51 protein-coding genes and 2 pseudogenes (1 of these 53 running past the window's edge) are annotated in these 56,141 nt (G+C 71.9%); 23 read left to right on the top strand and 30 right to left on the bottom strand.

What is annotated here, in order from left to right:
• On the bottom strand, window positions 1-826 hold the 5' portion of the coding sequence (locus ABT057_RS34475; RefSeq protein WP_352347706.1) for an AbgT family transporter. 746 nt of this gene lie to the left of the window's left edge; 826 of the gene's 1,572 nt are visible here — the first part of the coding sequence; its start codon is at window positions 824-826; its stop codon lies off the left edge, out of view.
• Window positions 826-2,091 carry a metal-dependent hydrolase family protein gene (locus ABT057_RS34470; RefSeq protein ID WP_352347704.1) on the bottom strand — a complete coding sequence of 422 codons (1,266 nt, stop codon included), beginning with the start codon at window positions 2,089-2,091 and terminating at the stop codon, window positions 826-828. Before ABT057_RS34470 ends, ABT057_RS34475 begins: the two co-directional genes overlap by 1 nt.
• A 125-nt stretch (window positions 2,092-2,216) precedes the next feature.
• Here ABT057_RS34470 and ABT057_RS34465 point away from each other — a divergent pair, with 125 nt between their 5' ends.
• From ABT057_RS34465 to ABT057_RS34455, 3 genes are all read left to right on the top strand, one after another.
• Window positions 2,217-3,299 carry an Lrp/AsnC family transcriptional regulator gene (locus ABT057_RS34465; RefSeq protein WP_352347702.1) on the top strand — a complete coding sequence of 361 codons (1,083 nt, stop codon included), beginning with the start codon at window positions 2,217-2,219 and terminating at the stop codon, window positions 3,297-3,299.
• A 112-nt stretch (window positions 3,300-3,411) separates the two neighbouring features.
• On the top strand, window positions 3,412-3,867 hold the full coding sequence (locus ABT057_RS34460; protein ID WP_352347700.1) for a VOC family protein: 456 nt from the start codon (window positions 3,412-3,414) through the stop codon (window positions 3,865-3,867).
• A 14-nt stretch (window positions 3,868-3,881) separates the two neighbouring features.
• On the top strand, window positions 3,882-4,721 hold the full coding sequence (locus tag ABT057_RS34455; RefSeq protein ID WP_352347698.1) for an SDR family oxidoreductase: 840 nt from the start codon (window positions 3,882-3,884) through the stop codon (window positions 4,719-4,721).
• Window positions 4,722-4,727: 6 nt separating this feature from the next.
• On the opposite strand, the gene ABT057_RS34450 is transcribed toward ABT057_RS34455, so the two are convergent.
• Window positions 4,728-5,300 carry a TetR/AcrR family transcriptional regulator gene (locus ABT057_RS34450; protein WP_352347696.1) on the bottom strand — a complete coding sequence of 191 codons (573 nt, stop codon included), beginning with the start codon at window positions 5,298-5,300 and terminating at the stop codon, window positions 4,728-4,730.
• Window positions 5,301-5,411: 111 nt separating this feature from the next.
• On the opposite strand from ABT057_RS34450, the gene ABT057_RS34445 reads away from it, so the two are divergent.
• The 3 genes from ABT057_RS34445 to ABT057_RS34435 all read left to right on the top strand — a co-directional run bounded on the left by ABT057_RS34445 (window position 5,412) and on the right by ABT057_RS34435 (window position 8,605).
• Window positions 5,412-6,296: an SDR family oxidoreductase gene (locus ABT057_RS34445; protein ID WP_352347694.1), complete on the top strand. Its 885-nt coding sequence runs from the start codon at window positions 5,412-5,414 to the stop codon at window positions 6,294-6,296.
• 278 nt (window positions 6,297-6,574) lie between these two features.
• Window positions 6,575-7,951, top strand: coding sequence for an ABC transporter substrate-binding protein (locus ABT057_RS34440; RefSeq protein ID WP_352347692.1), 1,377 nt, complete (start codon window positions 6,575-6,577; stop codon window positions 7,949-7,951).
• A 153-nt stretch (window positions 7,952-8,104) separates the two neighbouring features.
• The gene (locus tag ABT057_RS34435; RefSeq protein WP_352347690.1) at window positions 8,105-8,605 is read left to right on the top strand and encodes a lamin tail domain-containing protein; all 501 of its coding nucleotides are present in this window, start codon (window positions 8,105-8,107) and stop codon (window positions 8,603-8,605) included.
• Between the two features lie 80 nt (window positions 8,606-8,685).
• Here the strand turns inward: ABT057_RS34435 and ABT057_RS34430 are convergent, their stop codons facing one another.
• Complete coding sequence (locus ABT057_RS34430) at window positions 8,686-9,663, bottom strand: quinone oxidoreductase family protein (protein ID WP_352347688.1); 978 nt, start codon at window positions 9,661-9,663, stop codon at window positions 8,686-8,688.
• Between the two features lie 138 nt (window positions 9,664-9,801).
• Here ABT057_RS34430 and ABT057_RS34425 point away from each other — a divergent pair, with 138 nt between their 5' ends.
• Window positions 9,802-10,155 carry an ArsR/SmtB family transcription factor gene (locus ABT057_RS34425; protein WP_352347686.1) on the top strand — a complete coding sequence of 118 codons (354 nt, stop codon included), beginning with the start codon at window positions 9,802-9,804 and terminating at the stop codon, window positions 10,153-10,155.
• Between the two features lie 90 nt (window positions 10,156-10,245).
• On the opposite strand, the gene ABT057_RS34420 is transcribed toward ABT057_RS34425, so the two are convergent.
• On the bottom strand, window positions 10,246-10,695 hold the full coding sequence (locus ABT057_RS34420; RefSeq protein WP_502974012.1) for a ribosomal maturation YjgA family protein: 450 nt from the start codon (window positions 10,693-10,695) through the stop codon (window positions 10,246-10,248).
• A 414-nt stretch (window positions 10,696-11,109) separates the two neighbouring features.
• On the opposite strand from ABT057_RS34420, the gene ABT057_RS34415 reads away from it, so the two are divergent.
• Complete coding sequence (locus ABT057_RS34415) at window positions 11,110-11,901, top strand: hypothetical protein (protein WP_352347684.1); 792 nt, start codon at window positions 11,110-11,112, stop codon at window positions 11,899-11,901.
• A 105-nt stretch (window positions 11,902-12,006) separates the two neighbouring features.
• Here the strand turns inward: ABT057_RS34415 and ABT057_RS34410 are convergent, their stop codons facing one another.
• Together ABT057_RS34410 and ABT057_RS34405 are read right to left on the bottom strand one after the other, a co-directional pair.
• Complete coding sequence (locus tag ABT057_RS34410) at window positions 12,007-12,867, bottom strand: 3-hydroxybutyryl-CoA dehydrogenase (protein WP_352347682.1); 861 nt, start codon at window positions 12,865-12,867, stop codon at window positions 12,007-12,009.
• A gap of 161 nt (window positions 12,868-13,028) precedes the next feature.
• On the bottom strand, window positions 13,029-13,664 hold the full coding sequence (locus tag ABT057_RS34405) for a TetR/AcrR family transcriptional regulator (RefSeq protein WP_352347680.1): 636 nt from the start codon (window positions 13,662-13,664) through the stop codon (window positions 13,029-13,031).
• Window positions 13,665-13,771: 107 nt separating this feature from the next.
• Here ABT057_RS34405 and ABT057_RS34400 point away from each other — a divergent pair, with 107 nt between their 5' ends.
• From ABT057_RS34400 to ABT057_RS34365, 8 genes are all read left to right on the top strand, one after another.
• Window positions 13,772-15,271: an MFS transporter gene (locus tag ABT057_RS34400; protein WP_352347678.1), complete on the top strand. Its 1,500-nt coding sequence runs from the start codon at window positions 13,772-13,774 to the stop codon at window positions 15,269-15,271.
• 123 nt (window positions 15,272-15,394) lie between these two features.
• Entirely contained in the window at window positions 15,395-15,769 is a 375-nt protein-coding gene (locus tag ABT057_RS34395) for a VOC family protein (RefSeq protein ID WP_352347676.1), read from the top strand.
• A 391-nt stretch (window positions 15,770-16,160) separates the two neighbouring features.
• Entirely contained in the window at window positions 16,161-19,856 is a 3,696-nt protein-coding gene (locus tag ABT057_RS34390) for a nitrate reductase subunit alpha (protein WP_352347674.1), read from the top strand.
• Window position 19,857: 1 nt separating this feature from the next.
• Window positions 19,858-21,426 (top strand): nitrate reductase subunit beta, encoded by a 1,569-nt coding sequence (gene narH, locus ABT057_RS34385; RefSeq protein ID WP_352347672.1) that lies wholly within the window; start codon window positions 19,858-19,860, stop codon window positions 21,424-21,426.
• The gene (narJ, locus tag ABT057_RS34380; protein ID WP_352347670.1) at window positions 21,423-22,220 is read left to right on the top strand and encodes a nitrate reductase molybdenum cofactor assembly chaperone; all 798 of its coding nucleotides are present in this window, start codon (window positions 21,423-21,425) and stop codon (window positions 22,218-22,220) included. Before narH ends, narJ begins: the two co-directional genes overlap by 4 nt.
• Window positions 22,217-23,002 (top strand): respiratory nitrate reductase subunit gamma, encoded by a 786-nt coding sequence (gene narI / locus ABT057_RS34375; protein ID WP_352347668.1) that lies wholly within the window; start codon window positions 22,217-22,219, stop codon window positions 23,000-23,002. Before narJ ends, narI begins: the two co-directional genes overlap by 4 nt.
• Window positions 23,003-23,324: 322 nt before the next feature.
• Window positions 23,325-24,026, top strand: a complete 702-nt coding sequence (locus ABT057_RS34370; protein WP_352347666.1) for a hypothetical protein — start codon at window positions 23,325-23,327, stop codon at window positions 24,024-24,026.
• A 205-nt stretch (window positions 24,027-24,231) separates the two neighbouring features.
• Entirely contained in the window at window positions 24,232-25,263 is a 1,032-nt protein-coding gene (locus ABT057_RS34365) for an Acg family FMN-binding oxidoreductase (protein WP_352347664.1), read from the top strand.
• A 70-nt stretch (window positions 25,264-25,333) separates the two neighbouring features.
• Here ABT057_RS34365 and ABT057_RS34360 read toward each other — a convergent pair whose 3' ends face one another.
• Window positions 25,334-25,756, bottom strand: coding sequence for a pyridoxamine 5'-phosphate oxidase family protein (locus ABT057_RS34360; protein ID WP_352347663.1), 423 nt, complete (start codon window positions 25,754-25,756; stop codon window positions 25,334-25,336).
• A 313-nt stretch (window positions 25,757-26,069) separates the two neighbouring features.
• Between ABT057_RS34360 and ABT057_RS34355 the strand changes: the two genes are divergently transcribed.
• The gene (locus ABT057_RS34355) at window positions 26,070-27,317 is read left to right on the top strand and encodes a nitrate/nitrite transporter (protein ID WP_352347661.1); all 1,248 of its coding nucleotides are present in this window, start codon (window positions 26,070-26,072) and stop codon (window positions 27,315-27,317) included.
• 30 nt (window positions 27,318-27,347) lie between these two features.
• Complete coding sequence (locus ABT057_RS34350; protein WP_352347659.1) at window positions 27,348-27,821, top strand: hemerythrin domain-containing protein; 474 nt, start codon at window positions 27,348-27,350, stop codon at window positions 27,819-27,821.
• A 57-nt stretch (window positions 27,822-27,878) separates the two neighbouring features.
• Here the strand turns inward: ABT057_RS34350 and ABT057_RS34345 are convergent, their stop codons facing one another.
• A complete protein-coding gene (locus tag ABT057_RS34345; protein ID WP_352347657.1) occupies window positions 27,879-30,329 on the bottom strand; it encodes a SpoIIE family protein phosphatase in 2,451 nt (816 codons plus the stop codon).
• 138 nt (window positions 30,330-30,467) lie between these two features.
• Here ABT057_RS34345 and ABT057_RS34340 point away from each other — a divergent pair, with 138 nt between their 5' ends.
• On the top strand, window positions 30,468-31,931 hold the full coding sequence (locus tag ABT057_RS34340; protein ID WP_352347655.1) for a benzaldehyde dehydrogenase: 1,464 nt from the start codon (window positions 30,468-30,470) through the stop codon (window positions 31,929-31,931).
• A 19-nt stretch (window positions 31,932-31,950) separates the two neighbouring features.
• On the opposite strand, the gene folE is transcribed toward ABT057_RS34340, so the two are convergent.
• Both folE and ABT057_RS34330 read right to left on the bottom strand, forming a co-directional pair.
• Entirely contained in the window at window positions 31,951-32,553 is a 603-nt protein-coding gene (gene folE, locus ABT057_RS34335; RefSeq protein ID WP_352347653.1) for a GTP cyclohydrolase I FolE, read from the bottom strand.
• A gap of 110 nt (window positions 32,554-32,663) precedes the next feature.
• On the bottom strand, window positions 32,664-34,007 hold the full coding sequence (locus tag ABT057_RS34330) for an aminomethyl transferase family protein (protein WP_352347651.1): 1,344 nt from the start codon (window positions 34,005-34,007) through the stop codon (window positions 32,664-32,666).
• Between the two features lie 780 nt (window positions 34,008-34,787).
• Here ABT057_RS34330 and ABT057_RS34325 point away from each other — a divergent pair.
• From ABT057_RS34325 to purU, 3 genes are all read left to right on the top strand, one after another.
• The gene (locus tag ABT057_RS34325; protein WP_352347649.1) at window positions 34,788-36,131 is read left to right on the top strand and encodes an aminomethyl transferase family protein; all 1,344 of its coding nucleotides are present in this window, start codon (window positions 34,788-34,790) and stop codon (window positions 36,129-36,131) included.
• A 146-nt stretch (window positions 36,132-36,277) separates the two neighbouring features.
• Window positions 36,278-37,150: a methylenetetrahydrofolate reductase gene (locus ABT057_RS34320; RefSeq protein WP_352347647.1), complete on the top strand. Its 873-nt coding sequence runs from the start codon at window positions 36,278-36,280 to the stop codon at window positions 37,148-37,150.
• A complete protein-coding gene (purU, locus tag ABT057_RS34315; RefSeq protein WP_352347645.1) occupies window positions 37,147-38,055 on the top strand; it encodes a formyltetrahydrofolate deformylase in 909 nt (302 codons plus the stop codon). The genes ABT057_RS34320 and purU overlap by 4 nt, the downstream gene beginning before the upstream one ends.
• Here purU and ABT057_RS34310 read toward each other — a convergent pair.
• The 19 genes and pseudogenes from ABT057_RS34310 to ABT057_RS34210 form a co-directional block, all read right to left on the bottom strand.
• The gene (locus tag ABT057_RS34310; RefSeq protein ID WP_352347643.1) at window positions 38,034-38,255 is read right to left on the bottom strand and encodes a hypothetical protein; all 222 of its coding nucleotides are present in this window, start codon (window positions 38,253-38,255) and stop codon (window positions 38,034-38,036) included. The genes purU and ABT057_RS34310 overlap by 22 nt on opposite strands.
• 172 nt (window positions 38,256-38,427) lie before the next feature.
• Complete coding sequence (locus ABT057_RS34305; RefSeq protein ID WP_352347802.1) at window positions 38,428-39,045, bottom strand: TetR/AcrR family transcriptional regulator; 618 nt, start codon at window positions 39,043-39,045, stop codon at window positions 38,428-38,430.
• A gap of 115 nt (window positions 39,046-39,160) precedes the next feature.
• The gene (locus ABT057_RS34300) at window positions 39,161-40,744 is read right to left on the bottom strand and encodes an FAD-dependent monooxygenase (RefSeq protein WP_352347800.1); all 1,584 of its coding nucleotides are present in this window, start codon (window positions 40,742-40,744) and stop codon (window positions 39,161-39,163) included.
• Window positions 40,741-41,307 (bottom strand): hypothetical protein, encoded by a 567-nt coding sequence (locus tag ABT057_RS34295; protein WP_352347641.1) that lies wholly within the window; start codon window positions 41,305-41,307, stop codon window positions 40,741-40,743. Before ABT057_RS34295 ends, ABT057_RS34300 begins: the two co-directional genes overlap by 4 nt.
• A gap of 556 nt (window positions 41,308-41,863) precedes the next feature.
• Complete coding sequence (locus ABT057_RS34285; RefSeq protein ID WP_352347639.1) at window positions 41,864-42,463, bottom strand: cysteine hydrolase family protein; 600 nt, start codon at window positions 42,461-42,463, stop codon at window positions 41,864-41,866.
• Between the two features lie 123 nt (window positions 42,464-42,586).
• Window positions 42,587-43,336 carry a glucose 1-dehydrogenase gene (locus tag ABT057_RS34280; RefSeq protein ID WP_352347637.1) on the bottom strand — a complete coding sequence of 250 codons (750 nt, stop codon included), beginning with the start codon at window positions 43,334-43,336 and terminating at the stop codon, window positions 42,587-42,589.
• Between the two features lie 63 nt (window positions 43,337-43,399).
• The gene (locus ABT057_RS34275; RefSeq protein ID WP_352347635.1) at window positions 43,400-43,819 is read right to left on the bottom strand and encodes a CBS domain-containing protein; all 420 of its coding nucleotides are present in this window, start codon (window positions 43,817-43,819) and stop codon (window positions 43,400-43,402) included.
• A 222-nt stretch (window positions 43,820-44,041) separates the two neighbouring features.
• Window positions 44,042-44,500 (bottom strand): Hsp20/alpha crystallin family protein, encoded by a 459-nt coding sequence (locus ABT057_RS34270; RefSeq protein ID WP_352347633.1) that lies wholly within the window; start codon window positions 44,498-44,500, stop codon window positions 44,042-44,044.
• Between the two features lie 47 nt (window positions 44,501-44,547).
• Window positions 44,548-44,835 (bottom strand): DUF1876 domain-containing protein, encoded by a 288-nt coding sequence (locus ABT057_RS34265; RefSeq protein ID WP_352347798.1) that lies wholly within the window; start codon window positions 44,833-44,835, stop codon window positions 44,548-44,550.
• A gap of 33 nt (window positions 44,836-44,868) precedes the next feature.
• Window positions 44,869-46,218, bottom strand: a pseudogene (locus ABT057_RS34260) (nicotinate phosphoribosyltransferase); the annotation flags it as partial.
• Window positions 46,219-46,258: 40 nt separating this feature from the next.
• A pseudogene (locus ABT057_RS49275) lies at window positions 46,259-46,713 on the bottom strand (Rv1733c family protein).
• A gap of 190 nt (window positions 46,714-46,903) precedes the next feature.
• Window positions 46,904-49,243, bottom strand: a complete 2,340-nt coding sequence (locus tag ABT057_RS34245; RefSeq protein ID WP_352347627.1) for a heavy metal translocating P-type ATPase — start codon at window positions 49,241-49,243, stop codon at window positions 46,904-46,906.
• A 127-nt stretch (window positions 49,244-49,370) separates the two neighbouring features.
• Window positions 49,371-49,589: a ferredoxin gene (locus ABT057_RS34240; RefSeq protein WP_352347625.1), complete on the bottom strand. Its 219-nt coding sequence runs from the start codon at window positions 49,587-49,589 to the stop codon at window positions 49,371-49,373.
• The gene (locus tag ABT057_RS34235) at window positions 49,586-50,917 is read right to left on the bottom strand and encodes an NADH-ubiquinone oxidoreductase-F iron-sulfur binding region domain-containing protein (protein WP_352347623.1); all 1,332 of its coding nucleotides are present in this window, start codon (window positions 50,915-50,917) and stop codon (window positions 49,586-49,588) included. The genes ABT057_RS34240 and ABT057_RS34235 overlap by 4 nt, the downstream gene beginning before the upstream one ends.
• Window positions 50,914-51,600, bottom strand: a complete 687-nt coding sequence (locus ABT057_RS34230; protein ID WP_352347621.1) for a ferric reductase-like transmembrane domain-containing protein — start codon at window positions 51,598-51,600, stop codon at window positions 50,914-50,916. Before ABT057_RS34230 ends, ABT057_RS34235 begins: the two co-directional genes overlap by 4 nt.
• Window positions 51,597-52,571, bottom strand: coding sequence for an FAD:protein FMN transferase (locus ABT057_RS34225; RefSeq protein WP_352347619.1), 975 nt, complete (start codon window positions 52,569-52,571; stop codon window positions 51,597-51,599). The genes ABT057_RS34230 and ABT057_RS34225 overlap by 4 nt, the downstream gene beginning before the upstream one ends.
• Window positions 52,568-52,984, bottom strand: coding sequence for a hypothetical protein (locus ABT057_RS34220; protein ID WP_352347617.1), 417 nt, complete (start codon window positions 52,982-52,984; stop codon window positions 52,568-52,570). Before ABT057_RS34220 ends, ABT057_RS34225 begins: the two co-directional genes overlap by 4 nt.
• A gap of 108 nt (window positions 52,985-53,092) precedes the next feature.
• Window positions 53,093-54,445 carry a sensor histidine kinase gene (locus ABT057_RS34215; RefSeq protein ID WP_352347615.1) on the bottom strand — a complete coding sequence of 451 codons (1,353 nt, stop codon included), beginning with the start codon at window positions 54,443-54,445 and terminating at the stop codon, window positions 53,093-53,095.
• Window positions 54,442-55,155 carry a response regulator transcription factor gene (locus tag ABT057_RS34210; protein WP_352347613.1) on the bottom strand — a complete coding sequence of 238 codons (714 nt, stop codon included), beginning with the start codon at window positions 55,153-55,155 and terminating at the stop codon, window positions 54,442-54,444. Before ABT057_RS34210 ends, ABT057_RS34215 begins: the two co-directional genes overlap by 4 nt.
• 413 nt (window positions 55,156-55,568) lie before the next feature.
• Between ABT057_RS34210 and ABT057_RS34205 the strand changes: the two genes are divergently transcribed.
• Window positions 55,569-56,051: a roadblock/LC7 domain-containing protein gene (locus tag ABT057_RS34205; protein ID WP_352347611.1), complete on the top strand. Its 483-nt coding sequence runs from the start codon at window positions 55,569-55,571 to the stop codon at window positions 56,049-56,051.
• Window positions 56,052-56,141 lie beyond the last annotated feature (90 nt).

The raw sequence follows: 56,141 nt of genomic DNA, 5'->3' as shown, positions 1-56,141 counted from the left end.
GACGCTGCGCCGGCGTGAGGACGATCCGCTCGGCCGCCGCCTCGCCCGCGGCGGCCTCGTACGGTCCGAGCCGCGGCTCCAGCACGCGGCTGATGAGGAAGCCGCCGAGCAGGGCGAGCACGATGCTGCTCGCCGCGGTGAAGTAGTAGTTGATGAGCAGATGGATGTGCAGGTCCTGGGCGGCCGGCAGCACGGACGCCGCCTGCTGGGTGATGCCGACGTACAGGGCGTCCAGCGAACCGATGGTGAAGCCGGCGGCGTAACCCGCGGTGACACAGGCGAAGCCGCCGATGAGACCGGCGACGGGATGCCGTCCGGCGCTCTTGAAGACCAGGGCGGCCAGCGGCGGGAGCACGATCGCGCCCACGTCGCTCATCATGTGCGCCTGGCTCGCGATGAGCGCCACCGCGTACGGCAGCACGGCCCGAGGCACCCGGGCGAGCGTGGCCCGCAGCACGGTCTCCAGCAGGCCGGTCCTGTCCGCGAGTCCGATCACCATGATCAGGACCAGTACGGCGCCGATCGGCGGGAAACCGGCGAAGTTGGGGATCAGGTTCTCCACCAGCCAGCGCAGCCCCTCACCGGAGAACAGCCCGGTGATCGGCTTGGTGTCGTGGGTGCCGGGGACGGTGACGGACACCCCGCCGAGCGCGAGACCCGTCGAGACCAGACCGAGGAGGAGGAACAGCGCGGCGAACAGGACGATCGGGTTGGGCAGGGCGTTGCCCGCCCGCTCGATGAGTGCCAGCACCCGGTCGATGCCGGTCGGCCGCCGCTTTTCCGGGGACGTGCTGTCCGGGGCGGGGAGGTCGGTGAGCGATGACATCAGAACCGCCCTTCGGCTGTTGGCAGGAGGTGCAGGAGATCCTTGCGTACGACGCCGTCCTGGACGACGCAGACGATGTTCGCCGGGTCGCCCAGGACGCCGATGTCCGCGAGCGGATCGCCGTCGCAGATCACCAGGTCCGCGGTGCGGCCGGGAACGAGGGTGCCCAGCCGGTCGGCCACACCGAGGAGTTCGGCGGAGGTGCGGGTGCCGGCCACGATGGCGGCCATCGGGTCCATCCCGAGGTCGACCAGATAGCCGAGCTCCATCAGGTTCACGCCGTGTGGGCCGACGGCCGCGTCGGTGCCCAGCGCGATCCTGGCACCGTACGCGATGGCCCGGGCGATGTTCTCCTTGGTGACGCCGGACCAGCGGGTCTTCTTCTGGTAGTGGTAGTCGGGCATCGTGTCCTTGTTGATGCCGGCGTAGACGGTGGAGAGCGTCGGAACGACGAACACGCCCCGCTCGCCCGCCATGTCGAGAGCGCGCTCGTCCAGCCCGTAGCCGTGCTCGATGCTGGTGACCCCGCCGCGGATCGCGTTGAGGATGCCCGCGTTGCCCTGCGCGTGCGCGGCGACCGGCTTGCCGCCGTGGCGGCGGGCCTCGTCCACGACGGCCCGGATCTCCTCCTCGAGCAGCCCCTCGTCGTCCGGATCGTCGTAGGGGGAGCCCATACCGCCCGTGGCGCAGACCTTCACCAGGTCGGCGCCGTCGCGCAGTACCCGGCGCACCGCGAGCCGGGCCGCGTCGGTCGAGTCGGCGATCTCCGACATCCCGGCGCTCAGATCGGTGCCGTCGGGCAGACGTACGTCGGCGTGGCCGCCGGTGTGGCTGATGATCCGTACGGCCGTGTGCAGCCGGGGACCCACGATCCGGCCGCTCTCCACGGCCGTACGGAACCCGGCCGACAGTCCGCCGAGGTCGCGGGCGGTGGTGATGCCGGCGTCGAGGGTCCGCCGCAGCCGCGCGGCCGTGTCCAGGGTGACCAGGACGGGGTCGAGCTCCGCGCGGCGGCCGGGCGGCGAGCCCTGCGCGTAGGCGAGGTGGACGTGGCAGTCGAAGAAGCCGGGCAGTACGGTGCGGCCACCGGCGTCGACGGCGCGCTCCTCGCCGGCCGGCGGCGCGGTCGCGGCGGGACCGGCGTAGGTGAGGGTGCCCTGGGCATCGATGATGATCACGGCGTCGTCCACGGGGGACGAGCCCGTGCCGTCGATCAGCCGGGCGCGGTGGACCCGGAGCGCGGTCCGGGTGGTGGTGTCCGTCATGGGGCGCGGTCACTCCTGAAGTTGTCGGCAGCAGGAGAAGGGAGTGTGGAATGCGGAAGAAAACCTGGTGTGCCGATGCAGGTTCGCCGTCGGATTCCCCGGACACGCGCAGAGAAGTGCCACCCATGGGCGTGCAGGATTGTGTCGCCGTGGAGCTCGACGAACTCGACCGCGGTGTCGTCAACGCCCTGCAGATCCACCCCAGGGCGCCGTGGACGCTCGTGGGCGAGGTGCTCGGGGTCAACCCGGTCACCGCGGCACGGCGCTGGCACCGCCTCGAGGAGGCGGGACTCGCCTGGGTGACCGCCTATCCACGCCTGTCCAACTCCCGCATCGTGGTGTCCGCAGTGGTCGAGGTGGACACCGAACCGGGTGTCGCCGAGCAGGTCGCGCAGGCCCTCGCGACGGACCCGGCGGTGGCCAACATCAAGCTCACGGCCGGCGGCCGCGATCTGGTGGCCGCCGTACAGGCCCGCAACCTCGACGAACTGGCCCGTCTCACCACCCTGATGTTCCAGCGCACGCCCGGGGTACGGGCCACCCGCACGCATGTGTCGACCGGCGTCCCCACCGAGGGCAGCCGGTGGCGGCTGCGCAGCCTGGACGAGCGCCAGAGCGCCCGCGTCCAGGCTGCGCTGCCTGCTGACTGTCTGCCCGCTCCCGCCGCCGAGGCCCGCTGGGACGAACTCGACACCCGCCTGCTGGAACTGCTGAGCACCGACGGCCGGATGTCGCTCCGCGACCTGTCGGCGGCGACCGGCACCAGCCTCACCACCGTGCGCCGCAGACTGCAGTCCCTGCTCGCCTCCCGTCTGAGCCTGCGCTGCGACCTGGCCCGCCCGCTGTCCGGCTGGCCGCTGTCCGCCGTCTACTTCGCCTCCGTACCCGGCCAGTACGTGGAGGAGACCAGCAGGGTGCTCGCCGGGGTGCGCGAGGTCCGCTCCTGCGCGATCACCGCGGGCCCGTACAACCTGGTGATCGACGTCTGGCTGCGCGACCTGCACGACGTGCACGCCTTTGAGGCGCATCTCTCCCGCAGACTGCCCCGCCTCACCGTCGCCGACCGCTCGGTGGTCCTGCGCACCGTCAAGCACATGGGCCGGCTGCTGGACCACGACGGCCGTTGCGTCGGAGTCGTACCGCTCCACCACCCCCACGCGACCGGGCGTCCCGCGGCGGAGCGGCCGGCTCGGGAATCGGCCCACTGACGGGCCGCTCTCCGCCGAGCTCCCGACATTGTGTTTCCCGGCCACGCGTGCCAGAATCCCGTTTCTGTACTAGAGAACGTAGTTTCCGCTCAGCGAGAAGGAAGCCTCTCCTATGGAAGCAGCGGATCAGTTCCACGTGGGTCTCGTGGTCGACGACGTCGCGGCCGCCGCGGCCGAACTGACGGCCGTGTCCGGCTACGAGTGGTGCGAGGAGATCGGCGCACCGGCGCACGTCGTCCTCCCGGCCGGTGAGACCGTGCTCGACCTCAGGTCCACGTACTCGATGTCCGTGCCCAGGATCGAGCTCGTCCGCAGTGTCCCGGGGACCCTCTGGCAGGCCGCCGACTCCGGTGTCCATCACCTCGGGTACTGGTCCGACGACGTGGGCGCGGACTCCGAAGAACTCGCGCGGCGCGGCCATGTGCGGGAAGCCCTCGGCGTACGGCCCGACGGCACCGCGCACTGGGCCTTCCACCGCGGCCCGACCGGACTGCGCGTCGAACTCGTGACCCGGGCGCTCCGGCCGGTCCTGGAGCGGTACTGGGCCACCGGCAGGAAACCGTCCTGAAGGAGGAGGCGCGCATGACGACCGTGGGCATCGTGACCGGTGCGGGCCGTGGCATGGGATTCGAGTGTGCGCGCCGGCTGACCGGCACGGTCGACCGGCTGCTGCTGGTCGACCGGGACCGGGCGGGGGTGGCCGCCGCCGCTCACGAACTGTCGGCCTCGGGGTGCGCGGCGGTGGTGGAGCCCTTCCCGCTGGACATCACCGATGGCGTCGGACTCGCCGGACTCGCCCGCCGGGCCCGCGAACTCGGCGTGCTGCGCGCCGTCGCGCACGCGGCCGGCATCTCACCCACCATGGCCGACTGGCGCCGCGTCCTCATGGTCGACCTGGTGGGCACGGTGATGCTGGCCGAGGCGCTCCGACCGCTGCTCACCGCGGGGACGGCGATGGTCTGCTTCAGCTCGATGTCGGCGATGCTCGGACCGCAGGAACCGAACCCGGCGGCGGAGGCGGCGCTCGGCGAACCGCTCGACGCGGGCTTCCTCGACCGGCTGCGCGACGCCGTGGGGCCGTCCGTCGAGGACTCGGGGGTCGCCTACTCGTGGGCCAAGCGCGGAGTGCAGCGGTTCGTGCAGCGCGAGGCGGTGCGCGTCGGACCCGTCGGCGCCCGGGTGTGCTCGGTGTCGCCCGGTATCGTCGCCACCCCGCAGGGCCGGCAGGAGGCGGCGAACCAGCCCTCGATGAAGGCGCTCGTGGCGCGGACTCCGCTGGGCCGGGAGGGCCGCCCCGAGGAACTCGCCGCCGTGGTCGCCTTCCTGCTCTCGGACGAGGCGTCCTTCCTCACGGGCGTCGACATCCTGGTCGACGGCGGAGTGGTCGCCGCGCTGCAGGACGGGAGCCGCGTCCGCCCTTAGGGGGCGTCAGCCGAGCGTGCCGGTCGCCGCTCGGAGCCCGTCGAGTTCCCGGCGGGCGAGGTCCGTGATGGTGCGCTGGTCGGCGGGATCGCTCCAGCGGGCGAAGGCGCGGAAGAAAGCGAGGACTCCGAGCTCGGCGGCGAGCGTCGCGGTCGGCTCCGGTACGTCCCGTCCGATGAGCGCTTCCCTCATGGCCGCGGCCATGCCCGCGCGCTTGTGCGCGGCGCGCTCCTGCAACTCGCTGTTGCCGGCGACGACCTCCTGGAGCCGGGCCGCGAACTCGCGGTGGTCGGAGGTGAAGGTGGCCGAGATCGCGTCGAGGGCGGCGGTGACCGCCTCGAGCGGTGTGGCCGAGCCGGGTGCCGCCGCGACGGCCTCGGCGAGCAGCCGGCTGTGCGTGGCCTGACCGGCGAACAGCACCTCCCGCTTGTCGGGGAAGTGCCGGAAGAACGTGGTCTTGGTCAGGCCGGCGCGCTCGGCGATCTCGTTGACCGTGGTGGTGTCGTAGCCCTGTTCCGTGAACAGGTCGAGTGCTGCCCGCACCAGCCGCAGCCGCGCGTTCGGTTCCCATCGCCCCATGGGCCACAGCATAGGTGATGTGACTTGGTACCGTCGCACTGCTACGGTGACGGTACCAAGTCACATCACTTCACCCCTTCCCCGGACGGGGTGTTCCCACAGGAGTTCCTCATGCGTGTCTTCGTCACCGGCGCCGGCGGTCACATAGGTTCGGCCGTCGTCCCCGAACTGATCCGGGCCGGACACCAGGTCGTGGGCCTCGCCCGGTCCGAGGCGTCGGCCGCCGCGGTCAAGGCCCTGGGCGCCGAGGTGCGCCATGGCGACCTCGGCGACCTGGACGGTCTGCGCGAGGCCGTGGCCGACGTCGACGGCGTCGTCCATCTCGCGTTCGACCACGACGCCGTGTTCGCGGGAGACCTCGCCGGCGCGGCGGCCGCCGACCTGGCCGTGGTGCGGGTGTTCGGCGACGCGCTGGCCGGCACGGGCAAGACCCTCATCGGGATCGGCGCGCAGCGCACCGAGGGCGGCGAGGAGGCCCCGCCCAGCCCCAACCCCCGGTCCGCCGTCGGGCGCGCGATCGCCGGGTTCGCCGAACGCGGCGTCCGGTCCCTGCTCGTCGCGATCCCGCCGGTCGTGCACAGTCCGCGGGACAGGGGCGGCTTCATCCCGACCCTGATCCGGATCGCCCGGGGCGCGGGCGTGTCCGGTTACGTCGGCGAGGGCGCCAACCGCTGGCCCGCCGTGCACGCCCTGGACGTCGGCCGTCTCTACCGGCTGGCGCTGGAGAAGGCGCCGGCCGGGGCGCAGTTGTACGCGACGGCCGAAGACGGCGTCACGGTGCGCGAGATCGCCGAGGCCATCGGCCGCCATCTGGGTGTCCCGGCCGTGAGCATCCCGGCCGAGCGGGCCGCGGACCACTTCAAGGCGTTCGCCCCGTTCATGTCGCTCGACGCCCGGTGGACCAGTGCGCGCACCCGGCAACTGCTGGACTGGGAGCCGGTCCACCCTGAGCTCGTCGCCGACCTCGACGAGGGGCACTACTTCGCCGGGGGATGACCTCCGCTCCTTGGGGTGAGGGCGGTCGGGGCGGGGGCGGGGGAGCCGCCCGCCGGGGCCGAGCGGGGTGCGGACCGGCCCGACGAGGGTCACATTCTCTTGCTGGAGTACTTGCCTCGCGTAAATAGAGAATGTAGTTTCCGCCTCGCGAGGCGGTCGATTTCCACTCAGGTCGAGGAGACCTTGTGCTCGCCCCCCGGGACGAGCGGTGCGGTCACCGTGCCCCGCAGTCCCAACCTCCCTCGGACGACGACGTCCGAGCTCCCCGAGGAGGCACGTTGCGCAGACTGCTCATCGGCACGGTCACCGCGGTCGCGGTGCTGCTGGCCGGCTGCTCCACCAGGTCCGGCGACGACACCGCGGACGGAACGAGCGCGACCCCCGCCGCGGGCGCGTCGTCCCCGGCCCAGGCCGACTTCGGCACCCTGAAGAACGTGTGCGGACCCGGCACCGCCGGGTCCTCGACCGTCCAGGGCGTCACCGCCAAGGACATCCAGGTCGGCGTCCTGTCCGACGTCGGCTTCACCAAGAACAGCGAATTCCCGGACGCCGCCAAGGTGTTCACCTCCTGGTGCAACGCCGCCGGCGGCGTCAACGGCCGCAAGATCACTCCCGTCACCCATGACACCGCGCTCACCCAGGTCCGCCAGGGCGTCCTGGCGGCCTGCAAGTCCGACTTCGCGCTCGTCGGCGGCGGCGCGGCACTGGACGGCCTGGGCGTGGCGGACCGCCTGAAGTGTCTGCTGCCCGACTTCCCCGCCCAGTCCACCCAGGCCGTCGGCTCCGACCTCCAGGCCCTGGCCACGGGCTCGGCCGTCGGCTACTTCCCCTACGCCGGCTACTACACATGGCTACTGAAGGACAAATACCCCGACTCGGCGCAGAAGGTCGGGATCATCGCCGGCGACAGCCCGGTCAGCAAGGTGCTCTCCGCCCAGTACAAGGAGGCCGTCGTGGGCCTCGGCGGAAAGGTCTCCTACACCGACCTCTACCCGGCGACCGGCGTCGCCGACTGGACGCCGTACGCCCAGACGATCAAGAGCAAGGGCGTCAAGGGACTCATGTTCCTGGGCGACTTCGCGAGCCTCGCCAAACTGGAGCAGGCCCTCACCAACATCGGCTACACCCCCGACTGGATCGACGCCAACAGCAACGCCTACGGCCCCGCCTTCCTCCAGCTCGCCGGGCCGGCCCTGGCCGAGCAGCACAACTACGCCGAACTGTCCGCCACCGCACCGCTGGAGAGCGCCGCCGACAACCCGGCCACCCAGCAGGTCATCGACCTGTTCAAGAAGTACGCGCCCGGAAAGCAGGTCACCTACCCGGTGCTGCGCGCCTTCTCCGCCTGGCTGCTGTTCGCCACGTCGGCCCGCGACTGCGCCACGCTCACCCGCAAGTGCGTCTACGACAACGCCGTCAAGCAGACCGCCTGGACGGGCGGCGGGCTGCAGGCACCGGCCGACCTGAGCAGGAAGGACGTCCCGCCGAAGTGCTACTCCATCGTCACGGCGACGGCGAAGGGCTGGCAGGCGGCAGACTTCAAGCCGACCGACGGTCCCTACCGCTGTGACGCCCCCGCCTACAAGTACAAGGGCGACTACGGCAAGCCGGCCACCCTCGCGGACGTCGGCAAGTCACCGGCCGACCTCACCTGAGTCTCCCGGCCGACGGCCCGCACGGCACTCCTGGACGTTCAACCTCTTCCGCACACACGGACGCCTTCACCGAATGGACACATCAGGAACATGTCGTGATCACATTCGGTATGCTCCAGGCGCTCCGATCGTACGATTGAGGGGGGAATCCTCGTGCACACCCGTATACGCCACGTCCTGTCCGCGGCCGCCGCGGCAGGCGTGCTCGCGGTGCTGGCCGCCGGCCCGGCCCAGGCAACCGAGTACTCGTCCGCGCTGAAGGTCAAGGGCGTTCAGTACGACGCCCCGGGCCGGGACTCCAACCGGTGCTCCGGCGGCAACACCAAGGACGAGTACCTGACGATCAAGAACTACTCGCGCACCGCGACCGTGAACCTCAAGGGCTATGTCGTCAAGGACGCGGCGGGCAACAAGTTCACCTTCACCGCCGGCCACAAGCTCGAGCCCGGCGACTACGTCAAGCTGCGCGGCGGCCGGGGCACCGACTCCGACGCCGGCAACGTCGTCTACCGCCAGAACTGCAACTTCATCTGGAACAACGACAAGGACACCATCTACCTGATCAAGCCGACCGGAGCCCGCGCCGACGTGCACTCCTACACCAAGCGCGCCAACGACGCCGACGGCAACGGATACATCAACTACCACGGCTGACCTGCCGGTCGCGTCTCTTCCGATGGATCTCCGTGGGAGAGGGAGCGGCGCCCGGTGTCCGCCCGCGGCGGCTGCTGCTGTCAGTCGGTCACGCGCAGCAGCAGCTTCCCCGTCGACGTGCGCCCGCCCATCAGGCGATGGGCGTCGGCCGCCTCCGCCAAGGGGAACTCCGCGGTGACCGGAAGGCGCACGGTGCCGTCGGAGACCGTACGGAAGGCGCGCTCGGCGAGGGCGCGCAGTGCGTCGGGCGCGGACCGGGCGAGGGTCAGGATGGAGAAGCCGCCCACCGAACGGCCCCGCGCGTACAGTTCGGGCTGCCCGACGTGCCACGGCTCGGCCCCGCTCGCGTTGCCGAAGGACACCAGGCGTCCGAAGACGGCCAGCGCGGCGAGGCCGCGGCGCAGGGTGTCGCCGCCCACCGGGTCGAGCACCAGGTCGACTCCCTTGCCGTCGGTGGCGCGGCGGACCTCGTCGGCGAAGGCGTCGCCGGTGAACACCTCGTCGTAGCCGTGCTTGAGCGCGTGCTCGGCCTTGGCCGGCGAGGACACCACGCCGTACACCGCGCCGGCGCCCGCGGCACGGGCCAGTTGCCCGGCCACCGTGCCGATGCCGCCCGCCGCGCCCTGCACCAGCACGGTCTCCCCGGCCCGCAGCCGCCCGACCTCGTGGAGCAGGGCGTGCGCGGTCGGCACCACGGTGGGCAGGGTGGCCGCGGTGCGCAGGTCCAGTCCCTCGGGAAGCGGGAAGACGGTGACCGCGTCGGCGACGACCACCTCCGCGTAGGCCCCGCCGCCGACGAGCGCGGCGACCTCCTGCCCCGGGCGCAGCCCCTGGACGCCGTCGCCGACGGCCCGGATCCGGCCGGAGACCTCCAGACCCGGGCGGAACGGCAGCGACTGGACCCGGTAGCCCTCGGCACGCGCCTTGAGGTCGGCGAAGTTCACGCCGACGTAGGCGGCGTCGACGCTGACCTGGCCCGGCCCGGGCTCGGGGATCTCGGCCCGGACGACCCGCAGCACCTCGGGGCCGCCGTACTCCTGGAACTCCACTGCACGCATGACGGATCACCGCACCCTTCGATGAGTGTTCAACGGAAATCGAACACCGGGAGTGTAAGATATCCGTCGAACACTCGACAACCTGCCGGGACGCTCCACAAGCCGTTCCGCCGGGAAACGCGTGACGACGGGAGGGGCATGTCGAAGGAGGTTGCGGGCGGTGGTCACCGCGCGGCGCCGGTGCACACGGATCCCAAGGAGGTGTCCGTGCTCACAGCGCTGTCCGCGGTCTCCGACCCCGTGCGCATCAAGCTGATCCGCGAGCTGGCGGGCTCCGCCGACTGGACGCGCAGCTGCGGCAGCTTCGACGTGCCCGTCGGCAAGGCCGCGCTCAGCCACCACTTCTCGGTCCTGCGCGGCGCCGGCCTGGTGGAACAGCGCGACGAGGGCCCGAAGCGGGTCAACCGCCTGCGCCGCGAGGAGTTCGAGGAGCGCTTTCCCGGGCTGCTCGCGCTGCTTCTGCGAGACGACGGCGTCGGCGACCCCGGCTGATCGGCAGGCCCGGCACACGGGAGCCTGCCGTCGGCATGACGGTGCGTGACGCGCCGGCTCGGCCGGCAACCGGACAACCGGTGAGGCCGTTCACCCCTCGGCCTCGCCCGTCCGACGCCGTTCACCGCTCCTCGCGCCCACCGCCGTGTGGACGAGCCAGCCCGCTGCCGCACCGACCGTGTACCAGAACAGGTCGGGTGGATTGAAGGTGGAACCGAGCACGAGGCGGATGACGGCGCTGCGCCCGGACAGCTCCGCAGTCACCTCGCTGAGCTGCAGGAACTCGACCCCCCAACTGACGGCCAGTGCGCTTCCGGCGGCCGTCAGGGGTTTTACGCCTGGCGCCACCAGAACGACGAGGGCGAGAAGCAGGACGGTGTACAGCGCGTCTCCGCCGTACTTGGCCAGGCTTCCCGAGGCCACCGCCCGAAGGCCCAGCCCCGCGCCGACGGTCACCACCGCGGCCCCGGCAGCCGCCAGACGGATCCGTGCCGGTTCGACGGCGCGGTCATTGGTTCCGGGAAAGGGGATGAGGGGCACAGGGGCATACTGCCGGACGTCCGGTGCTCTTTCTTCCCTTACGCAGTACGAGTGAAAGAGCCGAGTGTTCGGTTCGGGGCGGGTGGCGAGTCTTCTACGGTCTCTGAGTGGATCCGGGGGCTGCGGGAAAGGCCCTGCGGGCGGGGGACCGAGGGAAAGGCGCACCTGATGGCGGGGTTGGGGAAGTCGCCGGACGCGCGCGGGGTCCGGGCCGGCCGCTGCCATCGGACCGGTGCGTGGGCGTGGGCGTGGGGCGCGGCGGCCGTGGCCTATCTCGTGGGAACGGCTCTGACTCTCGGCGGGCCGTGGTTGGCCGGGAGCACGGTGGCGCGGATGGTGGCTTTCGGGCCGTCCACCGGTTGCTGGGGGTTGGCGGCCTCCCTGGTGCTCCGTGCGTGGGGGGCGAGTGGACGAGTGCGGACGCGGCTGCTGCTGTTGGGGGGTTCGGCGGTGGCCGGGGGTGTGTACCGGGGGGCGGTCAACGTGCTGTCGGCTCGCCCTCCGGGTTCGGGACGGGACGGGCGATCGCTGCTCGGTTCGGTGCTGGTCACCGGAGTGACGCTGGCGGTCGGCCTGGGACTGGCCGGTCTGGTGGTCGCGGCCGATGCCGGCAAGGGCCGGCACGTGTTGCTGCGGCGCGTGCTCGACGGGGTCGTCACAGCGGGGGCCGTGCTCATGGCGGGATGGGTACTGCTGCGGGGGGCCGGTGACGGCTGGCGGCTGGGGACGGGGATGATCGGTGTCCTGTGGACCGCGGAGGTCGTGTTCCTCAGTTTTCTGTTCGCCCTGCGCCGTCTCGTGCGGAGCGACCGGAGAGTCACCCTGTGGGTGGGGATCGTCGGGCTGTCCCTCATGCTGATCGGCGACACCCTGCGACTGTGGACGGTCGGCGCGCACAGCCCCGAGGTGATGTCCTGTCGGCTGGTCGACACCTGCACCACCGCGGGCCTGCTGGTGGTCGCCGTCAGCCCCTGGGTGCCCGGCGGGGCGAGCGTCCTGGGCACTGCTCAACCGACGTTGCGATGGGGGATGGAGGGTGCGGCGGCGTTCATTCCCCTGACGGTCTGCACGGTCACGGCGCTGGGATATGTGTTGACTCCTCCTGATCGTGACCCGGTGCCGCTGCTGGTCGGGGGAATGGCGCTGCTGAGCCTCTGGGCACGCCAGACGTTCCTGCCGAGCGAGAACCCCGGAAACGACGACTGATTTCTCGTGCGGCTGTTCGCCGGGTATGACAGGCGCGCCGGTCATGAGCGACGAGGACGACGGCTGACCGAGGACGGGGCCGCCGTCCGGCTCCTGCGCCGGAGCTCAGGAGTCGTAGGTGTAGAAGCCTCGGCCGTTCTTCCGCCCGAGGTGGCCCGCGGCGACCATGCGGCGCAGAAGTGCGGGCGGGGCGTACAGCGGTTCCTTGAACTCCTCGTACATGGACTCGGCGACGGCCTGGGCGGTGTCGAGGCCGATGAGGTCGAGCAGGCGCAGCGGGCCCATGGGGTGGGCGCAGCCGAGTTCCATACCGCGGTCGATGTCGTCGGGCCGCGCGGAGCCCGACTCCACCATGCGGACCGCGCTGAGCAGATAGGGGACGAGGAGCGCGTTGACGACGAAGCCGGAGCGGTCGGCCGCCTGGACGGCCTCTTTGTCCAGCTGTCCCGCGAAGTCGCGGGTGCGCCGCACGGTCTCCTCGCTGGTGGTGAGGGCGGGGATGACCTCGACCAGTCGCTGCACGGGCACGGGGTTGAAGAAGTGCATGCCGATGACCTGCCCGGGCCGCCCGGTGGCGACGGCGAGGTCGACGATGGGGATCGAGGACGTGTTGGTGGCCAGGACCGCCGAGGGATCCTCGACCGCCTTGTCCAGGGCGCGCAGGACGTCGGTCTTGATGTCGCGGTTCTCGGCGACCGCCTCGACGACGAACTGGCGGTCGGCCAGATCGGCGAGGTCGTGGGTGTAGGAGAGCCGTGCGAGGGTCTGCTCGCGCTGCTCCTCGCTGACTTTGCCGCGTCGTACGCCCCGGTCGAGGGAGGCGGTGATACGGCGGCGGCCTGCCTCGACCGCGTCGGGCGTGGCCTCGGCGACGCGGACGTCGATGCCGTTGCGGGCGGCGACTTCGGCGATGCCGGAGCCCATGAGGCCGCAGCCGACGACGCCGAGGCGGGTGACGGGATCCATGTGGGGTCCTCTCCATTGGGTCGGACGCTGCGGCGGTACTGGCCGCGGTCTTCGAAGAAGGCGCGTCGGTGACCGAGAAGATAGTAGGACGTCCTAGTAAATGGCAGAAGGTGATGCCGGTGTGACCAGGGGCACAGGATGCGGTGAGTCGCCGGCCGGTGTCAGTCGTGTGCGCTGTCGTTCTCCAGTGCCGGCGCGAGGAGGTGGCAGAGGGAGTCGGCCAGCAGGTGGAGGGGGTCGGCGGTCTCCAGCGGCCAGCCGACGGCGATCCATGCGGAGAAGAACGACTCGGTCTGCAGGACGGCCATGAGGGCTCGTTGGCGGGCCTCCGCAGGGGGGACGCCTCGCCAGCGTTCGGGCTGCCCGACGAGCATGCCGACGTAGCGCTCGTGCGCCTTGATGTACTGCGTGCGGCCGTCGCCGAGGCTGCGGAGCGCGGCCGGGGACGCCGCGTTGGCGACTCGGCGGATGGGTGCCACCTCCCGCCAGCGGGCCTCGGCGCCGTCGAGCCAGGTCCGGATACCGGCCCGGGTCCATCGCGGCAGCGCGGTCAGGTCGGCGTACGCCTCTTCCATCAGGTCGTACACGCGCTCCACGAGTGCGTCGACGATCTCGGCCTTGCCGGGGAAGTGCGCGTAGACCGTGGCCCGTGTCACCCCGGCGGCCTGTGCGATGTCCTCCATCCTCGCGTCGAGGAAGGGCTTCTCGCAGAACACCTCGACGGCCGCGTCGAGCAGTCGGCGGTGCGTCAGGGACTTCTGCTCTTCGCGCAGGTTCCTGCGGGGTGTCGGTTGCATGCGTCCAGTCTCTCCCGGCGCAACGTGGTTTCACTATACGCGGTGTATGGTGAAGCGATGTCGCTATACGCCGTGTATGGCGAACCAGTGGCTTGGGGGCCCGTCCGATGAGCACCGCAGTGAACGAGCCGAGTCCCGCGGCCCTTTCGCAGACAGCCCGCCGCCAGGTGCTGAAGGCGCTCAGCGGCCTGCTCCTCGCACTCTTCGTCTCGACCCTCAGCAGCACGGTGGTCTCGAGCGCGCTGCCGAAGATCATCGGGGCTGTGCACGGATCGCAGACCCAGTACACCTGGGTGGTCACGGCCACCCTGCTCACCACCACGGCGACGACCCCGATCTGGGGCAAACTCGCCGACCTCTTCAGCAAGAAGACCCTCGTGCAGGCCGCCATCGCCGTCTTCGTACTGGGTGCCGTGGCCTCCGGGGTCAGCCAGAGCGCCGGCCAGCTCATAGCCGCGCGGGCCCTCCAGGGCGTCGGCGTGGGAGGCGTGCAGGCGCTCGTCCAGATCGCCCTCGCGGCCATGATCCCGCCGCGGGAGCGCGGCCGTTACAGCGGCTACCTGAGCAGTGTCACGGCGACCTCCACCATCGGCGGGCCGCTGCTCGGCGGTGTCATCGTCGACACCTCGTGGCTGGGCTGGCGGTGGTGCTTCTTCATCGGCGTCCCGATCGCCGTCGTCGCGCTCCACCTGCTTCAGCGGACGCTGAACCTCCCCGTCGTCCGCCGGGAGAACGTGCGGATCGACTACCTGGGAGCCACCCTGATCGCCGCCGGCGTCAGTGTGCTGCTGGTCTGGGTGTCGTTCGTCGACGACTCCTTCGCCTGGGCCTCGTGGCAGACCGCCGTCATGGTGGCCGGCGGGCTGGCCCTGATCGCCGTGGCCCTGTGGGTGGAGTCGCGGGCTCCCGAGCCCGTCGTACCGCTCGGGATCGTCAAGCAGCGCACGACCGCCCTGGCGATTCTCGGCAGCCTCGCCGTCGGGACGGCCATGTTCGGCGCCGCGGTGTTTCTCAGTCAGTACTTCCAGCTGAGCCGCGGTCACAGCCCGACCGAGGCCGGCCTGATGACGATCCCCATGATGGCCGGCATTCTGATCGCCTCGACGGTCGCCGGACGGTTGATCAGCCGGACCGGGAAGATCAAACCCTTCGTCATCGCGGGTGCCGTCCTCCTCACCGCCGGACTCGCGGGCCTCGGCACGATCGACCACGAGACACCCATGACCTTCCTGGGCGCGGCGATGCTGTGTGTCGGGATGGGGGTCGGTATGACACTGCAGAACTTCGTGCTCGCCGTGCAGAACACCGTTCCGTTGAAGGACATAGGGGCGGCCAGTTCCACGGTGTCCTTCTTCCGCTCCCTCGGCGGCACGATCGGCGTCTCGGTTCTGGGGGCGGTACTGGCCCGCCGGGTCCACGACCAGATCGCGCGGGGTCAGGACGTCCACGTCGCCTACGGCGACGCGACCGCGCAGGTCTTCCTCCTGTCGGCGGCCGCGGCCGTCCTGGCCGTCGTCGCGGCCGTCCTGCTGAAGCCGGTGAGTCTGCGCGGCAGCCTCGACCTGCACACGCCGTCGGAGGCGGAGCCGACGAAGACGGTCGGGTGACGCGCGTGCGCCGTACGGGCGGCGGTCCGGCGAGCCGCCGGGCATGCCCGCCGCGATGGCGGGTACGCCCCCTCCCGTAAGTGGGGCGTCGCGGAAGCGGCCGAAGAGCGAGGAGTGTCGGAAGTGATTCGAAAGCTGCAGGCCGTCGCGCTGGACTGCGCTGATCCGGTACGGCTCGCCGAGTTCTACGCGGATCTGCTCGGCGGCCGGGTGATCGCGGATCCTGAGGAGCCCGACTGGGTCGAGGTGCACGGGTTCGAGGGCACATCGCTGGCCTGCCAGCGGGTGGACGGCTACCAACCGCCCGAATGGCCCGGCCAGGAGCGCCCGCAGCAGCTCCACCTGGACTTCGACGTGGACGATCTCGACGGAGAGGAGAAGCGGGCGCTCGCTCTCGGCGCGACCGTGCTGGAGCGGACGGACCAGCTCCGCCCGGAGGCCAACTGGCGGGTCTACGCGGACCCGGCCGGCCATCCGTTCTGCCTCTGCTTCCACTGAGTCCACCGCGCCCGCCGCCCTCCTGTTCGTTTGCCGCAGGTCGGAGCGGTCGGAGCGGTCGGGGTGCGGGATGCGGCGTCCGGCCGCGGTGACGGCCGGACGCCCGACCGAACCGGGCGCCGCGCGCCGTACGCGCTGGACCTGCGGCGGCCAGGGACGGGGGAGTTGGCTGCCTGGCAGGCACGGAATGCGGTCGTACGGATGAGCCGGCCTCTGCGGTTCGATCAGTGTCCAGCATGCACGCCCGGCGCTGCCCAGTCCCGCGCCGACCGGGCCCCGGTACCGGGGCCATTGGTCCCTGTTGCGGCCGGCCGGATGGGGCCGGAAGGTCATCCGGCAGGGACCGCCGGCCCCAGGTGCGCCACTGCCTGCGGCTCTAGCGTTCCTCACCATGGAGAACGAGCAGAACGCACGACGGCGGCAGTCGCGCGGCGGTGAAGGCTGGCCGCTGGCAGCACGCAGACTTCTCACGCGCCGTGAGGTGTCGGCCGACGGGCGCGCCGTGTTCGGCGAGGCCGACGCCAAGTGGGAGGGCTTCTACCGGGACCGGTGGGCGCACGACAAGGTGGTGCGTTCCACGCACGGGGTCAACTGCACGGGTTCCTGTTCGTGGATGGTGTACGTCAAAGACGGCATCATCACCTGGGAGCATCAGGCCACCGACTACCCGTCCATCGGCGCGGACTGCCCCGAGTACGAGCCGCGCGGCTGCCCGCGCGGCGCCTCGTTCTCCTGGTACACGTACTCTCCCAGCCGGGTCCGCTACCCGTATGTGCGCGGCGCACTGCTGAAGCTGTGGCGCGAGGCCCGCAAGCGACTCGGCGACCCGGTGGCCGCCTGGGCCGAGATCACCTCCGACCCGGCGAAGGCGCGGGCCTACAAGCGGGCCCGTGGCAAGGGCGGCCTGGTGCGTGCCGACTGGGACGAGGTGAGCGAGCTCGTCGCCGCCGCCCATGTGCACACCGTCAAGGCCTACGGCCCCGACCGCGTCGCCGGCTTCTCCCCGATCCCGGCCATGTCGATGGCCTCGTTCGCGGCCGGCGCCCGCTTCATGTCGCTGATCGGCGGCACCCTGCTCTCCTTCTACGACTGGTACGCGGATCTGCCGATCGCCTCGCCGCAGGTCTTCGGTGACCAGACCGACGTGCCGGAGGCGGCGGACTGGTGGAACGCGGGCTATCTGATCATGTGGGGTTCCAACATCCCCGTGACCCGCACGCCGGACGCGCACTTCCTCACCGAGACCCGCTACAACGGCACCAAGGTCGTCGCCGTCAGTCCCGACTACGCCGACAACGTCAAGCACGCCGACGAGTGGCTGGCCCCGCACCCGGGCACGGACGGGGCGCTCGCGATGGCCATGGGCCACGTGATCCTGCGCGAGTTCCTGGTGGACCGCGAAGTGCCCTACTTCCGCGACTACCTGCGTACGTTCACCGACGCCCCGTTCCTGGTGGCCCTGCGCGAGCACGCCCACGGCCTGGTCCCGGACGGGTTCCTGACCGCCGCCGACCTCGGACACGACACGGAACACGCCGAGTCCAAGACGGTCCTCCTCGACTCGGCCACCGGTGAACCGGTCGTGCCGAACGGCTCGCTCGGCTTCCGCTGGGGACAGGCCGAGCAAGGCCGCTGGAATCTCGACCTGGGCGACGTCGTGGCCGAGTTGAGCCTGTTCGAGCGGGCCGAGGAGACCGCCGAGATCGCGCTGCCCCGCTTCGACGAGGGCACCACCGAGGGCGGCTCGGTCATGGTGCGCGGGGTGCCCGTACGCCGGATCGGCGGGCGCCTGGTCACCACGGTCTTCGATCTGATGCTGGCGCAGTACGGCGTCGCGCGCCCCGGCCTGCCGGGCGCCTGGCCCACCTCGTACGACGACGCGGCCGAGCCGTACACGCCGGCCTGGCAGGAGACGATCACGTCCGTCCCGGCCGGGCAGGCGGCGCGCATCGCCCGGGAGTTCGCCCGCAACGCCGAGCGCACCCAGGGCCGTTCGATGATCGCGATGGGGGCTGGCACCAACCACTGGTTCCACTCCGACACCATCTACCGTGCCTTCCTGGCGCTGACCACGATGACCGGCTGCCAGGGCGTCAACGGCGGCGGCTGGGCGCACTACGTCGGACAGGAGAAGGTCCGCCCCGTCACCGGCCTGCAGCATCTCGCGTTCGCCTTCGACTGGCAGCGGCCCACCCGGCACATGGCCGGCACCTCGTACTGGTACCTGAACTCCGACCAGTGGCGTTACGAGGCGTTCGGCCCCGACGAGTTGGCGTCCCCGCTCGGTGAAGGCCGATTCAAGGGGAAGGGGTTCGCGGACACGCTCGCACAGGCGGTACGGCTCGGCTGGACGCCCGGCCACCCCGGCTTCAACCGCAACCCGTTGGACCTGACCGACGAGGCCGCCGCCCAGGGACGCCCCGTCGCCGAGCACATCGTCGACGAACTGAAGTCCGGCAGGCTGCGGTTCGCGGCCGAGGATCCCGACGACCCGGCCAACTTCCCGCGCGTGCTGACCGTGTGGCGGGCCAACCTGCTCGGCTCCTCCGGCAAGGGCAACGAGTACTTCCTGCGCCACCTCCTCGGTACGGACGCCGCGGTCCGCTCCGAGGAGACCCCGCCCGAAGGGCGTCCGAAGGAGGTGGTGTGGCGCGAGCAGGCCCCGGAGGGCAAGCTCGATCTGCTGGTCACCATGGACTTCCGGATGACCTCCACCAGCCTGTTCTCCGACGTCGTCCTCCCGGCGGCCACCTGGTACGAGAAGGACGACCTGTCCAGCACGGACATGCACCCCTTCGTGCACGCCTTCACCCCCGCCATCGCCCCGCCCTGGCAGGCACGAACCGACTACGACACCTTCCTGACCATCGCCGACAGGTTCAGCGAACTGGCAGGCGAACACCTCGGCACCCGCACCGACGTTCTCGCCGTGCCGCTGCTGCACGACACGCCGGACGAACTCGCACAGCCGGGCGGGGTCGTACGGGACTGGAAGGCCGGCGAGTGCGAGCCGGTCCCCGGCCGGACCATGCCGAAGCTCGTCGTCATCGAACGGGACTACGCCGCGACCGCGCAGAAGATGCGTGCCGTCGGCCCGCTGCTGGACACCCTGGGCACCACCACCAAGGGCGTCACCGTCCACCCGAACCAGGAGCTGGACGAGCTCGGCCACCGCTGCGGAACCGTCCGCGACGGGATCGCCGCCGGCCGGCCCTCCCTGGCCACCGCCTCCGACATGTGTGAGGCGATCCTGGCCCTGTCCGGCACCACCAACGGGCGGCTGGCCACCGAGGGGTTCCGGGAACTGCAGCGGCAGACCGGCAGCGAGGGACTGGTGGAACTTGCCTCGGAGCGCGAGGCGGAGCGGATCACCTTCGCCGACACCCGCGCACAGCCGCGCGCCGTGATGACCTCGTACGAGTGGTCCGGCAGCGAGACGGGCGGTCGCCGCTACTCACCGTTCGTCATCAACACCGAGCACAAGAAGCCCTGGCACACACTCACCGGTCGCCAGCACTTCTTCGTCCAGCACGACTGGATGACCGAACTCGGCGAACAACTCCCGGTCTACCGGCCTCCGTTGAACACACCTCGGCACTACGGCGATCAGCACCTGCACGATGGACGTGCCGAGGTGACGGTCCGCTATCTGACCCCGCACTCGAAGTGGTCCATCCACTCGAACTACCAGGACAACGCCCACATGCTGGCGCTGTCCCGCGGCGGCCCCGTGATCTGGATGTCCACCGCCGACGCCGAGAAGATCGGCGTGAAGGACAACGAGTGGATCGAGGCGTACAACCGCAACGGGGTCGTCGCCGCCCGCGCGGTGGTCACGCACCGGATGCCCGAGGGCACCGTGTACATGTACCACGCCCAGGACCGCAACGTGAACGTGCCGAAGACCGAGGTCAGCGGCAAGCGGGGCGGCATCCACAACTCCCTGACCCGGCTCCTGCTCAAGCCCACCCATCTCGCGGGCGGCTACGCCCAGTTCACCTACGCCTTCAACTACTACGGCCCCACCGGCAACCAGCGCGACGAGGTCACCGTCATCCGCCGCCGCAGCCAGGAAGTGGAGTACTGACATGCCCAGTGACGGAGTCACTGTCGGACGGGTGATGGCGCAGATCGCGATGGTGATGAACCTCGACAAGTGCATCGGCTGCCACACCTGCTCGGTCACCTGCAAACAGACGTGGACCAACCGGACCGGCCTCGAGTACGCCTGGTTCAACAACGTCGAGACCAAGCCCGGCGTCGGCTACCCGCGCCGCTACGAGGACCAGGAGCACTGGAAGGGCGGCTGGATGCTCGACAAGCGCGGCCGGCTCGTCCTGCGCTCCGGAGGCCGGCTGAAGCGCCTCCTCTCGCTGTTCTCCAACCCGGACCTGCCGAGCATCGAGGACTACTACGAGCCGGTCACCTACGACTACGACAACCTCGTCAGCGCCCCGGCCGGCCCGGACGTCCCCGTCGCCCGCCCCCGCTCGGTCCTCACCGGCAAACCCACCGCCATCACCTGGGGCGCCAACTGGGAGGACGGCCTCGGCGGCGCACCCGAGAACGCCGGCGGCGACCCCAACCTCACCGGGGAATGGGCCGAGAAGGTCAGGTTCGAGTTCGAGCAGACCTTCCTCTTCCATCTGCCCCGTCTGTGCGAGCACTGCCTCAACCCCGCCTGCGTCTCCGCCTGTCCGTCCGGCGCGATGTACAAGCGCGTCGAGGACGGCATCGTCCTCGTCGACCAGGACCGCTGCCGCGGCTGGCGCATGTGCGTGACGGCCTGCCCGTACAAGAAGGTGTACGTCAACCACGCGACCGGCAAGGCCGAGAAGTGCACCTTCTGCTTCCCGCGCATCGAGGCCGGGCAGCCCACCGTCTGCTCCGAAACCTGCGTCGGCCGGCTGCGCTACCTCGGGCTGCTGCTGTACGACGCCGACCGCGTCGGTGAGGCAGCGGCCACCCCGGAGGAGCACGACCTGCTGGACGCCCAGCGCGGCGTCTTCCTCGACCCGCGCGATCCCGACGTCATCGCGGCCGCACGGCGGTCCGGCATCCCCGAGGACTGGCTGGACGCCGCCCGCCGCTCACCCGTGTACGACCTGGTCACGCGCTACAAGGTGGCGCTGCCGCTGCACCCGGAGTACCGCACACTGCCCATGGTCTGGTACGTGCCCCCGCTCTCGCCCGTCCTGGACGCAGTGGACGCGGCGGGCGGCGACCAGGACGACCCCGACCACGTCTTCGCCGCTGTCACCCGGCTGCGCATCCCGCTGGAGTACCTGGCGGAGCTGTTCACCGCCGGTGACACCGATGTCGTCGCCGGGGTGCTGATGAAACTCACCGCACTGCGCTCGTACATGCGCGAGCTCACCCTCGGCGAGGCCGGCGACGAGGCCGTGCTCAAGGCCGTCGGCCTCACCGCCCGCGAGGCGGAGGACCTGCACCGGCTGCTCGCCGTCGCCAAGTACCAGGATCGCTACGTCGTCCCCGCCGCCCACAAGGAGGACGCGGCGGCGCTGACCGCGATGGAGAACCGCTGCCCGGTCGAATCGTCCGGCGGCCCGGCGGACGCCGGGGGCCGACGGGTGATGCTCGGCATCCCCACCCTGCGCCGCCGTGCGCCCGAAGCCCCTGCCGGAGGCCGCCCGTGAGCCCGCTGCCCGCAACGATTCCCGCCCTGGTCCGCACCCGAGTCCGGGCGGCCGTACGCAGACGGGCCCGGCTCACCCCGGAGGAAGCCGAGGCACGCGCCCTGCTGCTGCGGCTGTGCTCGCTGCTGCTGCAGTACCCGGATGCCGAACTCGCCTCCGCTCGACCGGAGTTGACGGCCGCAGTCGAGGCACTGCCGCCCTCGCCCGCAGCCGGGCACCTGGCCGCCCACACCACCTGGCTCAGCGCCCAGGAACCCGAAGCACTGGAGCGCCACTACGTCGAGATGTTCGACCTGCGGCGCAAGAGCAGCCTCTACCTGACCTACTACCTGCACGGTGACACCCGTCGCCGGGGCATGGCCCTGCTCACCCTGAACCAGCGCTACCGAGCCGCGGGCTGGGACACCGCCGCGGGTGAACTCCCCGATCATCTGCCGGTCGTGCTGGAGTTCGCCGCCCTGGCGGGACCGGGTGGCGGCGAGGCACCGCTGCGTCAGCACCGGCGGGGGCTGGAGTTGATCCACCGGGCGCTGACCGACGCTAACTCCCCGTACCGGCACGTACTGGCCGCGCTGCTCACCCTGCTGCCGCCGCCCACCGACGCGGACCGTGCGGCCGTCGCCCTGCTGGTCGCCGAGGGCCCGCCGAACGAGGAGGTCGGCCTCGATCCCTACGGGACCTACGGACAAGGGGAGTTCGCGCCGCCGGGCACCTTCGTGCCCCCGATGCCCGCCCCCGCGACCCAGGTACCGCCCGCCGCCCCGACCGCCACCCGTACGGAAGGCACCCGATGAACGCCGCATTCCTCTCCCCGTCGGCCGCCGCGCCGGCGAGCGGCACCGACCTTCTGCTGTGGGTCGCCATCCCCTACATCTGCCTCGCCGTCTTCGTGGTCGGGCACATCTGGCGCTACCGGCAGGACCAGTTCGGCTGGACCACCCACACCAGCCAGCTCCTCGAACACCGCTGGCTGCGCTGGGGCAGCCCGCTCTTCCACCTGGGCGCCTTCATGGTGATCGCCGGGCATGTCGTCGGGCTCGCCGTCCCCGACTCGTGGACCGAGGCCGCGGGCATCTCCGAGCACGCGTACCACGCCACGGCCGTCTGGGCGGGATCGGTGGCGGGCGCCGCCATGGTCACCGGGCTGGGCATGCTGTGCGCCCGCCGGCTGCTGACCCGTCGGATCCGCCTCGGTACCGACCGCAGCGACAAGGTCCTCTTCCCGCTCCTGTCCGCCACCGTCCTGCTGGGCATCTCCGCGACCGCCACGCACAACGTCTTCGGAGGCGGCTACGACTACCGCGCCACGGTATCGGTCTGGTTCCGCGCCCTGTTCGTGCTCCAGCCGAAACCGGAGGCGATCGCCGGCGCACCGCTGCTGTTCCAGCTGCACGCCCTGAGCGCCTGCCTCCTCTTCGCCGCGTGGCCCTTCACCCGGCTGGTACACGTGTGGAGCGCCCCCGTCGGATATCTCGCCCGGCCCTACCTGGTCTACCGGCGACGGGCCACACCGGTCGCGGCACCGCACGCCGCGCGCCGGCCCCGGTCGGCCTCCGGTTCTCGGCCGACGGCCTGAGACACGAACCCGCACACGCACGAGACCCGGCGAGGCCCAAGGGCTGTCCCGTAATCCCCGGCGGGCGCGCGACCGGGGATTACGGGACAGCCCTTAGGGCCCTCAGGAGATCATCGCGCGGAGCGAGGCAGGTATGGACGGCGAGCAGGGTGGGACGCCGGTGTGGGCCGGTCGTCGCCGGGTGCGGGCCCAATGGCCCTGGGGATCGCCGGCCGCCCGCGGAAGGCTGGCAAGCAGAGACACCGGCGGCCGCGGTCCGCGGCCACGGGGACCAGTCCCGGAGGCGATGACCATGATCCGCAGGCGGGTGCATGCCACTGGCGTGGTGGTTCTGGCCCTGGCGGGCACCGTGGCCGTCGGCGGCTGCGGCGGGAACGGCAACACGTCCACCGGCGGAGCCGCCGTCCACGCCCCGGCGATCTCCGCCGCTCCCTCCGGGCCGACCAGCGGGTGGGGCCCCGGCATGTGGAGCGACAACGGGAACAACGGCATGATGAACGGCGGGCCGGGCTCGCGGGGGCACGGCATGACGGGCACCTGGTGGCTTGCGGGCAACGGCAGCCGGGTGAAGACCCTTGACCAGGCCCGGCAGCGGGCGACGGTGTTCGCCGACCGGCTCGGTCTGCGGGTCGGCGAGATCATGCAGTTCTCCCGCAACTTCTACGCCGAACTGCAGACCACCGACCGCCACCCGGCCACCGAGGCCCTGGTCGACCCCGCGGATGGCGCCGTGCAGTTCGAGTACGGTCCGGCGATGATGTGGAACACCGACTACGGCATGCACCACGGCAGCCGAAGCACGGCCCGCATCTCGGCCGCGAAGGCCCGGAACCTCGCCCGGCAGTGGCTCCATGACCACGACAGCACACTGATGACGGGCGAGCCGGAGTCCTACCCCGGCTATTACACCCTGCACACCATGAAGTCCGGGAAGATCACCGGCATGCTGTCGGTCAACGCTTCCAGCGGCCAGGTCTGGTACCACACCTGGCACGGCACCTACATCGCCACCAGCCCGCGGTGAGCCGGAGCTTCCCCGCGATCCTGGTCAACTCGCGCCAGGCGTACGTCAACCGGGACGCCGTGGGCCGGATCGCCGAGATCCCAGGGGCCGGCGGGCCGGTTCTAGGCCGGATGGCGGGCAGGGAGGGGCCGGTCAACCCTCTCCCGGGCGGAGACGGTGGCGCAGGGTGGGCGATACGGGGAGAGCCTTGCAGAGGAGAGCCGTCATGGAGATCCGCGAAGTCGACGCCACAGCCGTCCAGTTCCTGCTGGCCGCGGCGGTGGCGGCGCCGTCGATCCACAACACGCAGCCCTGGCGGTTCGGCCTGGACGCGGACAGCCGGTCGGTCCAGGTCCGCGCCGACCCCGGACGGCAGCTGCCGATGACAGATCCGGATCTGCGCGCCCTGCACCTGTCGGTGGGCGCGGCCGTCTTCAACCTCCGGGTGGCCGCGGCGCACCTGGGCTGGGATCCGGTCGTCCGGCTGCTGCCCGGCACGGACGATCCCGATCTGCTGGCCACCGTGCAACTGGCCGGCCCCGCCGCGGACGGACCGGCGTCTCTGCGGCACCTGTACGAGGCCATCGAACGGCGTCATACCAGCCGGATGCCGTTCACCGGCCGCCCCGTACCGGAAACGACAGTGACGGAGATGATCGGCGCGGCACGGGCGGAGGGCGCGCACCTGGAGGTTCCGGACATCGTGGGGACCCGGCGCCTGCTGCAGTTGACCCAGGCGGGCGAGGTCCGCAACGCGTCCCACCCCGGCCGCACGGCCGAGGCGCGCGGCTGCCTCACCGCCCCGGGACATGACTCCCGCTACGGCATCCCGGTGACCGCCGTGGGGGCCCTGGACGCGTCCGGGCGGATACCGATGCGGGACTTCACCGGACGGCTGCCCGTGCCGCGTCTGCCCGCCCTGCACTTCGAACGCCACGCGCAGGCAGCGCTGTTGTGGACGGCGTGGGACCGGCGGGAGGACTGGCTGCGGGCCGGCCAGGCGCTGCAGCACGTGCTGCTCACCGCGACCTCGTACGGCGTGCGCACCTCGATGCTGCACCAGGCGATGGAATGGATGGATCTGCGGGCGGCGATGGGCGGACCACGGCAGCGGCGCTGCCCGCAGCTGCTGATCCGGTTCGGCTACGGGCCCGAGGGCGGCCGCACGCCGCGCGCGGCCGTGCACGCCGCACCGCGTCCCGAGCCGGGACCCGAGTCGGCAGCCTCCGGCGAGGTGAGGAACGCTCCGTCCGAATGACCGTGCCTGTCCGGTCGGCGGGCGCCCGGCCGACCGGACAGGCATCGGCGACGCCCGCGTCGGCTGCGGCTCATCGCACGCTGTGTGCCCCGGAGAGCTCGCGCCCGGAGACCAGCTCGGACTCGATGCGTACGAAGACGCCGTCCTGTACGGGCATCCAGGAACGCGGGCCGGTGAGCGACAGGCGTTCGTGCTCGGCGGGGTCGGTCACCACGGTGGCCCGGCCGGTGACGACCACGCTCCAGCCGGACCGGGTCGCCGTGGTGAACTCGTCCGCCTCGAAGGCGACCACGACGCCGTCGATGGCCTGTACGAGTTCGGAGCGGGCCGACGTGTACAGCAGGACGGAGGCGTCCTCGTCCAGGGAGAAGTTGACCGGGAGCACCGCGGGCAGCGCCTGCCTGGTGTACACGACCCGGCCGACCGGCACCTCGGCCAGCAGACGAAAGCACTCCTGCCGGCCGAGAGTGCGAAAGGTGTCGTTCTCGAGCATCCCGCCATCGTGGGGGTGGTCGCCCGGCGCCGGGTAGGGCCGGTCGGCCCTACTTTCGCTGGCCGGCGGCAGTCGTCCGCAGCCACGGTTTCGACGGAGTCGCGGGCGCCGTCCGGGCACGGGCCCGAGGGAGAGGCGTGTCCGATCCGCCCCGGGGACCGTCAGCCCTCTGGTGGGGACCCATGGCCCATGCCGCCCCGGTGTCCCGAGGCGGACAGTCGCTTCGGGGCGCCGATCCGCGGTCGAGAGACCCGCGGTCCCCGTGCGACCCCGCCGCACGACCACCGTGAGCAAGAGGGAAGGGACGGACAGCATGGTCCAGTCTTCGACGACGCAGAGCAGCAGGACGGCCTCGGGTGCCCCGGTACCCGGCCGGGCCTGGCTGATGCTGACCCTGGCGACCGTCGGTTTCGCCGTCAACTTCTGGGCCTGGGCGCTGCTCAGCCCACTCGGCCCCCGCTTCAAGGACACCCTGGACCTGACCTCCTTCCAGCAGTCGCTGCTGGTGGCCGTGCCGGTCGTCGTCGGCTCCCTGGGCCGCATCCCGGTCGGCGCCCTGACCGACCGTTTCGGCGGGCGCGTCATGTTCCCGATCGTCTCCGCGGTCACCATCGTCCCGGTGCTCTACCTCGGTCTCGCCGGCCACTCCTCGCTCACAGCGCTGCTGGCCGGCGGGTTCTTCCTCGGCATCGGCGGCACCGCCTTCGCTGTGGGCGTGCCCTTCGTGAGCGCCTGGTTCCCGCCCGCGCGACGGGGTCTGGCCATCGGCGTCTTCGGCATGGGCATGGGCGGCACCGCCATCAGCGCCCTGACCACCGTGAAACTGGTCGACGCGCACGGTATGGCGAATCCCTTCCTGATCACGGCGGGTGTCCTCGCGGCCTACGCGGTCGTGGCGGCGCTGGTGCTGCGGGACGCCCCTGGACGCACCGTGCCGACCGAACCCCTGGGCCGGCGTCTCGCCGCCACCCTGCGTCTCGGCGTCACCTGGCAGGCGTCCGCCCTGTACGCGGTGGCGTTCGGCGGCTACGTCGCCTTCTCCGTCTACCTGCCCACCTATCTCAAGACCGGCTACGGCCTCACCCAGGCCGACGCCGCCAACCGGATGGCCGGCTTCGTGCTGCTCGCGGTGGCGATGCGGCCGATGGGCGGCTGGCTCTCGGACCGCATCGGCCCGGTGCGGGTGCTGGCCGGAGCACTGGGCGTGGTGCTGACAGGGGCGCTCGCGCAGTCCTTCACGCCCGGCCTGGCGCCGGTGGGCACGATCGCCTTCCTGGCCATGGCCGCCGCGCTGGGCGCGGGCAGCGGTGCCGTGTTCGCGCTGGTGGCGCTGCTGGCCCCGGCGAACAAGGTCGGATCGGTCACCGGCATCGTCGGCGCCGCGGGCGGGCTGGGCGGCTTCGTGCCGCCGCTGCTGATGGGCTCGGTGTACGGCGCCTACGGCTCCTACGCGCTCGGCCTGGTCCTGCTGGGCGTGGTCGCGGCGGCGGCGCTGACCTTCACCGGGACCGGGGTGCGGCGCGCACTCACGCGCCGCGCGCCCACCGTCCACTCCCACTGAACCGACGCCGACCGGAACCGGAGTCCTACGATGTGCGAGTACTGCGGCTGTCAGTCCGTGGCGACGATCGACGAGCTGACCCGCGAACACGACGAGGTCGTCGACCTCATCGGCCGGGTGCGGGACGCCCGGCGCGACGGAGACGTCGCCGGGATGGCCGCACTCGCCTGCCGCATCACCGCCGTCCTGGTCCCGCACACCCGGGTGGAGGAGGACGGGCTGTTCCCCGCGATGGCCATGGAGTTCCCCGATCACATCGCCGCCCTGGAGGCCGAGCACCGTCGCGTCGAGGCGGTGCTGACCGAGGCCGCGGACGGTGTGCCGGCGGATCCCGCCTGGCCCGGCAGACTGCTGGAGGTGCTCGCCCTGCTGCGCGATCACATCCTCAAGGAGCAGGACGGGGTCTTCCCCGCTTCGCTGGCGACCCTGTCGACCGAGCAGTGGGAAGCCGTCGAGGCGGTACGCGCCGAAGCGGGCAGCGCGCTGCCCCGGCCGGCCGCCTGACCGCCCACGGCAGGGCGGACCCCCGAGAGGCCGCAAGCCGGCCTGACGGGTACGCCGTCACGGGGAGGCGGGGAGTTCCTGCTCGGCCCAGATCGTCTTGCCGGTGTAGGTGTGGCGGGTACCCCAGCTCAGCGTGAGCTGGGCGACCAGGAGGAGTCCGCGGCCGCCTTCGTCGAAGGTGCGGGCCCGGCGCAGGTGGGGGGAGGTGCTGCTGGAGTCGGAGACCTCACAGATCAGGTTGCGGTCACGGATCAGCCGGAGCTGGATGGGGGGTCCCCCGTAGCGTATGGCGTTGGTGACCAGTTCGCTGACGATCAGTTCGGTGACGAAGGCGGCCTCGCCCATGCCCCAGACATCCAGCTGACGGATGGCTTTCCTGCGTGTCTCGGCGACCGAGGCAGGGTCGGAGGCCACGTCCCAGGTGGCGACATGGGCGGCGTCCAGAGCCCGGGTCCGGGCCATGAGCAGCGCCACGTCGTCGGGGGGGCGCTCCGGGAGAAGCGTCCGGAGCACGGTGTCACAGCTGTCTTCCAGCGACGAAGCGTGCCGGGCCAGGGTCGCGCGCAGGGCTTTGAGGCCCTCGTCGATGTCCCGGCCACGGGCTTCGACGAGGCCGTCCGTGTACAGCGTGAGGACACTGCCCTCGGGCAACTCGATCTCGGTGGCCTCGAAAGGCAGGCCGCCCAGCCCCAGCGGCGGTCCCGCGGGGACGTCGAGGAACTCCACGGTCCCGTCCGGGGTCGTCAGCGCGGGCAGGGGATGGCCGGCCCGGGCCAGGGTGCATCGCCGGGAGACCGGGTCGTAGACGGCGTACAGGCAGGTGGCGCCGATGCCGGCGGCGGTGTCCGCCGTCCGTTCGGCCTCGGCGGACAGATGGATGACGAGGTCGTCCAGGTGGGTCAGGAGTTCCTCGGGCGGGAGATCGACATCGGCCAGGGTGCGTACGGCGGTGCGCAGCCGTCCCATGGTGGCCGAGGCCTGGATGCCGTGGCCCACGACGTCGCCGACGACGAGCGCGACCCGGGCGCCGGACAGCGGGATCACGTCGAACCAGTCGCCGCCGACGCCGGCCTGCGTGCTGGCGGGCAGGTAGCGGGAGGCGACGTCGACGGCGGCCTGCGCGGGCAGCCGCTGTGGCAGGAGACTGCTCTGCAGGGTGAGGGAGGTCCGGCGCTCGCGGGTGTAGCGGCGGGCGTTGTCGATGCAGACGGCGGCCCTCGCGGTGATCTCCTCGCCCAGGAGCAGGTCGTCCTGCTCGAAGGGCTCCGGGCGCCGGTGCCGGGAGAAGGTGGCCACGCCGAGGGTGATGCCGCGGGCGCGCATCGGTACGGCGAGCACCGAGTGGAAGCCGTACCGCCGCACCCTGTCGGCCCGGTCCGGGACCTGGCTCGCCCATTTGTCGATGGCGGGTTCCGTCACCTTGCGGATCAGCGGGCGGCCGGCGGCCAGGCACTCGGCCGCGGGCGACTCGTCCGGGTAGGCGGCCAGCGCTCCGTACTCGACCACCGCCTCGGGGCAGCCGTCCAGGACGGACTGGTTGGCGACCCGGCGCAGCATGACGGGGCTGGGCGGCGGTCCGGTAGGGGGATCGTCGCCGCCTTCGATGGTGGGAAGGAGATCGACGGTGACGAAGTCCGCGAAGCGGGGGATGGCCACGTCGGCGAGTTCCTGCGCGGTACGGGCGAGATCCAGGGTGCTGCCGATACGGACGCTCGCGTCGTTGAGCAGGGCCAGACGCCCCCGGGCCAGGTGCTCCTCGGTCATGTCGTGGGCGGACAGGAGCACTCCCCGTACCCTTCCCCCGCCGTCCCGCACGGGCGTGAGTGTCGTGGTCCAGATGCTCTCGCGGTCGTGGCCGACCAGGTGCAGGACCTGCTGCAGATGCTGCTGTTCGCCGGTCTCCAGCGCCCGGCGCATGCACTGTTCCGTCCGGTCGCCCTCCGGGTCCACCACGATCTCCGACACGCGCAGCCCCCGCATCGCCGCTTCGGGCAGGCCGATCACCCGCTCCATGTCCGCGTTCGCCCGCCGCAGCCGCAGACCGGTGTCGTAGAGCGCCGTCGCGGACGGGGACCGGGCGAACGCCCACATCACCAGCGCGTCGTCCTGTGCCGACGGCTCCGGGCGGGCCAGGGAGGAGACCAGGAACCACTCGCCCGTCTCCGCGTGCTCGCCGTCCGGCCTCCGGCGGTGTGCCAGCAGGTCCACCGTGAGGTGGTGGCCGTCCCGGTGCAGGAGCCGCACCGTCCCGTTCCACCGCGGGAGGGCGTGCAGGGTCTGCAGTGCCGGCGTGGGCGGGGGCTCCCCGGCGAGCAGTCGCGCCGCAGGCCGGCCGACGACCTCCGCGGCCCGGTATCCGAGCAGCCGGCGTGCCCCCGTGCTCCACCCGGTCACGACGCCCTGCGGATCCACCGTGACACACGCGGTCGCCGCCTCGTCGACGGGGTCGTTCGACCGCCGTGCCCTCCGGTCTTCGCCGGTGGCGTCAGAACCCGGCATCGCGCTCATCCGCCCTCGCCTCGGTCTTTCCACCGTGCGCCCGAGTGCGGCTGTGAGCAACCGACGAGCGGAACGGGTGAACATGCGGCATTAATCATAATGTAGATGCACAAAAGCCATCAGTGGGTCGATGTGGGAGAGCGTGCCATGACCGCCACCAGCGGGGAGACATGGCCGGACGCGGCCGAGTGGACCGGGAAGATCTACAGCGACGGCTGGCGGTGGTCCGAGGGCGGAACCCAGTTGGTGAACGAACCCGCCACGGGACGGCGCCTGGCCGAGGTGGGCGTGGCGTCGCCCGGGGACGTCGCCCGGGCCGGTGTCTCGGCCGCCCGCGCGCAGCGGGGCTGGGCCGGGACACCACCTGCGGAGCGCGCCGAGGTCCTGCTCCGTGCCGCCCGGGAACTGCGCGACAACAGCGGTGCGATCCGGGAGTGGATCGTCAGGGAGTCCGGGGGCGTCCCGGCGAAGGGTGACTACGAGATCGCGGCCGGACTCGGCCAGCTGGCTCAGGCCGCCGGGATGTCGTCGCTGCCCCTCGGCGAGATCCTCAGCCCGTCGGTACCCGGCCAGGCCAGCCACGCGTGGCGGGTGCCGCTGGGGGTGGTCGGTGTCATCAACCCCTGGAACGCGCCCCTGCTGTTCGCCATGCGTGCTCTCGCGCCCGCCCTCGCGCTGGGGAACGCCGTCCTGCTCAAACCCGATCCGCACACACCGGTCTCCGGTGGCGTCGTCGTGGCGCGGCTGTTCGAGGACGCGGGACTGCCCGAGGGGCTGCTCCATGTCCTGCCCGGAGGCCCTGGCACCGGTGAGGCCGTCGTGGCCGACCCCCATGTCGCCATGGTCTCGTTCACCGGCTCCGCCCAGGCCGGGCGGGCGGTCGCCCGCGCCGCCGGTGACAGGCTCAAGCGGGTCGCCCTGGAGCTGGGCGGCAAGAACTCGATCGTCGTCCTCGACGACGCGGACGTCGACGCCGCCGCGGCGGCCGGCGCGATGAGCACCTTCGGCTACCAGGGGCAGGCGTGCGTCGCCGCCGGACGCCATGTGGTGCACGTCGGCCTGGTGGAGGCGTACACCGAGGCACTGATCGGGCACGCGAAGGCGCTGCGGGTCGGCGACCCCCGCGAAGGCGGTGTGGCCCTCGGCCCCGTGATCAGTGAGCGCCAGGCCGCGAAGATCGAGCGCATCGTGGAGGAGAGCGTGGCCGCCGGCGCCCGGGTGCTGGTGGGCGGACGCCGTGACGGACTGTTCTACCCGCCCACCGTCCTGGACCGTGTCGAGCGCACCATGCCGGTCTTCCGCGAGGAGATCTTCGGGCCGGTCGCCCCCGTCGTCGCCTTCCGCACCGACACGGAGGCCGTCGAGATCGCCAACGACACCGAGTACGGCCTGACCGCGGCCGTCCACTCCCGTTCGTTGCCGAGAGCCACCGCCCTCGCCGGACAGTTGCGCACGGGCATGGTGCACATCAACGACGTGACCGCCAAGGACGCCGCGAACGCGCCCTTCGGCGGGATGGGAGCGTCGGGCAACGGCTCCCGCATCGGCGGCACCGCCAACCTGGAGCAGTTCACCCAGTGGCGCTGGACGACGATGCCCGGCACGGCCTGACCCGCCCGGGGCCGGTGGCTCAGCGAGCCAGGATGAGGCTCATCGCCTCGGCGCGAGTCGCGGACTTGCGCAGTCGGCCGCGTACGGCGGACGTCGTCGTCCGGGCGCCCGGCTTGCGGATGCCGCGGGCGGACATGCACATGTGCTCGGCCTCGATGACCACGATGGCGCCGCGCGCGTCCAGAATGCGCATCAGGGCGTCGGCTATCTGCCCCGTGAGACGCTCCTGGACCTGGAGCCGGCGTGCGTACACCTCCACCAGCCGTGCCAGCTTGGACAGCCCGGTGATCCTGCCGTTCGCGGCGGGGATGTACCCCACGTGTGCCGTGCCCCGGAAGGGCAGGAGATGGTGCTCGCACAGGCTGACGATCTCGATGTCCCTGACCAGGACCATCTCGTCGTGGCTCAGTTCGAAGGTGGTGGTGAGGACGTCTTCGGGTTCCTGCCGCAGTCCGGCCAGGATTTCCCGGTACGCCTCGGCCACGCGCGTGGGGGTGTCACGCAGCCCTTCTCTGTCCGGGTCTTCGCCGACGGCGATCAGCAGCTCGCGGACGGCGTACTCGGCTCGCTTGGCGTCGAATGCGCACTGCGGCAATCCGGCGGGTGGTTCGGGGCGCGTCATGGGTGTCTCGTCTCAGGGCCGGGATGTGTGCTCGCGGTTCCGGGACACCCTCCCGCCCCGCGTGGCGATGGGGTCGTGATGTGCGGCGGGAGGTGCCGGAACCGATGTCGTCAGTGCCTGTCGGCGGCGAAGGGCCGGCGGGTGACGGTGGCGCGGATCGTGGTCTGCGAGTGGCGTTCGACGGTGGGGTTGGCGGATCCGCCCCCGGGCTCGCCCCAGACCAGTTCGACCTGCCGGCCGTACTGCACGTCGTCGTCGATCATGACGATGGAGATCCAGCCGCGGACGTTGGAGGTGTAGCTGCACAGCGTGGAGAGCCCGACGAGGCGGCCGTTGCTCTCGACGCGGTCGAACTGCGAGGCGGCGTAGAAGGCGGCAGGCATCTCGATGTGCTTGAAACGCCTGTCGCCCTGCTCGTACTGGCCGGCGAAGACGCGGGCGACGTCGTCGCGGTGCCAGGCCAGCCACGCCTTCCTGCGGTGCTTGCCGTCCCGCATGCGCTCCAGGGCCTCGCGGCCGATGAAGTCGTGGTCGAACTTCAGGATGTGCCCGTAGCCGAGATCCCAGGGGGTGACGTAGTAGTCCTCGACGCGGTCGGAGGCGAAGCTGCCGCCGAGGGAGAGGTTGGCCTCGAAGCTCCTGACGCCCAGCCATTCCCGGTACGGCCGCATGCTCTCGCCCGAGTACACGGCCGGAACGGTGCTGGCGATCCAGCCGGACTCGGTGGCCACGGAGGCGTAGGCACGGGCGCCGATCTGGCGGACGCCGAAGGACTCGCCGGCTTCCAGGATGGTGTTCCGGACGTCGTCGATGTGCTCGTAGGGCCCGAAGAACTCCAGCCCGGGAAAGCCGGACATGCGGTGGTTGAGGGCGGTGACCTCGTGCTTGCCGATGTTGAACTTGCCCATGCTGAAGAAGGGGATGTCGGGCATGGGGCCGCCGTTGACCTTCTCGAAGATCGCCGAGGCGTGCGGGCCCTGGAGCTGGAGGCGGAAGAACTCGCGGCCGTTCGGGTTCTGCGCGGTGCGCTCGTCGCGGCGCAGCGTGACGTCGTAGCCGCCGGTCTCGGCGTGGAACTGGACCCAGTTGAGGGCCGGCGGGCGTCCGACGAGACGGACCAGGTTGTCGGCGAGGCAGAAGAGGATGCAGTCGCCGACCATGTAGCCGTCGTGGTTGACCGCGATGAACTGCTTGGCCTTCATCGGGCCGAAGCCCTGGAAGGTGTTGGCGCCGACGTCGGACAGCAGGCGGTAGCAGTCGGGGCCCTGCACGGTGAGGTCGGTCATGTGGTGGGACAGGTCCATCAGCGCCGCCGAGGTGCGCCAAGCCTCCTGCTCGTCACGCCAGTTGGTGAACTCGGCCTTGATCGGGAAGGGATAGGCGCCGGAGCGGCCGCTGCGCAGCAGGGCCAACGGGTTCCCGGCGGCCTGGATCTGCTCTTCGAGGTGTGCCATCGGTTTCTCCATGTCGTCGCGATGCGTCGGTGAGGCGGCAAGGGCGGGCCGGCCGCTGCGGGGGCGGCGGGGCGAGGCTGTTTGCGGCGTCCGGCGTCGTGAGGGACCCGGCTCGGGGATGCCGAAGCTGGTGAGTCCGGCCAGGGCTTGCGCGGGCGCGCCAGGGGGGGGCGGAAGCCTTCGTCGGCGAGGTGAACCGTACCGTACGGTACACCTCTGACCCTCGCAAGGGACGAGCGCTGATTCCCGCCTTCGGCCAGTGGCCCGGTCGGGAGATCGTGCCGGCGCGCACGGCCTGACGAACCGCCGTGACCTGCGACGAAGAGCTGTCGTCCGGTGGCCGCCGACGGGCCGGGCGCGTGGCCCGGCTGCCGCCCCGCCGCTGCCCGGGCGGCCCCCGGAGTCGCGGGCGGAGAGGCGGCCCGTGCGCGTGCCGAACCGGCCCCGGCGTGGCCACCCCCGCAATGAGGACCGCCCGAGGGCGGCCTCGTCGATGAACTTGAGCAGCGAAACGACAGGGACTAGAACGATTAAGTCTTCCGTTGTAACCTGCCCGCTATATCGATTTAGCTTGTGCGGGTCGGTGGACCGGCGTGCGGAGAAGGGCGGTTCGAGGTGCGGGCCGCCGTCGCGCGCCGAGTCGGCCGGTAAAGGCGCTCCGCGCACCTCGCCCGGGCTCGACACGTCCCGGCTTCCGTCCCGGACGCGTCCGCTGTGTGGCGAGCCGCACTACTAGATCGATTAAGTACATTGGGATGGACGACCCCGACAGGAGCCGCAATGGCACACTCCAGTCTTCAGGACGGCATCGACCAGGCCGGTTCGCCCATCGGCCTGCTGTGGAAGCCGAACGCCGAACCGTGGACCCCTGAGGTCGTCGCGCGCGAGTTCGTCGGCTGGCGTCAGGAGCAGGCCGCGTGGCACGAGGGCGTAGCCCTCCTCAACCTCTCGCACCACATGTACGACATGTGGATCGAGGGCCCCGACGCCACCAGGGTGCTCGCCGAGTACGGCGCCAACAACTTCGAGAAGTTCGCGATAGGCCAGGCCAAGCAGTACGTACCCGTGACCCGGGACGGCAAGATCGTCACTGACGGCATTCTCGCCCGCCATGCCGAGAACAAGTACCTCCTCAGCGGGATCCCGGCCGCGCAGCACTGGGTGCGGTACCACGCGGAGAAGGCCGGCTACGACGTCGGCTTCGTCACCGACCCGTCCTCCGCCTTCCGCCCGGGCGGCGGAGACCCGAAGCTGTTCCGCTACCAGATCCAGGGACCGCTGGCGCTGGAACTGATCGAGAAGGTGTTCGGCGGCCCGCTGCCGCAGACCAAGTTCTTCCACACCGCCCCGGTCACCCTGGACGGCCGCTCCTTCGAGGCGCTGCGGCACGGCATGGCGGGCCAGGCCGGTTACGAGTTCATCGGCCCGTGGGAGCACGCCGCACACGTGCACGAGGCGTTCCTCCAGGCCGGTGAGCCGCTGGGCCTGGTCCAGGTCGGCGCGCTCGCCTATGCCACCCCGAGCGTGGAGAGCGGCTGGGTCCCCTCACCCGTACCCGGCATCTACACCGATCCCGAGCTGGCCGAGTACCGCGCGTGGCTGCCGTTGTTCGGCATCGAGGGCAAGCGCCCGCTCAACGGCAGCTTCTTCTCGGAGAACATCGAGGACTACTACGTCTCCCCGTACGAACTGGGCTACGGCAGGCTGATCCACTTCGGGCACGACTTCCACGGCCGGGACGCCCTGCTCAAGGCCAGGGACGAACCCCAGCGCACCAAGGTCACCCTGGTCTTCGACCCGGACGACGTACGACGGGTCGTCGGCGGGGGCGAGGACCCCGGCTTCGTCCTCACCTACGCCCGCCACCGTGTCGAGACCGCCGCGGGCCTGGTCGGCACGACCATGCAGACCGCGTCGATCGACCCGGCCGGCACCGTCCTGGCCCAGTCCCTGGTCGATTCCGCCCACGCGGCGCCCGGCACCGAGGTGAGCGTGGTCTGGGGCGAGCACCCCGGCCTCGGTACCGACCCCGAGGCCGACCTCGGGTTCCCCCGCATCCGCGCCACGGTCCGGCCCAGCCCCTACGACTCGCACGCCCGCACCGAGTACCGCCGCGACGCGTAGCCCGGAGGCCGGCCGGCCGGAGGCGGTGAGGTGGGTCCGGCCGGCGCCACGGACCCGGCCCGGCCCCGCCTTCCCCCGCCGGGCCGGAGTCCGCGGACGGCGACCGGGCCCGACGTCCCGCGTTTTCCTTACCGACAAGGAGCACGATGAATCCCCTCAGCACAGCCACGTCGGCGGTGAGTACCTCGCTGCTGGACGACTTCTCCCTGGAGATGACCGGCAAGGACGTACCCAAGCTGGAGGAAGCCCGGGACTCGATCCCGCCGGGCACCCGCATCAACGTCACCTTCCTCGCCAACGAGAACCTGCAGATGCGCCTGGCGGCCTCGCGGGCGGTGAAGCGCCTCGGTTTCGTGCCGGTGCCGCACCTCTCCGCCCGCCGCCTCGGCTCGCAGGCCGAGTTCGAGGAGTTTCTCGCCGCGCTCCGGGCCGACGGAACCTGCGACAACGTCTTCACGGTCGGCGGCGACCCCACCCGCCCCGAGGGGCCGTACGAGGACTCCCTCGCCCTGATCGAGTCGGGGCTGCTCCAGGAGTACGGCGTCCGCCAGGTCGGAATCAGCGGCTATCCGGAGGGTCACCCGGCCATCTCCGGGGACGCGCTGTGGGCGGCCCTGCGCAACAAGAGCGCGGCCCTCGCCGCCCAGGAGCTGGACGGCGCCGTCATCACCCAGTTCGGTTTCGACGTCGACCCGGTCCTCGCCTGGATCGAACAGGTCCGCGACCACGGCATCACGCTCCCGGTCCGCATCGGAGTCCCCGGCCCGGCCGGCGTGCGGCGCCTGATGTCGTACGCCGCCCGGTTCGGCGTCGGCACCAGCGCGTCCATCGCCAGGAAGTACGGCCTGTCGATCACCAATCTGATGGGTACCGCGGGCCCCGACCGGTTTCTGCGCGCGCTGGCGGAGGGCTACGACCGGGACCGCCACGGCGAGATCAGGATTCACTTCTACACCTTCGGCGGCCTGCTGGCCACGTCCGAGTGGATCGCCCAGTTCAGGAAGGACAACCTCGTATGACCGTCACGCGGGCCGCTTCCGCCGACACGACCAGGAAGAGCGGGGGAGTGGGGCACCAGGCGTCGCTGATCGTCCAGGGTGCCGACGCCACCGGGATCGTGGCGGCCGTGACGTCCGTCCTCGGCCGGCACGGCGCCAACATCGTCTCCCTCGACCAGTATTCGGACAACCCGGAGGGCGGCGCCTTCTTCCAGCGCACCGTCTTCGGCCTCGACGGGCTACAGGCCGCACTGCCCGCTCTGCGTGCCGACTTCGACGAGGAACTGGTGAGGAAGTACGGGCTCACCTACACCCTGCGCGACCTGTCCGTGCCGAAGCGGGTCGCGATCTTCGCCTCGAAGTCCGATCACTGCCTGCTCGACCTGCTCTGGCGGCACCGACAGGGCCAGCTCCCGGTCTCCGTCGCCATGGTGATCTCCAACCACCCCGACACCGCGGAGGAAGTGCGCAACTTCGGGATCCCCTTCTTCCACGTCCCCTCCATGGGGGCGGACAAGTCGGCGGCCGAGGCCGAACACCTGCGCCTGCTCAAGGACAACGTCGACTTCGTCGTCCTCGCCCGCTACATGCAGATCCTGTCGGCGGGGTTCATCGAGCAGGTGGGGGTGCCCATCATCAACATCCACCACTCCTTCCTGCCCGCTTTCATCGGCGCCGGCCCGTACGCCAAGGCCAAGGAACGCGGAGTGAAGCTGGTGGGCGCCACCGCCCACTACGTCACCGAGGACCTCGACGAGGGCCCGATCATCGAACAGGACGTCGTTCGGGTCAGCCACGCCGACACCGCCGCCGAGCTCACCCGCCGGGGCGCGGACGTGGAACGCGCCGTTCTCTCCCGTGCCGTGCTGTGGCACGCCGAGGACCGGGTCATCCGCAACGGGAATCACACCATCGTCTTCGCCTGAACCACGTCTCGCACCACGTACCCGGCCAGGAAAACGCCCGGAACAGCCGGGCCCGCGCCGCCGAGCGGGTCGCCGAGGTCGCGGGCACCGGACGAGTGCCAGGCCTGGTGACCGTCCTGGTCGGCGACGACCGGGCCGGCGCCGTCCACGTCGCGGCCAGACGGCGGGCCATCCGCGAAGCCGGCATGCGCGGCTTCCACCGCCGCCTCTCCCAGCAGGCCGCAGGAGGAAGTCGCCGCCGTCGTCGACGAGTCGGCGGCCGACCCGGACGTCTCCGGAATCCTCCTCCGGATCCCGCTGCCCCCGCGGAGTGGCCGGTGCCACGTCACCCGGTGCGGCGGGGTGCGGGGCGCCGGTCGACCAGCGGGGACGTCACGCCGTGGAGGTGGCGGGGCCCACCGAGACCCCGTGCAGGAAGACCTCTACCGCAGTCGTGATCGACGTGTGAACCTCGGCATCGGTCCGCTTGACCGGAGCGTCCGTCAGCAGCCGCATCTGGGCGTCGCCGAGCATGGCCTGGTACAGCTGCTCCGCCGCTCGCACGGGATCCTCGACCTTGATCGTCCCGTCCTCGCAGGCCTGCCGGATGCAGCGCGCGAGCACCGCGTGCCCGGCACTCGGCCCGTGCTCCGAGAAGACCTGTCCCAGCCTGGGAATGCGAACGGCTTCGGCGGTGACCAGGCGGTGCAGGGCGATCGCCTCCGGGGTGAGGACGATGCCGGCGAGATGCTCGCCGAGCGCGACGAGCGTCTCCGTGAGATTCGAACTGCGCGGCGTGAAGGTGTGAAGCGGCCCCGACCACTCGTCGCAGAGCGCCTCCACGGACGCACGGAACAACTCGCTCTTGTCGGCGAAATAGCGGTAGAGGGTCGCTTTGGACCCGCCCACCGCCGTCAGGACGTCCTCCATGGAGACACCTGAGTAGCCGCGCGCGATGAACAACTCGCCCGCAGCCTGCGTGATGAGCCGTCGCCGGTCCGTCGCTGTCATCCTCACGCCCGTCATGTTAGGCGAGCTCCCGGCGGGAATTTCGACGTCCGCACAGAGGACAAGTACCTGGAGACGCCGGCGGCGTTCCGCACCGCCTGATGGAGGTCGCCAGGCGTCATGGCCCGACCGGTGACGGCGCCGTCGCGCCGATCAGTGACAGCCAGCCGCTCAGCCCGGCCGGGTCGGAGGTTCCGCAACGGAAGCCGACATGGCCGTCCGGGCGGACGGCCACCAGACCGCGGCCCGGGCTGTTCGCCAGTCGCAGGACGGTGACGTGCCGACCGAGCACCGCGTCGGGCGGAGGGTCGGCATCGCGCTGCAGCAGCAGATGGACACCGGGGCGGGCCAGTAGCGCGTGCAGCCGCCGTGGGGGCCCGCCGATGCTGATGGTCGCGTCCGGCAGGCGGTCTCCCGGGCGGGGAGCGCCACGCAGGCGGGGTGCTCCTTCCACCGACAGGGGGCTGCGACGGTAGTTCACCTGTAGCTGGGAGATGAGACGGATGCCCTCGGCGACCAGCCGTCGCCGATGCAGCAGGACCGGCACGGCCGGGGCCGCGCGCACCGCGGCCACCGCGCGCAGCCATGAGGGCACCGTGCCGGTCGATGCCTCAGCCCAGAACGCCGTGTGCGTCAGCAGCAGCCGTCGGCAGGCGGCCGGCCTGCGCTCCCTGTCGTAGGAGTCGAGGAGGACTTCGGCACCGGGTCCGCCCGTCGACTCGCTCTCGGGGCGGCTCACCGCGAAGGCGAGCTTCCAGCCCAGGTTGACCGCGTCCTGGATACCGGCGTTCATCCCCTGGCCGGTGGCCGGTGAGTAGTTGTGCGCGGCGTCCCCCGCGAGGAAGAGCCGCCCCTGGCGGAAGCGCCGGGCGAGGCGGTACTGCAGAGGCACTCGTGCGGACCACGCGAGACGCTCGATCCGGGCGTGCGAACCGGCGCCGTGCAGGAGTCGTTGGAGTTCGGCAGCCGGGACGGCGGGTCCGGGTCGGCCGAAGTCCTGCCAGGACCCGCCGTGACCGGCCCGCGTCGCCAGCAGCCGCCAGGCGGCCTGCTCTCCGAGAGGGAAGAGGAACAGCAGTCCTCGGCGCCCGACGAACAACTGGGCACCGGGCCCACCGAAGTCGCCGCCGAGGTCGAGATCGGCGAGGACCACCTCCTCGTCGTAGGGCCCGCCGTGCCACCCGATGCCGGTGCAGGCCCGCACGGTACTGGCCGGTCCGTCGCAGCCCGCGACGAACGGACAACGGATCTCCTCCGTACCCTGCCGCGAGTGCAGCACGGCCCACGCGCTGTTCCCGTCGTCGCGGACGGTGACCAGTTCGGTGCCCCGTTCCACCGCCACCCCGCGATCGGCGAGCGCCCGCGCCAGCACTCTCTCGACGTCCGTCTGCCGCATCAGCGACAGATGCGGGAACGCCGTGTCGGGCAGCGCGAGGTCCGCGAGCCCGGCTTCGACGACGCGGGAGCCGAGGTGGAGGGCGGCTGTCGGGGCGGTGTCCGCCAGTTCCAGCAGGCTGTCCGTGATGCCGAGTGGCCGCAGGACCTCCAGGGTGCGTGGGTGCAGGATGAGCGCACGGGACGGCCGGAACACCTTGGGGCGCCGCTCGACGACCCGGACCCGTGCTCCGTGGTCGTGGGCCTGCAACGCCAGGGTGAGGCCGGTCGGACCGGCCCCGACCACGAGGACGTCCACGGTCGTCACACCGTGCCCCGGACGCGCCACCATGTCGCGGCGTCGTCCCGGGCCAGGCCGTCGGCAAGCCCGGGGTCGGCGAGGACGTCGTCGCGGCGCAGCCCCGGCAGGACGGCGTAGCCGATCGAACCCGGCACGCCGACCAGCGCCAGCACCCGCCACAGGGAACGCGCGTAGTGCTCGGCGCGCTCCGGGCCGTCCCACTCGTAGACCCCCCGATAGCGGCCGCGTTCGTCGTGAGCCAGCCACAGCTTCGACGTGAAACCGGGAAAGCCGACGAACAGAGGGGTGTTCAGCAGGCTCTCCGCACGGAACAGGGCGTGCGCGGGCCCGCGGACGAGGCGCAGCCTGAAGGTGACGACCAGCGTGCACGGGTCCTTCGCCAGGCCGCTGCCGAGGCGGGTCTCCCGGTACACCCGGGCCGAGGTGCCGTCCGCGAAGCGGAGCCGCGTCCCAAGCCGTTCCTCCGACAGACGGACCTGGTGTCGCGCGAGCAGCGGCAAGGTGGAGAGGAAGCACGCGGCCACCCCTCGCCACGCCTCTCCGGGAGCGAGGGCTTTCTGTACGCCCATGGTGTGGCCTCCTCACAACGATCCGTGCCGGGCCGACGCCGCCCGTCTCCGGTGCCGCGGAGATGTCGTCGACCCGGTGGCCCAGTTCGGCGAGGACGCCGACCACCCCGTCCATGCCCTCGCGCAGACGTGCGATGACCGGGCTGAGGGACTTGCGTTCGACGGTCCCCTTCAGCGAGACCCGGTATCAGACCCTCGGCCGTCGCCGCCTCCGCCTTCGCACGGGCGGCGGGCCGGGGACGCAGGACCGGCAGCAGGCCCGCCGGGTCCAGCTGCGCGGCCTCCTTGCCTCGGCCAGCAGTTTGGCGATCTCCTTGAAACCCGTGTCCCGTCGTACCCGGACGACCGATGCGGTCATGAGGTCGCTCACCGTCCGGTGCCACATGGGTTCCGCCTTCTGATCTCGTACGCGCCCCTCCTTCCACTCTCCGCCCGGCACACAGCCGCCGCATGTGCCGGGCGGTCCAGCCGGTGGCCTGCCGCCTGGACCTGCTGGGGAGCCGTCCGAGTCGCACCGGCTCCTGAGCGGTCTGCGTCGGCGCGGGCGCCGACGGGGTCAGTCGGGGATGTCGTCGGCTTTGCCGACGACGACCGCGAACAGGTCGGCGAGACCCGCGAGCGAAGCCGACTGGAGTTCCGAAGCCGGGACCGGCACGCCGTTCGAGCCGGCCAGTGTGCGGGTCGCGGTCGCGGCCGCCACGACCGTGGGCCGGTAGCCGAGATTGAAGGCGTCGCGCGCGGTGGAGTTGACGCACATGTGCGTCATGAAGCCGGCGAGAACGAGGTCGTGCCGGCCGGTCTGCCCCAACTGGGCCTCCAGATCGGTCCGGAAGAACGAACTGGGGTGGTTCTTGACGATGACGGGCTCCCCGGGTGCGGGTGCCACCTCGTCGGTGATCCGGCCGACATCGGCACTGAGGTCGTACGGCGAGCCCGCGCCCGCGTCGTGCATGATGTGGAAGACCGGGACACCGGCCGCTCGCGCACGTGACAGCAGACGGGCCCCCTCGGCCAGTGCCTCCTCGACGCCCTCGAGTCGCATGACGCCCTGCCGGTAGGTGTTCTGGCAGTCGATCATGATGAGAACGGATTCCTTCAGCGCCGCCGGCCGGTCCCCCAGACCGAGCAGGCTGCGCAGGGTCGCGGATGCAGGCATGGTTCTCAGCTCCCTTCGGGTCCGATACCACCCACTCTCGAACCGGCCACGCTGCAACTCCGCTGCAAGCCCGCTGACCTGCCGATCCGCATCGCCCCGATCAGGGTTGGTCCGGCGGTCGGATCACCGGGAGGACGTCAGAGGGGTCGGCGGGCCGACGGTGACGCCGCCGTCCAGGACGAACTCCACGCCGGTCGAGAAGGAGGCGTCGGCGGCGATGAAGAGCACCATGCGGGCGACCTCGTCGGGCTCACCGAACCGGGGGAGGGGCTGTGCGGCCGTGAAGGAGTCGTCGAAGCCGGCCGTCATCGCGGTGCGCACAGCACCGGGATGGACCGAGCAGACCCGGATCCCGTCCGGAGCCAGTTCCAGAGCCGCGGCCTTGGTCAGACCGCGCAGTCCCCACTTGCTGGCCACATACCCTGAGATGCCCGCGTATCCGGTGATGCCGGCGATCGAGGAGATGCTCACGATCGCGCCCCCACCGGCCCGGCGAATGGAGGGGGCAGCCGTACGCACACCCAGCCAGGCGCCTTGGAGGTTGACGTCGATGACCCGGCGGAAGGATTCGAGGGGCTGCTCCTCGATCGTCCCCCACTCGAGGATGCCCGCGTTGTTGACCAGCACCGATACCGGGCCCAGCTCCCGCTCGGTCTCCGTCACCGCTCTTCGCCAGTCGTCCTCGGTGCTGACGTCCAGGTGCGTGTACCGAGCGGGGGCGCCGAGCTCGGCCGCCAGTTTCGCTCCTTCCGTGTCGAGGACATCGGCGACCGTCACGGCCGCGCCTTCCTCGGCGAACAGCCGGGCCACAGCGGCGCCTATTCCTCTGGCTCCGCCCGTGACGATCGCCACACGCTCGTTGAGACGTCCCATCACGACCTCCTGCCTGAAGAAGTGTCCCGACGACGTTTCGCCTGAGGGGCGACGACAGGGCGGTCAGGACGTCGCGCAGACGGCCTCGACGAAGTGGCCCACCTGGTCCTCGGGAAGGTGGCGTGCGAGATCCGCCTCGCTGATCATGCCGACGAGGCGATGGCCGTCGATCACCGGCAGTCGGCGGATCCTGTGGTCCTCCATGGTGTGCAGGACCTGGCCGACGTCGGCCCTGGCGTCGATCGTGACCGGCTTGCCCTGCTCCAGCTGGCCGGCCGTCATGGTCCTGGGGTCCTTTCCCCTGGCGAGACACTTCACCACGATGTCGCGGTCGGTGATGATCCCGTGGAGCCGGTCGTCCGGCCCGCAGATCGGCAGGGCTCCGACGTCCAGTTCCTTCATCCTGCGCGCCGCGTCCTGAAGCGTTTCGTTCTCGTGCACACAGGTGGCACCGGCGTGCATGATCTCCCGGGCAGTCGTCATGGTCGTGTCCTTCCGGCGTCGTCTTCGGCGCGGGAGGAGTCCGTGGAGTCTGACCCGCCCCGGCCGGTCTCGTCCTCAGGACCAGTGTCGACCGCTCGTCCACCCGGCGCACACCGGGGAGCAGGCGGCCGGTGCCACGCGGGACGGGCGGCGCACGGGACCGACCAACTGCGAGGCCGCCTGACCGGCTCCCGTACGGCCGTCGACCGAGTGGTCCCCGGGTCAGCCGGTGATCTCGATGCGCTGAGCCTTGCCCTTCTCGGTCTTGGGGACCTTCACCGTGAGGACACCGTTGGTGAGATCCGCGCTGATGTGCTCGGTGTCGGAGTTCGGCGGCAGAATCGTCCGGTAGTCGAACTGGCCGATGTGGCGGGTCTGCCGGCGGACCGTCCCGGTGTGTTCCTTTTCCCTGATCTCGCCGTGGATGTCGAGCTCGCCTTCGGCGACCTCCACGGTGATCTGATCCTTGTCCACTCCTGGCAGCTCCAGTTCCACCAGGTAGGCGTCCGCGGTGTCCTCGATGTCGGCCAGGGGTGCCCATGGCTCGGCCGCGCCGAACCCGGGGAAGCCGGCACCGGGAAAGGCCGCGTGCATGAGCTGGTCCACCCTGGTACGCAGGTCCTCCAGCTCCCGCAGGGCCGCCGGAAGCCCACCTCTGCTGTGTCGCACGGGATGTGTCATGGCTGATCGCTCCTTGCCTTCTACCGTGGGGGTCGTGCCGCCGTTGGTCATGTGGCCCACCCGGCGGCCTTTCGGCTGCTCGGCCGTGGTGCGCCCACGACCTCGATGTCGTGCTCGGCCGTCTTCAGCAACTGCCGGGCCAGGTCGTTCAGGGCCCGGCCGGCGGCCAGTTCGTCACCGATCTCCGGAACGTCCGTGTCCGCCGGATGGCAGTGCGCGGCCCCGCGACCGGTGAGCTCCGTGGTGCCGGTGTCCAGGACCAGACGGGCCTTGGTCGTTCCTTCGTCGTCCTCGAACAGATGAAGACGAACCTTCCATTCCGACGTGTGCGGCATCGTTCTCCTCCTCAATCCGGACGGGGTTCGTTCGGGCATCCGGGGCCGTGCGGCGGCGTCCGGCAGTCGTTCCTCGAGGCGGCGCCGCACGTGCGCGGTGAGCGTGCCCAGCCGCTCGGAGGTGGTCGCGCGGGGCGCGACGGGCGCCCGGATCCGGCGGGCGGCGGAGGGCAGCTCCTCCAGGTCCGCGGTGAACCTGCCCCGGCACTCGGCGAGCGTGGGCCTGGGGCCGGTGCGCCGTCCGTTCCGCATCACCGTCTCCAGCAGGGGAACCCCGTCGTCCGGGGGCCGCTCGTCGGCGAGACCGATCACGTCGGCGCCGCCGGGGCGGCGGAACACCTGCTTGCGGCCGGGTGCCGTGACCTTCGCCGACGAGAGCTTCATCACCGGGCGGCCTTCGAACTCCACCAGCTTGTACGCGGAGTCCAGGTACGGCGCGTCGGCCGACACACCGATGCGGGTGCCCACGGCGTACGTGTCGATCGGTGCTCCGGAGCGGACGAGGTCGTCCACGGCGTACTCGTCGAGACCGCCGCTGGCGACGATCCGTACGTCCGGCAGACCCGCTTCGTCGAGTATCGAGCGTGCCCGTACCGCCAGGTCCCCGAGGTCGCCGCTGTCCAGCCGTACGGCGGAGCCGGGCCCGCGGTCCAGGTCTCGCAGCACGCGTGCCGCGACGCGGACGCCTTCCTCCGTGTCGTAGGTGTCCACCAACAGGGTCACCGGACCGGGGTGGCACCGGGCGAAGGCGCGGAACGCCTCCTCCTCCGAGGCGAAAGCCTCCACGAACGAGTGGGCCATCGTGCCGACGGCGGGGATGCCTTCAGCGGTGGCCGCCGCCACGTTGCTGGTCCCGGCGAAGCCGACCATCGCTCCCAGCCGAGCGGCCTGGAATCCCGCCTGCGGACCGTGGGTGCGCCGCAGGGAGAAGTCGACGACCGGGTGACCGGCCGCCGCGAGCACGCAGCGCGCGGCTTTCGAGGCGATCGCCGTCTGGTGGCTGAGCTGGTTGAGCACGTACGTCTCGGCCAACTGCGCCTGCGGCAGCGGCGCGGTGACCTCCAGCAGCGGCTCCCCCGCGAGCACGATCCGCCCCTCCGGTACCGCGCGCACCTGGCCGGTGAACGTCAGGCCGAGCAGCGGCTCCAGGTCTCGTCGCGGCCGGTGCAGCGCGGCGGCGAAGGCGTCGACGTCCTCCTGGCCGACGTGAAAACCGGCCAGATGGTCGAGTGCCGACTCCAGCCCCGCCGCCACCAGGAAGCCGCGTCCGGCGGGCAGGTCGCGGACGAAGAGGCTGAACGTCGCCGGGCCGGTCGTCCCCTCCCGCAGGTAGGACATGGCCATCGTCACTTCGTACAGATCGGTGGTCGTCGCATCCGACATCGGGGTCACCTCCTGGGCCCTCGGACCCGGTCACCTTGCGTCACCGGTGGAAGCGCGCGGACCACCCGGGCTCCACCCGCTCCCACTCCGTGTCCCACTGCGCGTACCTTCTGCGGTCCAGGACCAGACGTGTACCCGTCCAGGCCGCGTAGGACCCGGCGGCCACGCCGAACCCCGCCAGACCGCCCACCAGCCAGCCACTGGTCGTCGCATCGAGCGTGCCCGCCGGTGCGGTGGTGACGGTTCCGCTGCGGTCCACCCACACACGCACAGCGGCTCCCTCGGGAGTCCCCGGCTTCACGAGGGCGGCGCCCGTCCGCACGGCGCGGTGACCGCGACGGTCGGCAGCCCGAGGACGAGGACGACGGTCAGGATGCGACGGAACCAGCACTCGAAGATGTCGGACGCACGCCGCAGGGAGTCCGCGCCCCTGGGCGCGTGATCCCCACGCCTCGACGGCGGACCGGATGTGTACGGCGGACCTTGCGTGCTCACGACTGGGCCTCCAGCAACTCGCCGGCCGTCCCCCACCACCTGTTCCCACCGTCCGACGGCAGCGGTCCGGGGCACAGGGCCGAAAGTCCCTGTCGAGCCGGCTTTCGGCCCAGGCCCGCCGGTTGCCCTGGCTCACCGGCCGATCAGGAGCTTCGCCGGCCGCCGCGGTAGCCGGGCGGTCGGCGCGTTCTCACGGGGCCAGCGAGAAGTAGTTCTCCTCTTCCTGCGTGAAGTGCAGGCGCAGGACGGTGTTCAGTCCGTAGAGGCAGGAGCGCAGGTCGTCGAGCTGGCCGGGCGTGAGGCCGCCGTCGGCGTGGGCCAGCCGCAGGTGGGTGGCGATGCGGCGGGAGAGGCGTTCGATCTCGGCGTGGGCACGGCTCATGGTGGCGGTGGCCTCGGGGCCGCCGAGCGCGGGGGCCAGGGCCGGATAGAGCTGGTGCTCCTCGGCGTACTCGTGGGGCAGCAGCCGCTCGGTGAGCAGCCGGTGTGTCTCCTCGACGGCCACGAGTGCCTTGGAGCCGGGACTGTCGGAGAGTCGGTCCGCGGCGTCGCGTACGGCTTCGAGCACGTCCTGGAGGTCGTCGTGCTCGGCCGCGAAGCGGTGGATGAGTGCTTCGGCCGTGGGAGTGAGGGCCGGTCGCACCGTCTGATCGACGCGCAGGGCGCGCAGGGCGTTCAGGATGACCGCGACGTCGATGCCCTCCTGGAGCACAGCGCCGACGGCCGGCGGGAGGAGGCCGAACGCGGCCGCGGCCATGGCGGCGAGCGACATCAGCATGCCACCCAGCGCGCTCTGCACGGCGATGTGCCGAGCGCGTACGGCGATGGCGACGGCGTCGGCGAGACGGTCGACGCGGTCGGTGGTCAGGACGATGTCGGCGGCCTCGGAGGAGGCGGTGGAGCCGCTCGCCCCCATGGCCACACCGATGTCGGCCGCGGCGAGGGCGGGGGCGTCGTTGACTCCGTCGCCGACCATCACGGTGACCGCACGTTCGCGTTCGGCGCGCACGACGGCGACCTTGTCGGCCGGGCCGAGCTCGGCGCGCACGTCGTCGAGACCGAGGACGGCGGCGACCTCGTGGGCGGGTTCGGCGCGGTCGCCGGTGAGCATCAGCAGCCGTTCGATGCCCGCCGCCCGCAGGTGGCGCAGGGTGCGGGGCGCGTCGGGACGTACGGGGTCGCGCAGGAGGACGGCGCCGGCCGGTTGCCCGTCGACGGTCAGCCAGGCGACGGCCGCGCCGTCGAGAAGCGCACGGTTGTCGACGGCCCTGGCCCAGGACGGCCGTACGTCCGAGGTGTCGACGCGGCCGACGGAGATCTCGTGCCCGTCCACGGCGCCCGAGGCGCCCCTTCCGGGTTCCTCGGTGACGTCCGACGGAACCGACAGCTCCAGCTTGCGTTCGCGGGCCGTGTCGACGATGGCCCGGGCGAGGACGTGCGGCGAGTACTGGTCGAGGGACGCCGCCAGGCGGAGCACCTCCGCGGGCCTACGGCCGGGAGCGGCTGTCACGTCCAGGACGCGGGGACGGCCGCCGGTGAGGGTGCCGGTCTTGTCCAGCAGCAGCGTGCGGGCGCGGCCGAGGTTCTCCAGGGCGCCGCCGTCGCGGATGACCACTCCGAGGCGGGAGGCCCGGGAGAGGCCGGAGACGATCGCGACCGGCGCGGCCAGCAGCAGTGGGCACGGCGTCGCGACCACCAGCACGGCGACGGCCCGTACCGCAGAGCCGCTGACGAGCCAGGCCAGTCCCGCCACCACGAGGGACACCGGAAGGAACCAGGCCGCGTAGCGGTCGGCGAGCCGCACCACGGGCGCGGACTCCGCCCCGGCCTGCCGGGCCAGCCGCACGATGCCCGCGTAGGTGCTGTTCTGCTCGGTCGCGGTCGCGCGCAGTTCGAAGGCCCCGCCCGCGTTGACCACCCCGCTGCGGACCGTTTCGCCCTGCGGTCGTTCGACCTGGAGGGGTTCACCGGTGAGCACCGATTCGTCGAGGACGGCGGCGACGCTCTCCACCCGGCCGTCGACCGGGACCACTTCCCCCGGCCCCACCACGAGGAGGTCGCCGACCTCGACCTCGGCCGACGGCACCGCGTCCACCCCGGCGTCCGTACGGCGGCGTGCCGAGCGCGGTGCGTGTTCCAGCAGGGCACGCAGGTCGTGTGAGGCGCGCCGCTGGGCGGCGGCTTCGAGGGTGCGACCGGTGGCGAGCATCAGCGCGATCAGCGCCCCGGCCAGGTACTCGCCCACGGCCAGGGTGCCGGCGAGCGCCAGCACGGCGATGAGGTCCACGCCCGCGTGCCCCTGCCGCAGCGTGGCCAGCACCCACCCCACCGCGGGCGCGACGGCGGACACCGTGCCCAGGCCCCAGAACAGGTTCGCGAGGCTGTCGTCCCCGACGAACCAGGCGATGCCGCCGGCCGTCAGAGCCGCTGCCGTGACGACCAGCAACGCAGGCTCCAGCCGCAGGGGGACGACGAAGCCGGCCAGACGGCGCAGCCGCGCGGCAGGAGTGGGGCTGGTCGGGTTGTCCATGGCGCACCTCGGTCCGTCTGTCGCGGCGACCTCCGGTCCTCGTCCATCACATCGCGGCGACGGCGGATCCGGCAGGGGACGAACGGCCCCGTTGCCAGGGCCGAACGACGGGGTGGAGGCCTGTTGGTCAGGTCCGGTCGTCGTCCGTGTGCAGGGCGAGGACGGGGCAGGCCGCGACGGCCCGGCGGGCGTGGGCACGCAGCCGGTCGGGGACGGTCGTGTCCTCGAGGACCGGGTATCCCCATTCGTCGAGGCCGATGAGCTCTGGGAGGAGTTCGGCGCACAGGCCCTGCCCCGTGCAGGCGATGCGGTCGATGCGCAGGGTGCGGGTGCGGGTGCGGCTCATCGCCAGCTCTCCGGGGCGGTGGCGGGTGGCACGGGGAGCCGGGGCGGCTGATCGGCGGCCGGGCACGTGCCGTGGGCGAGGTGGTGGGCGACGTCGTCGGCGAAGGCGTCCAGGGCGGAGGCCGCCAGGCGGGCGGCGCCGTCGGGATGGCGGCAGGCGCCCCGGTCCGGCAGCAGGCCGACGCGGCGGCGCAGGCGGGACAGCAGGGCCGTGTCCGCCCGTCCGGTGGCCAGGGCGGTGAAGTCCTCGGCCACGGCCGGCAGGCCGAGGTGGCAGGGGCCGCACTGGCGGGCACTGTGCGCGGCCAGGAAGCCGAGGATGCGGGCCGTCTCGGTCAGGCCGCAGGACGCCTCGGGCAGTGCGACGAGCACGCCGGCGCCGGGTGCGGCGCCCAGCGGGGCCAGATCGTGCCGGGTGAGGGGGGTGTGCAGATGCCCGGCGGAAAGCCAGGTTCCGGCGAAGCCGCCGAGCAGGACCGCCCGTAGCGGCTGCGTGACCCCGCCGGCCTGGTCCAGGACCGTGGCGAGCGGTGTGCCCAGTGCCACCTCCAGCACAGCGGGGGCGCGGGCGGCACCGGAGACGGTGACGAGCAGGGTGCCCGGCTCGTCCGGCGTGCCGGCCTGCCGGAACCAGGCCGGTCCGTACCGGGCGATCAGGGCCAGATGCGCGAGAGTCTCGGCGTTGTGGACCAGGGTGGGACGCCGGCCGACGCCCCGCTCGTGTGTGCGCGGCGGGCCGCCCTGGGGCCGGGCCGGGCCTCCGTTGAGCCACCGCACCAGGGAGGTCGACTCGCTGGAGACGTAGAAGTGCGGGAGAGCGTGCAGACACAGCCGGACCTGGTCCACGCGGGCGCGTCGGCGCTCGTCCACGGCGGCGCTCAGTCGCCGGTACCGGTCGGCGCGGCCGCGGGGCAGACATACGTGGACGGTGTCCGCGCCGACCGCCGTGGCGGCCAGCACGGCGCCGTCCAGGACGAGATGGGGAGCGACGGCGATCAGGAACTGGTCCTTGCGGCTCGGCGGTTCGCTCTCCATGGCGTTGACGACGACCACACGGCGGCCCCGTCGTGCGGCGACCGCGCCCAGCTTGCGGGCGGTCGGGAACCCGGCGCCGCCGCGCCCGGTGAGCCCGGCCGCCGCCGCGGCCTCCACCAGCGGCAGGGAGCCGCGGTCGCCGGTGGGGGGCGGCCCGTAGCGCCTCAGATGATCGGTCAGGTCGGCCGGCCGACGGGTGGCGTACCAGCCCGCCAGCAGCCGGGCGGCGGCCGGATCGCCCGGTGCGGGGGAGAGGGGGCGGGGTGCGGAACGGGCCGCGGCCGAGGAGTTCACCGTCCACCCCCGAGAAGGACCGCCGTCGAGGCGGCGCGCTGGGACCAGCCGGGCTGCAGCGGCCCGGTGGTGAGGAAGGCGGTGAGCACCACGGGTACGGCCGTCGCCGCGACGGCGGCCGTCAGGCGCCCGGCAATCCGCCCTGGACCGGCCTTCACCAGCCGCCACCACACGGCTGCGACCGCCGCGCCGAGACACCCGGCGTACAGCCACAGCTGGAGGGGGAGCCGGGTGTCGGTGCCGGCGCCCACCCCGTGGAAGAGGGCGAGCGGCCAGGCCGCGTACGCCAGCCGGTGCACGGCTTTCCAACGGCGCACTCCCAGGCGCCGGCGCAGCGCGCTGGTGACCGCGACGGCCAGCAGCAGATCCAGTGCGGCCGTGCCGAGGCCGAGCCACAGTGGACGGTAGGAGGCCCCGAACGGCACGACGGACACCGCCCACCCGAGGTGGACGAACGGATCGAGCACCGCCGTCACCACATGCACGACGAGGAACACCAGCGTGAGCAGGGACAGGTTGCGGTGCAGCACACCGAGCTCGAAGCGGCCGACCCGACGCGGCCGGGCGCGCCCGCCGGAGACGATGCCCAGCACCACGGTGGCGGTGAGCAGCAGCAGGGCCAGGGTTCCGCCTGCGCGACTGGCGTACCACAGGGGGCTTCCGGTCAGGGCCAGGGTGGTCATCGCGGATCTCCGGGGGTGGCTCGGGAGGCGGTGGCGGAGTCGGGCGGCCAGCCGCCGAGACACACGACGCGGCCGTCGGGGTCCACCAGCCGGGCGGGCAGAGCCGTGCCGCGCAGCCAGTCGACCGCCCTGTCGCCCAGCACGATCGCCGCCGTACTCGCGGTGTTGGCGTCCACACAGGTCGCGGCCGCGACGGTGACGGTGCGCCAGACGGGGGCGGCGGGTTCGCCGGTGGCCGGGTCGACGATGTGATGCAAGGTGCGTCCCGCCCGCTGCCAGGTGCGTACGCGGATGCCGGAGGTCGCGAGGGCTCCGCCGGTCACCGCGACGGCGGGACCATGATCAATGGCAGGCCCGGCGTGGTCGTCGGCGAGGGCGATCCGCCAGCCCTCGTCCGGGGCCGGACCGGCCACCGTGAGGTCTCCGCCGAGACTGACCAGGATTCCGCACCCGGTGGCCGCGGCGGCGCGGTGGGCGGCGCGGTCGGCGGTGAGCGCCTTGGCGGTCGCACCCAGGTCGAGGAGGGTGCGCGGAGGCAGACGCAGCCGCCGGGAGCGCGGGTCGAAGACGATCCGCCGCCATCCGGGCGCGGGCAGAGCAGGTGACAGCGGGCGGGTGTCCTCGGGACGCAGGGACGCGAAGGTGCGGTCGTAGCCGAGGGCGGTCATGGCGCGCCCTATGGTCGGGTCGACGGCACCGTCGGTGCGCCCGGCGGCACGGAGAGCGGCCTGGAGCGCCTCGGCGAAGCGTTCGCTCACCGTCGTCGGGTTGCCCGCGTTCCGGTTGACGCGGGTGAGTTCGGAGTCCGGCCGGAAACGGCTGCAGGCGAGGTCGACGGCGGCCAGTTCGGCCCGCAGGACGGCCTCCGCGGCCGGCAGGGCCTTCGGGTCGGTGACGAGCAGTACGGCGGTGGTGCCGAGCGCCGGGAACACGGCCTCGGCGGGGGGCGGTGCGGGAGCGCGGGTGGTCATGACGCCCCCGTCGTGGTGTGGGGCGGCTGCTGGGTGGGAGCGGGCGGCTGCGCCGGGGGCTGCGGTGCCGGCTGTGACGCCGGGCCGGCTCCCGCGTCGTCCTCGCCCAGGTCGCCGTCACTGTCGTCGTCCTCATGACGGGCCGTGCCGCCATGATCCACGCCATTGCTGGATTTCGGGGCGACGGCGGAGGACGCTGCCGGATTCTGGTGGGGCGTGCTCGACGGTACGGGCGACGCCGAACTCCCGGGGAGCAGGTGGGTGTAGAGGCCGCCCAGGGCTGCCGCACCGGTCACGGCGGCGACGGCGATCCAGCGGGTGAGCCGGCGGCTCCGCCGCAGACCGCGATCGCGTGCGCGTGCCCGGTCTGGCGGGGTCAGGGGCTGGTCGAAATCGTCGGGAGAGGGGTACATGGCAGCGGCTCCTGGTGGATCGGCGGCCCGGAATCGGCTGTGCATCTCCAGGCTGTGCCCACGGCACCCGGGAACCTGCTCACGCACTCTTCGGAACCGGTAAAGATCTCAGGGCCCTCCCGCCCACAGGGGCAGGTCCAGTACGACGGTCAGACCGCCGCCCGGCGTGTCCTCCAACCGGGCGCTGCCTCCGTTGACGGTGACCAGCCGGTGGACGATGGCCAGCCCCAGACCCGTGCCCCTGGCGGAAGGATTGCCGAACCGGCGGAACGCGACCGCCTTCGCCTCGGCCGTCATCCCAGGACCGTCATCCCGCACCCGCACCCGGACCGAACCACCCGTCGCCCGGTGGTCGACCGTCACGTTCCCCCCGTCCGGAACGGCGTCCACGGCGTTGGCGATCAGGTTGTCGAGGACCTGCTCCAGGTGACCGGCGCCCAGCGAGGCGGACAGGCCACGCCCCTGCGACGCCGTCAGCCGGACGCCCCGCTCCCCGGCCACCGGCGACCACGCGGCCACCCGCTCCCTCACCACCTCGTCGACCCGGACCGCGGTCGGCCGGGGCGTCGCCTGCTCCGCGCGCGCCACCGCCAGCAGCCCGTCGACCAGCCGGGACAGCCGTGCGATCTCCTCCTGGGCCGCGTCCAGCTCCGCCGCGGTGTCGCCCTCGGCCCCGGCACCCAGGACGTCGAGCCGCAGCCTCAGCGCGGCCAGCGGGGTGCGCAACTGATGGGACACGTCGGCGATCACCGCCCGGTGGCCGTGCACCAGAGCCTCCGTACGGGCCGCCATGGTGTTGAACGTGGCGGCCAGACGGCGTACTTCCGGCGGTCCGCCGCCGTCGATGTCCGCCCGCTCGTCGAGCGCGCCCTCGCCCAGCTTCCGGGCGGTGGCGTCGAGGGCGGACAACGGACGGCTCACCCAGCGGGCGAGGCGGACGGACAGCAGCACGGACGCGGTGAGCCCCGCGGCGCCGATCGCCGCGGACCACCCCCAGATCGCGGCGACACGGCCGTCGAGCGGGGCCGCGGAGCGGGCCAGGACGACCGCGCCGGCGGGCCGGTGGACCTCTCCGGCCGGTTCCGCCGCCAGCAGCCGGCCCTCGTTCTCCGGCGGTTCCGGCTCGTGCCCGGCCAGCACATCCCCCACCAGCTCCTGTGCCTCCTCACCCTGGGCCGCGGTACAGGGCGTACTCGCCACCAGACGGGTGGAGGTGTCGTACACGGCGGCGCAGTCTCCCGCCCGTGCCGCGGCGTCCAGCTCCCGGCGCATGCCGGTCGGCGGCTTGCGGTCGGAGAGATGCTCCTCGGCCGCCGCGGCGATCACGCGGGTGGCGGCCCGCTGATCGTCGCGGAAGGCGACGCGCTCACGTGCCGTCATCAGTACGGCCAGAGGTACCACCGCCAGCACCAGCAGCACGGTTGTGAGGGTGAGCAGCGTCCAGGTGATGCGCCGGGTCACGGCCGCTCCCGTGGCGGACGGGCCCCTTCGGTCGCACCGAGCCGGAATCCGTGCCCGTAGACCGTCTCGATCAGTCCGGGCACGCCGAGCTTGCGGCGCAGCGCCGCGATGTGCACGTCCAGGACCTTCGTGGGGCCGTACCAGTGGGCGTCCCAGGCCCGTTCGAGAATCTGTTGCCGGCTCACCACCCTGCCCGGGTCCGCGGCCAGGCACTCCAGGATGCCGAACTCCTTCGGCGTCAGCGCGATCGGCCGGCCGTCCACCGAGACCTGCCGGGTGCGCAGGTCCAGCGCCAGCGGCCCGTTCCGCAGGATCTCCGGACCGGCGGGGCGCCTGCGACGCAGGACGGCCCGGATCCGTGCCAGCAGCTCGGCCAGCCCGAACGGTTTGACCAGGTAGTCGTCGGCACCCTCGTCCAGGGCGACCACCCGGTCCGCCTCCTCGCCGCGCGCGGTGACGGCGATGATCGCGGCATCCGACCGTGCGCGCAGCCTCCGGCACACCTCGACCCCGTCGATGTCGGGCAGCCCCAGATCGAGCAGGACGACGTCGGGGGACACCGTCGTCAGGGCCGCCCGGCCGGTACGAACCGCCTCGACCGCGTATCCGGCCTGCCGCAGGCCACGCACCAGGGAATCCCCGATGCTGCGGTCGTCCTCCACGACCAGCACCCGCGTCTCCTCGCTCAAGCCCGCGACCTGCCCGTTCATGCGTCAGACCCGCTTTCGGACGGTGAGACCGGCAATGCCCCACGTCATCCAGTCTGCGTCTCCGGCCGGCCCGCGCCACAAGGGGCCGTTCGTCCCTGTGTCACCGTCCGGCGGACGGTGATCCGGTGGTTGACCCGACTCTGCGACACCTGCCCGGGCACGGGACCGGTCGCAAGGTGGAGAAACAGTCCTTGACCTGCGAATACACAGGTAAGGCGCCTGACTTCGAAGGTGTTCCTCCGGGCGGTGCAGCATGTTCCAAAGGAAAATGCCAAAACCGTCACCTGGGCCCCGTACGTTCCGTAGTCTCGGGGTTACGCTGGCCTTCGGCCGCGTGCACCGCCCTGCCAACCACCCTGCTCCGCCCCGTACTTGAGCCGCTCCCGTCGCAGGCGCGCGGAAAGGACATGGTCATGGCCGTCGAGGCCGAGGTTCTCAGCGAACTGCACCGGCTGCGTACGCGCATGCCCCAGCTGACCGGGGCACTGGCTGCCAGCGCCGACGGGCTCGTCCTGGCCCGGGACATGCCGGACGTCGAAGCGGAGTCGCTGGCGGCGCTCACCGCGGCGGCCCTCGGCGTCGGCCGCCGTATGGCCGACCTCGCGGCCCGCGGTGAGTTCCGCGAACTGCTCGTCCGCGGGGCCGGGGGATACGTCGCGACCTACGCGGCCGGACCGACCGCCGTGCTCACCCTGCTCGCCGACGACCGGGTCAACGTCGGCCGGCTGCACCTCGAGGGGCGGCGCAGCGGCAGCCGCATCGGTGAACTGGTGGCGGCGGCGTTCGCGGCCGACCACCCCCTCCTCCCGGAGGAACCGGAGTCACCCTCCGTCCGGGGCCGGATCCTCGGCGCCCTGCCGGTCCGTATCCCACCCCAGTCCCGGCACCGCCCCTAGGGCCCTTCTGATGGATCTCCGCGGCGTCGCGACGCCCGGCACGCACTCTCGCCGCACCGGACAAAAGCCCTAGTAGCTCCGCTACGAGGG

Source organism: Streptomyces sp. NPDC002588, assembly GCF_040295925.1.
In the GTDB taxonomy this organism is placed as follows: domain Bacteria; phylum Actinomycetota; class Actinomycetes; order Streptomycetales; family Streptomycetaceae; genus Streptomyces.
Note: the sequence above shows the minus strand (reverse complement) of the source record. Positions and strands in the feature narration are given on the sequence as shown.

Excerpts from the sequence above, each read along its gene's own strand:
- ABT057_RS34465 (WP_352347702.1), top strand. The coding sequence starts at position 2,217 with ATGGGCGTGCAGGATTGTGTCGCCGTGGAGCTCGACGAACTCGACCGC.
- ABT057_RS34210 (WP_352347613.1), bottom strand. The coding sequence starts at position 55,155 with ATGAACGGGCAGGTCGCGGGCTTGAGCGAGGAGACGCGGGTGCTGGTC.
- ABT057_RS34245 (WP_352347627.1), bottom strand. The coding sequence starts at position 49,243 with ATGGACAACCCGACCAGCCCCACTCCTGCCGCGCGGCTGCGCCGTCTG.
- ABT057_RS34275 (WP_352347635.1), bottom strand. The coding sequence starts at position 43,819 with ATGACGACTGCCCGGGAGATCATGCACGCCGGTGCCACCTGTGTGCAC.
- ABT057_RS34345 (WP_352347657.1), bottom strand. The coding sequence starts at position 30,329 with ATGAGCGCGATGCCGGGTTCTGACGCCACCGGCGAAGACCGGAGGGCA.
- ABT057_RS34295 (WP_352347641.1), bottom strand. The coding sequence starts at position 41,307 with ATGGGCGTACAGAAAGCCCTCGCTCCCGGAGAGGCGTGGCGAGGGGTG.
- ABT057_RS34225 (WP_352347619.1), bottom strand. The coding sequence starts at position 52,571 with ATGACCACCCGCGCTCCCGCACCGCCCCCCGCCGAGGCCGTGTTCCCG.
- ABT057_RS34240 (WP_352347625.1), bottom strand. The coding sequence starts at position 49,589 with ATGAGCCGCACCCGCACCCGCACCCTGCGCATCGACCGCATCGCCTGC.
- narH (WP_352347672.1), top strand. The coding sequence starts at position 19,858 with ATGCCCAGTGACGGAGTCACTGTCGGACGGGTGATGGCGCAGATCGCG.
- ABT057_RS34355 (WP_352347661.1), top strand. The coding sequence starts at position 26,070 with ATGGTCCAGTCTTCGACGACGCAGAGCAGCAGGACGGCCTCGGGTGCC.
- ABT057_RS34405 (WP_352347680.1), bottom strand. The coding sequence starts at position 13,664 with ATGCAACCGACACCCCGCAGGAACCTGCGCGAAGAGCAGAAGTCCCTG.
- ABT057_RS34350 (WP_352347659.1), top strand. The coding sequence starts at position 27,348 with ATGTGCGAGTACTGCGGCTGTCAGTCCGTGGCGACGATCGACGAGCTG.
- ABT057_RS34450 (WP_352347696.1), bottom strand. The coding sequence starts at position 5,300 with ATGGGGCGATGGGAACCGAACGCGCGGCTGCGGCTGGTGCGGGCAGCA.
- ABT057_RS34330 (WP_352347651.1), bottom strand. The coding sequence starts at position 34,007 with ATGGCACACCTCGAAGAGCAGATCCAGGCCGCCGGGAACCCGTTGGCC.
- ABT057_RS34220 (WP_352347617.1), bottom strand. The coding sequence starts at position 52,984 with ATGTACCCCTCTCCCGACGATTTCGACCAGCCCCTGACCCCGCCAGAC.
- ABT057_RS34445 (WP_352347694.1), top strand. The coding sequence starts at position 5,412 with ATGCGTGTCTTCGTCACCGGCGCCGGCGGTCACATAGGTTCGGCCGTC.
- folE (WP_352347653.1), bottom strand. The coding sequence starts at position 32,553 with ATGACGCGCCCCGAACCACCCGCCGGATTGCCGCAGTGCGCATTCGAC.
- ABT057_RS34270 (WP_352347633.1), bottom strand. The coding sequence starts at position 44,500 with ATGACACATCCCGTGCGACACAGCAGAGGTGGGCTTCCGGCGGCCCTG.
- ABT057_RS34205 (WP_352347611.1), top strand. The coding sequence starts at position 55,569 with ATGGCCGTCGAGGCCGAGGTTCTCAGCGAACTGCACCGGCTGCGTACG.
- ABT057_RS34400 (WP_352347678.1), top strand. The coding sequence starts at position 13,772 with ATGAGCACCGCAGTGAACGAGCCGAGTCCCGCGGCCCTTTCGCAGACA.
- ABT057_RS34305 (WP_352347802.1), bottom strand. The coding sequence starts at position 39,045 with ATGACAGCGACGGACCGGCGACGGCTCATCACGCAGGCTGCGGGCGAG.
- narI (WP_352347668.1), top strand. The coding sequence starts at position 22,217 with ATGAACGCCGCATTCCTCTCCCCGTCGGCCGCCGCGCCGGCGAGCGGC.
- ABT057_RS34265 (WP_352347798.1), bottom strand. The coding sequence starts at position 44,835 with ATGCCGCACACGTCGGAATGGAAGGTTCGTCTTCATCTGTTCGAGGAC.
- ABT057_RS34455 (WP_352347698.1), top strand. The coding sequence starts at position 3,882 with ATGACGACCGTGGGCATCGTGACCGGTGCGGGCCGTGGCATGGGATTC.
- ABT057_RS34365 (WP_352347664.1), top strand. The coding sequence starts at position 24,232 with ATGGAGATCCGCGAAGTCGACGCCACAGCCGTCCAGTTCCTGCTGGCC.
- ABT057_RS34325 (WP_352347649.1), top strand. The coding sequence starts at position 34,788 with ATGGCACACTCCAGTCTTCAGGACGGCATCGACCAGGCCGGTTCGCCC.
- ABT057_RS34390 (WP_352347674.1), top strand. The coding sequence starts at position 16,161 with ATGGAGAACGAGCAGAACGCACGACGGCGGCAGTCGCGCGGCGGTGAA.
- purU (WP_352347645.1), top strand. The coding sequence starts at position 37,147 with ATGACCGTCACGCGGGCCGCTTCCGCCGACACGACCAGGAAGAGCGGG.
- ABT057_RS34430 (WP_352347688.1), bottom strand. The coding sequence starts at position 9,663 with ATGCGTGCAGTGGAGTTCCAGGAGTACGGCGGCCCCGAGGTGCTGCGG.
- ABT057_RS34340 (WP_352347655.1), top strand. The coding sequence starts at position 30,468 with ATGACCGCCACCAGCGGGGAGACATGGCCGGACGCGGCCGAGTGGACC.
- ABT057_RS34280 (WP_352347637.1), bottom strand. The coding sequence starts at position 43,336 with ATGGGACGTCTCAACGAGCGTGTGGCGATCGTCACGGGCGGAGCCAGA.
- ABT057_RS34285 (WP_352347639.1), bottom strand. The coding sequence starts at position 42,463 with ATGCCTGCATCCGCGACCCTGCGCAGCCTGCTCGGTCTGGGGGACCGG.
- ABT057_RS34360 (WP_352347663.1), bottom strand. The coding sequence starts at position 25,756 with ATGCTCGAGAACGACACCTTTCGCACTCTCGGCCGGCAGGAGTGCTTT.
- ABT057_RS34470 (WP_352347704.1), bottom strand. The coding sequence starts at position 2,091 with ATGACGGACACCACCACCCGGACCGCGCTCCGGGTCCACCGCGCCCGG.
- ABT057_RS34410 (WP_352347682.1), bottom strand. The coding sequence starts at position 12,867 with ATGGATCCCGTCACCCGCCTCGGCGTCGTCGGCTGCGGCCTCATGGGC.
- ABT057_RS34425 (WP_352347686.1), top strand. The coding sequence starts at position 9,802 with ATGTCGAAGGAGGTTGCGGGCGGTGGTCACCGCGCGGCGCCGGTGCAC.
- ABT057_RS34460 (WP_352347700.1), top strand. The coding sequence starts at position 3,412 with ATGGAAGCAGCGGATCAGTTCCACGTGGGTCTCGTGGTCGACGACGTC.
- ABT057_RS34230 (WP_352347621.1), bottom strand. The coding sequence starts at position 51,600 with ATGACCACCCTGGCCCTGACCGGAAGCCCCCTGTGGTACGCCAGTCGC.
- ABT057_RS34320 (WP_352347647.1), top strand. The coding sequence starts at position 36,278 with ATGAATCCCCTCAGCACAGCCACGTCGGCGGTGAGTACCTCGCTGCTG.